This window comes from Zoogloea sp. (genome assembly GCF_028689785.1).
In the GTDB taxonomy this organism is placed as follows: Bacteria; Pseudomonadota; Gammaproteobacteria; order Burkholderiales; family Rhodocyclaceae; genus Zoogloea.
On the sequence record NZ_JAQVCN010000008.1, the window covers coordinates 56,746 to 113,182 of the forward strand.

The 56,437-nt window shown below is 65.3% G+C and carries 51 protein-coding genes and 1 tRNA gene (1 of these 52 cut by a window edge); 31 read left to right on the forward strand and 21 right to left on the reverse strand.

Features of this window, described 5'->3' with window-relative positions; all coding sequences use genetic code 11:
- Positions 1-347: the 3' portion of a thiamine phosphate synthase gene (gene thiE, locus PHI64_RS06100; protein WP_299880180.1), read on the forward strand. Its footprint begins 268 nt before the window's first position; the window shows 347 of its 615 coding nt (coding positions 269-615); its start codon lies off the left edge, out of view; it ends in the stop codon at positions 345-347.
- A 19-nt stretch (positions 348-366) separates the two neighbouring features.
- Positions 367-1,653, forward strand: coding sequence for a glutamate-1-semialdehyde 2,1-aminomutase (hemL, locus tag PHI64_RS06105; protein WP_299880183.1), 1,287 nt, complete (start codon positions 367-369; stop codon positions 1,651-1,653).
- An 85-nt stretch (positions 1,654-1,738) separates the two neighbouring features.
- Here the strand turns inward: hemL and mgtE are convergent, their stop codons facing one another.
- The 5 genes from mgtE to PHI64_RS06130 all read right to left on the reverse strand — a co-directional run bounded on the left by mgtE (position 1,739) and on the right by PHI64_RS06130 (position 7,538).
- A complete protein-coding gene (mgtE, locus tag PHI64_RS06110) occupies positions 1,739-3,181 on the reverse strand; it encodes a magnesium transporter (RefSeq protein ID WP_299880186.1) in 1,443 nt (480 codons plus the stop codon).
- A 115-nt stretch (positions 3,182-3,296) separates the two neighbouring features.
- A complete protein-coding gene (locus tag PHI64_RS06115) occupies positions 3,297-4,439 on the reverse strand; it encodes an FAD-dependent monooxygenase (RefSeq protein ID WP_299880189.1) in 1,143 nt (380 codons plus the stop codon).
- A 28-nt stretch (positions 4,440-4,467) separates the two neighbouring features.
- The gene (gene pepP, locus PHI64_RS06120) at positions 4,468-5,787 is read right to left on the reverse strand and encodes a Xaa-Pro aminopeptidase (protein WP_299880192.1); all 1,320 of its coding nucleotides are present in this window, start codon (positions 5,785-5,787) and stop codon (positions 4,468-4,470) included.
- Positions 5,788-5,845: 58 nt separating this feature from the next.
- Positions 5,846-6,520 carry an N-acetylmuramate alpha-1-phosphate uridylyltransferase MurU gene (gene murU, locus PHI64_RS06125; RefSeq protein WP_299880328.1) on the reverse strand — a complete coding sequence of 225 codons (675 nt, stop codon included), beginning with the start codon at positions 6,518-6,520 and terminating at the stop codon, positions 5,846-5,848.
- Positions 6,521-6,539: 19 nt separating this feature from the next.
- Positions 6,540-7,538: a phosphotransferase gene (locus tag PHI64_RS06130; protein WP_299880195.1), complete on the reverse strand. Its 999-nt coding sequence runs from the start codon at positions 7,536-7,538 to the stop codon at positions 6,540-6,542.
- A gap of 81 nt (positions 7,539-7,619) precedes the next feature.
- Between PHI64_RS06130 and PHI64_RS06135 the strand changes: the two genes are divergently transcribed.
- From PHI64_RS06135 to PHI64_RS06175, 9 genes are all read left to right on the forward strand, one after another.
- Positions 7,620-10,082, forward strand: a complete 2,463-nt coding sequence (locus PHI64_RS06135; protein ID WP_299880198.1) for an LPS-assembly protein LptD — start codon at positions 7,620-7,622, stop codon at positions 10,080-10,082.
- A gap of 16 nt (positions 10,083-10,098) precedes the next feature.
- Positions 10,099-11,397: a peptidylprolyl isomerase gene (locus PHI64_RS06140; RefSeq protein WP_299880201.1), complete on the forward strand. Its 1,299-nt coding sequence runs from the start codon at positions 10,099-10,101 to the stop codon at positions 11,395-11,397.
- Between the two features lie 95 nt (positions 11,398-11,492).
- A complete protein-coding gene (pdxA, locus tag PHI64_RS06145) occupies positions 11,493-12,470 on the forward strand; it encodes a 4-hydroxythreonine-4-phosphate dehydrogenase PdxA (RefSeq protein ID WP_299880204.1) in 978 nt (325 codons plus the stop codon).
- Positions 12,467-13,357 (forward strand): patatin-like phospholipase family protein, encoded by an 891-nt coding sequence (locus PHI64_RS06150; protein WP_299880207.1) that lies wholly within the window; start codon positions 12,467-12,469, stop codon positions 13,355-13,357. The genes pdxA and PHI64_RS06150 overlap by 4 nt, the downstream gene beginning before the upstream one ends.
- A 10-nt stretch (positions 13,358-13,367) precedes the next feature.
- Positions 13,368-14,168 carry a 16S rRNA (adenine(1518)-N(6)/adenine(1519)-N(6))-dimethyltransferase RsmA gene (gene rsmA, locus PHI64_RS06155; RefSeq protein ID WP_299880210.1) on the forward strand — a complete coding sequence of 267 codons (801 nt, stop codon included), beginning with the start codon at positions 13,368-13,370 and terminating at the stop codon, positions 14,166-14,168.
- 217 nt (positions 14,169-14,385) lie between these two features.
- Positions 14,386-14,613 (forward strand): hypothetical protein, encoded by a 228-nt coding sequence (locus PHI64_RS06160; RefSeq protein ID WP_299880213.1) that lies wholly within the window; start codon positions 14,386-14,388, stop codon positions 14,611-14,613.
- A 223-nt stretch (positions 14,614-14,836) separates the two neighbouring features.
- The gene (locus PHI64_RS06165; RefSeq protein WP_299880216.1) at positions 14,837-16,108 is read left to right on the forward strand and encodes an HlyD family efflux transporter periplasmic adaptor subunit; all 1,272 of its coding nucleotides are present in this window, start codon (positions 14,837-14,839) and stop codon (positions 16,106-16,108) included.
- Positions 16,109-16,112: 4 nt separating this feature from the next.
- Positions 16,113-18,287: a peptidase domain-containing ABC transporter gene (locus PHI64_RS06170; protein WP_299880219.1), complete on the forward strand. Its 2,175-nt coding sequence runs from the start codon at positions 16,113-16,115 to the stop codon at positions 18,285-18,287.
- Positions 18,287-19,705, forward strand: a complete 1,419-nt coding sequence (locus PHI64_RS06175) for a TolC family protein (RefSeq protein ID WP_299880223.1) — start codon at positions 18,287-18,289, stop codon at positions 19,703-19,705. The genes PHI64_RS06170 and PHI64_RS06175 overlap by 1 nt, the downstream gene beginning before the upstream one ends.
- A 65-nt stretch (positions 19,706-19,770) precedes the next feature.
- Here PHI64_RS06175 and PHI64_RS06180 read toward each other — a convergent pair whose 3' ends face one another.
- The 5 genes from PHI64_RS06180 to xth form a co-directional block, all read right to left on the reverse strand.
- Positions 19,771-20,547: a DUF481 domain-containing protein gene (locus PHI64_RS06180; RefSeq protein ID WP_299880225.1), complete on the reverse strand. Its 777-nt coding sequence runs from the start codon at positions 20,545-20,547 to the stop codon at positions 19,771-19,773.
- A gap of 194 nt (positions 20,548-20,741) precedes the next feature.
- The gene (locus PHI64_RS06185) at positions 20,742-21,662 is read right to left on the reverse strand and encodes a polysaccharide deacetylase family protein (RefSeq protein ID WP_299880227.1); all 921 of its coding nucleotides are present in this window, start codon (positions 21,660-21,662) and stop codon (positions 20,742-20,744) included.
- A 277-nt stretch (positions 21,663-21,939) separates the two neighbouring features.
- Positions 21,940-22,134: a DUF2892 domain-containing protein gene (locus PHI64_RS06190; protein ID WP_296408765.1), complete on the reverse strand. Its 195-nt coding sequence runs from the start codon at positions 22,132-22,134 to the stop codon at positions 21,940-21,942.
- Positions 22,135-22,227: 93 nt separating this feature from the next.
- On the reverse strand, positions 22,228-22,890 hold the full coding sequence (locus PHI64_RS06195; protein ID WP_299880232.1) for a Crp/Fnr family transcriptional regulator: 663 nt from the start codon (positions 22,888-22,890) through the stop codon (positions 22,228-22,230).
- Complete coding sequence (gene xth, locus PHI64_RS06200) at positions 22,887-23,645, reverse strand: exodeoxyribonuclease III (RefSeq protein WP_299880235.1); 759 nt, start codon at positions 23,643-23,645, stop codon at positions 22,887-22,889. The genes PHI64_RS06195 and xth overlap by 4 nt, the downstream gene beginning before the upstream one ends.
- Positions 23,646-23,899: 254 nt before the next feature.
- Here xth and PHI64_RS06205 point away from each other — a divergent pair, with 254 nt between their 5' ends.
- Entirely contained in the window at positions 23,900-24,439 is a 540-nt protein-coding gene (locus PHI64_RS06205; RefSeq protein WP_299880240.1) for a hypothetical protein, read from the forward strand.
- A gap of 57 nt (positions 24,440-24,496) precedes the next feature.
- Here PHI64_RS06205 and PHI64_RS06210 read toward each other — a convergent pair whose 3' ends face one another.
- Complete coding sequence (locus tag PHI64_RS06210) at positions 24,497-24,982, reverse strand: glutaredoxin family protein (protein WP_299880243.1); 486 nt, start codon at positions 24,980-24,982, stop codon at positions 24,497-24,499.
- Complete coding sequence (locus tag PHI64_RS06215) at positions 24,979-27,060, reverse strand: M3 family metallopeptidase (protein WP_299880246.1); 2,082 nt, start codon at positions 27,058-27,060, stop codon at positions 24,979-24,981. Before PHI64_RS06215 ends, PHI64_RS06210 begins: the two co-directional genes overlap by 4 nt.
- A 110-nt stretch (positions 27,061-27,170) precedes the next feature.
- On the opposite strand from PHI64_RS06215, the gene PHI64_RS06220 reads away from it, so the two are divergent.
- On the forward strand, positions 27,171-28,037 hold the full coding sequence (locus tag PHI64_RS06220) for an HDOD domain-containing protein (protein WP_299880249.1): 867 nt from the start codon (positions 27,171-27,173) through the stop codon (positions 28,035-28,037).
- Positions 28,038-28,130: 93 nt separating this feature from the next.
- On the opposite strand, the gene PHI64_RS06225 is transcribed toward PHI64_RS06220, so the two are convergent.
- From PHI64_RS06225 to PHI64_RS06250, 6 genes are all read right to left on the reverse strand, one after another.
- A complete protein-coding gene (locus PHI64_RS06225) occupies positions 28,131-29,063 on the reverse strand; it encodes a phosphoribosylaminoimidazolesuccinocarboxamide synthase (RefSeq protein ID WP_299880252.1) in 933 nt (310 codons plus the stop codon).
- 52 nt (positions 29,064-29,115) lie between these two features.
- Positions 29,116-30,417: a DUF3422 family protein gene (locus PHI64_RS06230; RefSeq protein WP_299880254.1), complete on the reverse strand. Its 1,302-nt coding sequence runs from the start codon at positions 30,415-30,417 to the stop codon at positions 29,116-29,118.
- A 120-nt stretch (positions 30,418-30,537) separates the two neighbouring features.
- Entirely contained in the window at positions 30,538-30,921 is a 384-nt protein-coding gene (locus PHI64_RS06235; protein ID WP_299880257.1) for a hypothetical protein, read from the reverse strand.
- A gap of 78 nt (positions 30,922-30,999) precedes the next feature.
- Complete coding sequence (fba, locus tag PHI64_RS06240; RefSeq protein ID WP_299880260.1) at positions 31,000-32,064, reverse strand: class II fructose-bisphosphate aldolase; 1,065 nt, start codon at positions 32,062-32,064, stop codon at positions 31,000-31,002.
- A 118-nt stretch (positions 32,065-32,182) separates the two neighbouring features.
- Positions 32,183-33,628, reverse strand: a complete 1,446-nt coding sequence (gene pyk, locus PHI64_RS06245; RefSeq protein ID WP_299880263.1) for a pyruvate kinase — start codon at positions 33,626-33,628, stop codon at positions 32,183-32,185.
- A 116-nt stretch (positions 33,629-33,744) separates the two neighbouring features.
- The gene (locus PHI64_RS06250; RefSeq protein WP_299880266.1) at positions 33,745-35,694 is read right to left on the reverse strand and encodes a CHASE domain-containing protein; all 1,950 of its coding nucleotides are present in this window, start codon (positions 35,692-35,694) and stop codon (positions 33,745-33,747) included.
- 250 nt (positions 35,695-35,944) lie between these two features.
- Here PHI64_RS06250 and rfbB point away from each other — a divergent pair, with 250 nt between their 5' ends.
- The 5 genes from rfbB to wecB all read left to right on the forward strand — a co-directional run bounded on the left by rfbB (position 35,945) and on the right by wecB (position 40,554).
- Positions 35,945-37,003, forward strand: coding sequence for a dTDP-glucose 4,6-dehydratase (rfbB, locus tag PHI64_RS06255; RefSeq protein WP_299880269.1), 1,059 nt, complete (start codon positions 35,945-35,947; stop codon positions 37,001-37,003).
- A 10-nt stretch (positions 37,004-37,013) separates the two neighbouring features.
- On the forward strand, positions 37,014-37,907 hold the full coding sequence (gene rfbD, locus PHI64_RS06260; protein ID WP_299880272.1) for a dTDP-4-dehydrorhamnose reductase: 894 nt from the start codon (positions 37,014-37,016) through the stop codon (positions 37,905-37,907).
- Positions 37,908-37,919: 12 nt separating this feature from the next.
- Positions 37,920-38,804 (forward strand): glucose-1-phosphate thymidylyltransferase RfbA, encoded by an 885-nt coding sequence (gene rfbA, locus PHI64_RS06265; RefSeq protein ID WP_299880275.1) that lies wholly within the window; start codon positions 37,920-37,922, stop codon positions 38,802-38,804.
- Complete coding sequence (rfbC, locus tag PHI64_RS06270) at positions 38,804-39,349, forward strand: dTDP-4-dehydrorhamnose 3,5-epimerase (RefSeq protein WP_299880278.1); 546 nt, start codon at positions 38,804-38,806, stop codon at positions 39,347-39,349. The genes rfbA and rfbC overlap by 1 nt, the downstream gene beginning before the upstream one ends.
- A 98-nt stretch (positions 39,350-39,447) precedes the next feature.
- On the forward strand, positions 39,448-40,554 hold the full coding sequence (gene wecB, locus PHI64_RS06275; RefSeq protein ID WP_299880280.1) for a non-hydrolyzing UDP-N-acetylglucosamine 2-epimerase: 1,107 nt from the start codon (positions 39,448-39,450) through the stop codon (positions 40,552-40,554).
- A gap of 74 nt (positions 40,555-40,628) precedes the next feature.
- On the opposite strand, the gene ftsY is transcribed toward wecB, so the two are convergent.
- Positions 40,629-41,726 carry a signal recognition particle-docking protein FtsY gene (gene ftsY, locus PHI64_RS06280; protein WP_299880283.1) on the reverse strand — a complete coding sequence of 366 codons (1,098 nt, stop codon included), beginning with the start codon at positions 41,724-41,726 and terminating at the stop codon, positions 40,629-40,631.
- A 159-nt stretch (positions 41,727-41,885) separates the two neighbouring features.
- Between ftsY and PHI64_RS06285 the strand changes: the two genes are divergently transcribed.
- The 5 genes from PHI64_RS06285 to PHI64_RS06305 are packed head-to-tail and all read left to right on the forward strand — an operon-like array spanning position 41,886 to position 45,955.
- On the forward strand, positions 41,886-43,259 hold the full coding sequence (locus PHI64_RS06285) for a pitrilysin family protein (RefSeq protein ID WP_299880286.1): 1,374 nt from the start codon (positions 41,886-41,888) through the stop codon (positions 43,257-43,259).
- A gap of 25 nt (positions 43,260-43,284) precedes the next feature.
- Positions 43,285-44,622: a pitrilysin family protein gene (locus PHI64_RS06290; RefSeq protein WP_299880289.1), complete on the forward strand. Its 1,338-nt coding sequence runs from the start codon at positions 43,285-43,287 to the stop codon at positions 44,620-44,622.
- Positions 44,619-45,155, forward strand: coding sequence for a 16S rRNA (guanine(966)-N(2))-methyltransferase RsmD (gene rsmD / locus PHI64_RS06295; RefSeq protein WP_299880292.1), 537 nt, complete (start codon positions 44,619-44,621; stop codon positions 45,153-45,155). Before PHI64_RS06290 ends, rsmD begins: the two co-directional genes overlap by 4 nt.
- Positions 45,156-45,192: 37 nt before the next feature.
- Positions 45,193-45,687 (forward strand): pantetheine-phosphate adenylyltransferase, encoded by a 495-nt coding sequence (gene coaD / locus PHI64_RS06300; protein ID WP_296570997.1) that lies wholly within the window; start codon positions 45,193-45,195, stop codon positions 45,685-45,687.
- Positions 45,688-45,703: 16 nt separating this feature from the next.
- Positions 45,704-45,955, forward strand: coding sequence for a YfhL family 4Fe-4S dicluster ferredoxin (locus PHI64_RS06305; RefSeq protein WP_299880296.1), 252 nt, complete (start codon positions 45,704-45,706; stop codon positions 45,953-45,955).
- A gap of 99 nt (positions 45,956-46,054) precedes the next feature.
- Here the strand turns inward: PHI64_RS06305 and PHI64_RS06310 are convergent, their stop codons facing one another.
- Complete coding sequence (locus PHI64_RS06310) at positions 46,055-48,010, reverse strand: dynamin family protein (protein ID WP_299880331.1); 1,956 nt, start codon at positions 48,008-48,010, stop codon at positions 46,055-46,057.
- Positions 48,011-48,113: 103 nt separating this feature from the next.
- Complete coding sequence (gene mutM, locus PHI64_RS06315) at positions 48,114-48,923, reverse strand: bifunctional DNA-formamidopyrimidine glycosylase/DNA-(apurinic or apyrimidinic site) lyase (RefSeq protein ID WP_299880300.1); 810 nt, start codon at positions 48,921-48,923, stop codon at positions 48,114-48,116.
- 157 nt (positions 48,924-49,080) lie between these two features.
- On the opposite strand from mutM, the gene PHI64_RS06320 reads away from it, so the two are divergent.
- The 8 genes from PHI64_RS06320 to PHI64_RS06355 all read left to right on the forward strand — a co-directional run bounded on the left by PHI64_RS06320 (position 49,081) and on the right by PHI64_RS06355 (position 56,401).
- The gene (locus PHI64_RS06320) at positions 49,081-50,811 is read left to right on the forward strand and encodes a tetratricopeptide repeat protein (protein ID WP_299880303.1); all 1,731 of its coding nucleotides are present in this window, start codon (positions 49,081-49,083) and stop codon (positions 50,809-50,811) included.
- Positions 50,812-50,885: 74 nt separating this feature from the next.
- Complete coding sequence (gene lolB / locus PHI64_RS06325) at positions 50,886-51,368, forward strand: lipoprotein insertase outer membrane protein LolB (RefSeq protein WP_299880334.1); 483 nt, start codon at positions 50,886-50,888, stop codon at positions 51,366-51,368.
- A gap of 1 nt (position 51,369) precedes the next feature.
- Positions 51,370-52,233, forward strand: a complete 864-nt coding sequence (ispE, locus tag PHI64_RS06330; protein ID WP_299880306.1) for a 4-(cytidine 5'-diphospho)-2-C-methyl-D-erythritol kinase — start codon at positions 51,370-51,372, stop codon at positions 52,231-52,233.
- An 18-nt stretch (positions 52,234-52,251) separates the two neighbouring features.
- A tRNA-Gln gene (locus PHI64_RS06335) sits at positions 52,252-52,328 on the forward strand.
- Between the two features lie 73 nt (positions 52,329-52,401).
- Positions 52,402-53,352, forward strand: a complete 951-nt coding sequence (locus tag PHI64_RS06340) for a ribose-phosphate pyrophosphokinase (protein WP_296408708.1) — start codon at positions 52,402-52,404, stop codon at positions 53,350-53,352.
- Positions 53,353-53,442: 90 nt separating this feature from the next.
- A complete protein-coding gene (locus tag PHI64_RS06345) occupies positions 53,443-54,039 on the forward strand; it encodes a 50S ribosomal protein L25/general stress protein Ctc (RefSeq protein ID WP_299880309.1) in 597 nt (198 codons plus the stop codon).
- A 31-nt stretch (positions 54,040-54,070) separates the two neighbouring features.
- Positions 54,071-54,670: an aminoacyl-tRNA hydrolase gene (gene pth / locus PHI64_RS06350; RefSeq protein WP_299880311.1), complete on the forward strand. Its 600-nt coding sequence runs from the start codon at positions 54,071-54,073 to the stop codon at positions 54,668-54,670.
- 108 nt (positions 54,671-54,778) lie between these two features.
- A complete protein-coding gene (locus tag PHI64_RS06355; RefSeq protein WP_299880314.1) occupies positions 54,779-56,401 on the forward strand; it encodes a methyl-accepting chemotaxis protein in 1,623 nt (540 codons plus the stop codon).
- Positions 56,402-56,437 lie beyond the last annotated feature (36 nt).

A 56,437-nucleotide genomic window follows, 5' to 3' on the forward strand; every position in this document is an offset into this window, starting at 1 on the left:
TGGCCGGCGCCCGGCAGGCCCTGGGGGCGTCCCGCATCCTCGGGGCGAGCTGCTACGGGGAGTGGTGGCGGGCTGCCGCCGCCGCTGCGGCGGGGGTCGATTACCTGGCTTTCGGGGCCATGTTTCCCTCGTCCACCAAGCCCCTGGCGCCCCTCGCACCCCTTGAAATGCTGAGTCGGGCCAAGGTGGAGTTCGGCTTGCCGGTGGCGGCGATCGGCGGGATCACCCTCGACAACGTCCCGTCGCTGATTGCCGCGGGCGCCGATCTGCCCGCCGTGATCAGCGACGTATTTTCAGCGCCCGACCCGGCTGCCCGTGCGGCCGCCTATGCCGGGCTGTTCGATTGACCTCTCAGGAAGCTCCCGCATGACCAGTCGCAACGAAGAACTCTTTGTCCGTGCCCAGCGCACCATCCCGGGTGGCGTCAATTCGCCGGTCCGCGCCTTCCGCTCGGTGGGTGGTACGCCACGTTTCCTCAAAAAGGCTCTGGGGGCACGGGTGTGGGACGCGGACGGCAAGGAATATCTGGATTACGTGGGCTCCTGGGGCCCGGCTATCCTGGGCCATGCCGACCCGGTGGTGGTCGAAGCGGTGCGTGAGGCGGCTCTGGAGGGCTTGTCCTTCGGAGCTCCCACCGAGCGCGAGATCGACATGGCCGAGCGCCTGTGCGAGCTCTTGCCCAGCCTCGAGATGGTGCGCCTGGTGTCCAGTGGCACCGAAGCCACCATGAGCGCCATCCGCCTGGCCCGGGGCTTTACAGGCCGTGACGCGATCATCAAGTTCGAGGGCTGCTACCACGGTCATGCCGACAGTCTGCTGGTCAAGGCCGGCTCCGGCCTGCTGACCTTTGGCAACCCCTCGTCGGCCGGCGTGCCGGAAGATTTCGCCAAGCACACCATCGTGCTCGACTACAACAACCCGGCCCAGCTGGAAGAGACTTTCCGGGAGAAGGGCGATGCCATCGCCTGTGTGATCATCGAGCCGATCGCCGGCAACATGAACCTGGTCAAGCCGTCGGCCGAGTTCATGCACCTGCTTCGTCGCCTGTGTACCGCTCACGGTACGGTGCTGATCTTCGACGAGGTGATGACCGGTTTCCGTGTCGGGCCGCGTGGGGTTCAGGGCCTGTTTGGCATCACCCCCGACCTGACCACCCTGGGCAAAGTCATCGGTGGCGGCATGCCCGTGGGGGCCTTTGGCGGCCGTCGCGACATCATGCAGAAGATCGCCCCCCTTGGTGGTGTCTATCAGGCCGGCACCCTGTCCGGTAGCCCGGTGGCGGTGGCGGCGGGGCTGGCCAGTCTCGATCAGATCGCCCGCCCGGGCTTCTATGAAGTGCTCACCGCCCGTACCGAGCGCCTGGTGAAGGGCCTCAATGCTGCTGCCGCAAAGCAGGGTGTGCGCTTCGTTGCGGATTCGGTGGGGGGAATGTTCGGGCTCTACTTTGCTGCCGGTGTGCCCAACAGCTACGCCGATGTGATGGCCTCCGACAAGGAGCGCTTCAATCGCTTCTTCCACGCCATGCTGGACGCCGGGCATTACTTTGCGCCGTCAGCCTTCGAGGCGGGCTTCGTGTCGGCAGCCCACTCCGAGGCAGACATCGACGCCACCATTGCGGCGGCAGATGCCTGGTTTGCCGCCAATAGGGGCTGATACAGGCAGAGTCTGTGCGGTCTCTCCCCCGTGGGGTCGAACTAATTCGACCCCACGGGGGCTCCGAACTGCGCCGGAGCGTGGGCTACATCAGGAAGATGGTTGCCAGCCCCAGAAAGATAAAGAAGCCACCCGAGTCGGTGACGGCGGTGATGATGACGCTGGAGCCGACCGCCGGGTCTTGCCCCAGGCGGTTGCGCATCATGGGGGCCATTACCCCCACGAAGGCGGCCACCAGCAGGTTGAGCGTCATGGCGGCCGTCATCACCGCGCCGAGCTTGCCGCTGCCGTAGAGGACCCACGACAGCACCCCGAGCAGGCCACCCCATACGATTCCGTTGATCAGGGCCACGCCCATCTCCTTTTTCAGGAGGCGGCTGAGGGCGTCGTCCTGGACCTGACCCATGGCGATGCCGCGCACGATCATGGTGATGGTCTGATTGCCCGAGTTGCCGCCAATGCCGGCCACGATGGGCATCAGGGCAGCGAGGGCCACCAGCTTCTCGATGGAGCCTTCAAAAGCACCGATCACCCGGCTGGCGATGAAGGCAGTGACCAGGTTGACGGCCAGCCAGGCCCAGCGGTTCTTCACCGAGTCCCATACGGACGCAAAAATATCTTCCCCTTCCCGCAGACCGGCCTGGTTGAGCAGTTCGTTCTCTGTTTCCTCGCGGATGAAGTCCACCACCGTGGCCACCGTCACCCGGCCGACCAGTTTGCGGTGGTAATCCACCACCGGTGCCGACACCAGGTCGTACCGTTCGAAGGCCTGGGCGGCAGTCTCGGCCTCGTCGGAGGGTTCGAGGGTGAGGGTGTCGGTGAGCATGATCTCGCTCACTTCGGTTTCCGGATCGTTGATGAGCAGCCGGTCGATGGGCAGTACGCCGCGCAAGTGCTCGTCCCGATCCACCACGAAGAGCTGATCGGTGTGGTCGGGCAGGGCATCGAAGCGGCGCAGGTAGCGCAGCACGACTTCCAGGCTCACGTCCTCGCGCACGGTGACCATCTCGAAATCCATCAGCGCGCCGACGGAGTCTTCCGGGTAGGACATGGCGGCGCGCAGCTGCTCGCGCTCTTCCGGGTCTAGGCCCTGATACACCGCCTCCATCACCTCCCGGGGGAGGTCGGGGGCCAGATCGGCCAGTTCGTCGGCGTCCAGCTGCTCGGCTGCGGCCCGCAGGGAGGCCGGGTCCATGGACTCGATGAGGGATTCCCGCACCGCGTCGGAGACTTCGAGCAGGATCTCGCCATCCCGCTCGGCCTTGACCAGGTCCCAGACGAACAGGCGCTCGTCCAGGGGCAGAGCCTCCAGGATGTGGGCGACGTCGGCGGAGTGCAGGCTGTCGAGCTTGTGGGTCAGCTCGTGGATGTGCTGCTTGTGAACCAGGCTTTCCACCAGGTCATGCTTGGGCATGTCCTGGCGATGGACAAGGTCTTCCACCAGTTTGTGGCGGGCGAGCAGGTGCTGCACCTCGCGCAGGTGGATGTCGAGGTCGTCGTGTTGCTGGAGATCGTCGGCTTCGGCCATGGTGCTGGTCCCGTGGGCAGCGGGGCGCCGGGCGGCGCGCAGGCTGCGGATTCTACGGCGTTTGCTGCGCCGCGGCGACGGCCTTTTGCATTGCGGGGCTGGTCGCGGGCAACGCTCAGGGCCAGGCGCGGGCGCCGAACATCATGCGCTTGGCCACGAAATGACGGGCGGGTGGCAGCAGGTCAAGGGCAAACAGCCCTGCACCCCGGGCGTGGCGCAGGGCTGGGGAGGCTGTGCTGAACAGACGCACCAGGCCGTCGGTGAAGCGGATGGTGCCCTGGCGGTCGAGGCGGCGTTCGCTGGCGTAGGCCTCCAGGTTGGCCGCCGCGCCGGGGTCGCCGCCGGCCCGCAGCAGAATTTGGGCGCAGGCCCACACATCACGTAAGGCGAGGTTGTAGCCCTGGCCGGCAACGGGGTGCAGGGTCTGGGCGGCGTTGCCCAGCCACACCGTGCGTTGGCTCACCGGGTCGGGCCGGTAGCGCAGCAGCAGGGGGTAGCGGGCGCGGGGCCCCACGCTGGCAAAACGCAGACGGCTGCCGAAGTGGGCCTGCAGGCGGGCCAGGTAGGCCGCGTCGTCGAGGGCCATCAGGGCGTCGGCTTCGGCCGGGGCGGCGGTGTGGACGATGGCACAGTCGTTTCCGCAGGGCAGCACGGCCAGGGGGCCCTGAGGGGTGAAACGCTCCCAGGCGCGGTTGCCATGGCCTTCGGCCGGGGTGACGACGGAGATCACGGCGTGTTGGCCATAATCCCGCTCCACCAGGGCGCTGTCGTCCGCACCCTGGATGCTGCCTTCGGCGCAGGCCGCAAGACGGGCCGACAGGGGCGGGGCGACGGACAGGCTGACGATCACGTCGTCGGCGCCGGCGGCCAGGCCGGTGACGGTGGCCTTGTCCACGATGGGAATGCCGGCGGCGGCCAGGGCGTCATCCAGGGCCGCGGCCAGGTCACCGGCACCGGCGACGTAGCCGAGGGCAGGCTGCCCGTATTCGGAGGCCTGCAGCACGGTGCGGCCAAGGCCGCCCTGGTGGGAGACGTGGATGCTCTCGATGGGCGTGGCCGGCAGCTGCGACCAGATCCCCAGGCGTTCCAGGGTCAGGCGGGTGCCGTGGGACAAGGCCAGAATGCGCGGGTCATGGCGGGCAGCGCCGCGGGGGCGGGCGTCCACCAGCACCATGTCGAGGCCGGCGTCCTTGAGGGCCAGGGCAAGGGTCATCCCTACCGGGCCGGCGCCAATGATGGCGAGATCGTGGCGTTTCATGTGCGGGGGCTCCGGTGTGTGGGCAGGGTCATGCCCGGGCAGCCATCAGGGCTTCGATGTCGGCAACGCTCTTGGGGGTGTCGAGGGTCAGGATGTCGCAGCCGCTGTCGGTCACCAGGGCGTCATCCTCGATACGGATGCCGATGTTCCAGAAGGCCTCGGGCACGCCGTCGGCGGGGCGGATGTAGCAGCCCGGCTCGACGGTGAGCACATTGCCCGGCACCAGCGGGCGCCATTCGCCAGCGAGCTTGTATTCACCCGCGTCGTGTACGTCGAGACCCAGCCAGTGGCCGGTGCGGTGCATGTAAAACTGGCGGTAGCTGCCGGATTCGAGCACGCCGTCCAGGCTGCCTTCGAGCAGGCCCAGGTCGATGAAACCCTGGGCCAGCACCCGGGTGGCGGCGTCATGGGGTTCGTTCCAGCCGGCGCCTGGGCGGGTGGCGGCAATGGCGGCGGCCTGGGATGCCAGCACCAGCTCGTAGGCGGCCTTCTGGGGGCCGCTGAAGCGGCCGTTCACCGGGAAGGTTCGGGTGATGTCGGAGGCGTAGCCGTCGAGTTCGCAGCCGGCATCGATGAGCAGCAGGTCGCCATCCCGCAGCAGGCCGTCGTTTTCAACGTAGTGCAGCACGCAGGCGTTGGCGCCGCCGGCCACGATGGAGCCGTAGGCCGGGGCCTGGCTGCCGTGGCGGCGGAACTCGTGGATCAGCTCGGCCTCGATCTCGTACTCGTGGGCGCCGGGCCGGGTGGCCTGCATGGCGCGGCGATGGGCGCCGCCGGAGATGCGGGCGGCCTGACGCATGGTGGCCAGCTCGCTGGCATCCTTGATCAGGCGCATCTCGTCAATGAGGCTGCGCACGTCGCGGATCTGGGTTGGGGCCAGGCAGCCCGTGCGGGCCTGGGCGCGCACCCGGTTGAGGGCGTCGGTGATCCGGGTGTCCCAGCTGGGCTCGTAGCCCATGGAGTGGAAGATGGCCGGCTGGTTGGCGAGCAGGATGCCGAGCTGGGTGTCCAGTTCGGCGATGGGGTAGGCCTCGTCGAAGCCGAAGGTCTCCCGGGCGGCCTCGGGGCCGAAGCGGTAGCCGTCCCAGATCTCCCGTTCCATGTCCTTGCTGCGGCAGAACAGCAGGCTGCGTGGGGTGTCGCCGGCCACCAGCACGAGGACCGCCTCGGGCTCACGGAAACCGGTGAGGTAATAGAAGTAGCTGTCGAAACGGTAACCGTAGTGGGTGTCCCGGTTGCGGATGCGCTCCGGGGCGGTGGGGATGATGGCGACGCCGCCGCCTGCGGCCTGCATGGTGGCGAGCAAGCGGGTGCGGCGGGCCTGAAAAGGGGCGGTGTCGAGGGGCATGGCGGTATCCGTTGGCTGTATGAGGGATGGACCGTGGCGGCGGGGGAATGTTGCGTGATCAGGCCGTGCGTAGGCTGTTGTCCAGCTCGTGCAGGCGCTCGGGGGTGCCCACATCCACCCAGCGGCCAAGCAGGCGGGCGCCAGTGACGCGGTTGCGGGCCATGGCGGTGCGCAGCAGGGGCGCGAGCTTGGCGGGCGTGTCGGGGGGGACGTCGGCAAACAGCGCCGGGTGATAGGCACCGATACCGGAGAAAGTCAGGCGCTCGCCCTCGTCATCGCGGACCTGCCCGTCCGGGGTCAGGCCGAAGTCGCCGTCCGGGTTGTGGGTCGGGTTGGCCACCAGCAGCAGGTGGGCGCAGCGCACCGGGTTGAGTTCTTCCGCAGCCCGGCGCAGGCCGGCGAAGTCGGCGTCGCAGAAGACGTCACCATTAACCACCACAAAGGGCGCATCCCCCAGCAGGGGCAGGGCACGGGCGATGCCGCCGGCGGTTTCGAGGGCGCTGCTTTCGGGCGAATAGCGGATGCGCACGCCAAAACGCGCGCCGTCACCCAGCGCGTCCTCGATCATCCGGCCCAGGTGGGCATGGTTGATGACCAGGTCGGCGATGCCCGCCGCCGCCAGACGCTCGATGTGCCACACGATCAGCGGTTTGCCGCCGGCCACCAGCAGGGGCTTGGGGCAGCTATCGGTGAGGGGGCGCATGCGTTCGCCGCGGCCGGCGGCAAGGATCATCGCTTTCATGGTCGTGGGCTCAGAAGGAGTAGCCGACTTCAGTGACGGTCGGATCGGTCTGTTCGAGGATGCGCAGCAGGGGCTTGAGCTCGCCGTAACGCTCGCAGGCCTTGCGCAGGTAGTGCAGAACCAGCGGCATGTCCTTCAGGTAGCCGTCCTTGCCGTCCCGGTGGTAGAGGCGGGCGAAGATGCCGAGCACCTTGATGTGGCGCTGCACGCCCATCCATTCGTAGTCCCGGTGGAACTCGGCGAAGTCCTCGCGCACCGGCAGGCCCAGCTCGCGGGCGGTTTCCCAGTAGCGGGCCAGCAGGTCGAGGGTGAAGTCCTCTTCCCAGTGGATGTAGGCGTCCTTGAACAGGGAGGCCAGGTCGTAGGTCATCGGGCCGTAAACCGCGTCCTGGAAGTCGAGCACGCCCGGGTTGGGGGCAGACACCATCAGATTGCGGCTGTGGTAATCGCGATGCACATAGACCTTGGGCTCGGCCAGGTTCACGTCGACGATGCGGTCGAAGACCTCATACAGCTGGGTGGTCTGCTGTTCGCTGAGGGTGACGTTTTTGTGACGGCTCACGTACCACACCGGGAAGAGCTCCAGCTCGCGCATCAGCAGGCCGCGGTCGTACTCGGGCAGCACGCCGGGCTGGCTGGACGCCTGGATGCTCATCAGCGCGCCCAGGGCTTCGGCGTAGAGGTTATGGGCGTTGTCCTTGGTCAGGGCGTCCAGGTAGGTGGTGCTGCCCAGGTCGGAGAGCAGCAGGAAGCCCTGCTCCAGGTTTTGCCGGATGATCTTCGGCACATGCACGCCGCTGGCGCCGAACAGCTCGGCCACCTTGATGTAGGGGCGGCAGTCTTCGTGGCTGGGGGGGGCGTCCATGACGATCAGGGAAACAGGATCGTCAGCAAATGTAAGCCGGAAGTAGCGCCGGAAGCTGGCGTCGGCGCTGGCCGGAGCGAGTTCGAAGGGGCGGCCGGGAAATTCGGCGGCGATCCAGGACTGGAGTTGTTGGCGTCGTTCCACGGGAGTCTGAGATGCGTTCGTGTAAAATCGCGCAGTTTATCAAACCATGCGGTCGGCTCGCCGGCTGGTTCCTGCCCCGGGATGAAACCTCACACCCAGTTGCGCTTCCTGTCGATTGCCCTGTTCGCCCTGTGGGGGCGAGCCAGCGCGGAAGATCTCCCTCCCTTCGTGGTGTCTCCGGCCCTGCTCGGCAAGCCCGCGGCAGCACGCCCGGCCCCCCGTGCCGTCAGTACGCCGTCGGCGGCTCCCGCCGCGGCCCGCCCGGCGCCGGCCAGGCCGGCTGCTGTCGGTGCCCCGGGGCGCAAGCCCGCCACCGCGCCCGCCCCCCTGACCAGCCCCGGCGTCACCCGCATCAGCGCCGACCGGGTGAGTGGTCATCAGGATGTGGATACCGTCGCCGAAGGCAATGCCACGCTGCTGCGCGATGCCACCCGGGTCGATGCCGACCGTCTGCAGTATTTCGAGCTCACCGACGAGGTGGAAGCCACCGGCAATGTACGGGTGCTCCGCGGGACGGACGAGATGACCGGCCCCCGTGCCCGCATCAAGGTGCAGGATCAAACCGGTGTCTTCGATTCGCCCAGTTACGCGATCAGCCGCCCGGCGCGCGGGCCGCGCCCCGGACAGGCCCCGCTGCTCCCCGGCCAGGCCTTGCCGGCCAGCCAGCAGCCCATCAGTGGCCACGGTTCGGCTGAATCCCTGGTACTGGAGGGCGAGAACCAGTTCCGTTTCTCCAACGCATCATGGACCAGCTGCAAGCCGTCCCGCCCCGACTGGTACCTGCAGGCCAAGGAACTCGATCTGGACTATGACGACGAGGTGGGTGAAGCCCGCCACGGCACCCTGTGGTTCAAGGGCGTGCCCGTGGCCTACCTGCCTTGGGCTGATTTTCCCCTCGGCGAGAGCCGCAAGTCCGGCCTGCTGTCGCCCACCTTCGGCACCTCCAACAAGGTCGGCTTTGACCTGTCGGTGCCCTACTACTTCAACCTCGCGCCCAACTACGACGACACCCTGACCGCCCGCGTGATGGGGCGTCGTGGCCTGCAGTTCCGCAACGAAGCGCGCTACATCAACCCCAATTTCCGTGGCATTACCTACCTGGAATACATGCCCCAGGATGAGGTGGAAGGGCGCAGCCGCTACGTGGGTTCGGTGCGTCATGATCACAATTTTGGTGGTGGCTGGAGTAGCAATCTCAATGTCAACGGCGTTTCCGACCCGCGCTACTTCATCGACCTGAGCACGCGCCTGGCCCTGACCTCCCAGGTCAACCTGCTGCGCCAGGGGTCGGTGACCTACGCCGGTGGGGGCTGGTGGACAGCCACCGGCATGCTGCAGGCCTTCCAGACCCTGGACGACCCCAAGACGGGTTCTGCTCCGGTAAGCATCCCCTACAAGCGCCTGCCCCAGCTGACGCTCACCGCCAACCGGCCCGATCTCCCCGGCGGTACCACCTTTCAGCTGGCCAGCGAATTTGTTGCCTTCAGCCACCCGACCCAGGATGAAGGGCGTCGCCTGACCTTCTACCCCCAGCTGTCCCTGCCCCTGCAGACAGCCGCTTTCCACTTCACGCCGAAGATCGGCGTGCACGCCACCCGCTACGAGCTTGATCGCCGTGTCAGTACCGGCGACAACTCCACCACCCGTACCCTGCCCATCCTGTCGGTGGATAGCGGCGTGACCTTCGAGCGGGATGCCAACTTCGGCGGGCGGGATTTCGTGCAGACCCTCGAGCCGCGGATCTACTACCTTTACGTTCCCTACCGGGACCAGTCGAACATCCCCAACTTCGATACCGGCTTCTACGATTTCAACTTCGCACAGATCTTCGCCGAGAACGTTTATACCGGTGGCGACCGCATCTCCAACGCCAACCAGATCACCACCGCTGTCCAGAGCCGCCTGATCGACCCGACCACAGGTGCCGAGACCATGCGTGCCGCCCTGGGGCAGCGCTATTACCTGGTGGACCAGCGCGTCACCCTCAACAAGGACACGCCGGCCCGCACCGGCAAACAGGCCGACCTGCTGGCGGCCTTCGGGGTCAATCTGGCACCCAAGACCACCCTCGATACCGCCTGGCAGTACAACCCCCGGGACAACTGGACCGAGCGCTTCAACTTCGGCTTCCGCTTCCAGCCCGGCTATGCCCGCACCCTGGGGGTGAGCTGGCGCTATCGGCGCAACTACTCCACCGACCCGGCCAACCCCAACGGTTTCCGCGACATCGATCTGACCGGCCAGTGGCCCCTGTGGGGCAACTGGTATGGTGTAGGCCGTTACAACCGCAATCTGCGTGACCATCGCCTGACCCAGGGTATTGCCGGGGTCGAGTACAACGCGGGCTGCTGGGTGTTCCGTGGTGTGGTGCAGCATCTCACCACCAGCGCCACCGACGTGACCCGTGCCTTCTTCTTTCAACTCGAATTCAATGGCGCCGGCAGCCTCGGCTCCAGCCCGCTCAATGTCCTGCGCCGCAGTGTGCCGGGCTACAACCGCATCAACGATGGCTCCAACCCCTTCTCCAGCGACGACGACTTCTGAAAGCGCCCTCCGACCCATGAAACTCATCGTCTCCCTGCTTGCCGCCAGCCTGCTCGCCAGTACCGCCTTCGCCGCCAACGAGCCGGTCGAAGTGGATCGCATCGTGGCGGTCGTGAACAGCGAAGTCATCACCCGCTCCGACCTGCGCATGCGTGTCGCCCAGGTCACCCGCCAGCTCAGCCGTCAGGGCACCCCCCTGCCGGCCGCCGACGTGCTCGAGAAGCAGGTGCTGGAGCGACAGATCATCGAGCGTCTGCAGCTCCAACTGGCTGCCGAGACGTCCCTGCGCATCGACGATGTGACTCTCGACCGGGCGGTCGGGCGCATTGCCGACAGCAACCGCCTGTCCATGACCGAGTTCCGCAAAGCCCTCGAGAATGACGGCCTTTCCTGGGAGCGCTTCCGTGAGGAAGTGCGCAACGAGATGCTCCTCACCCGGGTACGTGAGCGTGAAGTAGAGGCCCGCATCGTGGTGTCGGATGCCGAGGTCAACAATTTTCTGGCCCACCCGGAAAACACTGCAGGGCAGGAGGAATACAACCTCTCCCACATCCTCTTCCGGGCGCCCGAGGGCGCAACGCCCGAGCAACTCGCCCGTTTGCGCGCCAAAGCCGAGGACGTGGCCGCCCGCGTCGCCCGGGGCGAGCCCTTCGACAAGCTCGCCGCCAGCTACTCCGATGCCCCCGACGCCCTGACCGGCGGCAATCTGGGGTGGCGCAGCGCCGAGCGTCTGCCGGGGCTGTTTGCTGAAGCCGTTGCCAGCCTCAAGCCGGGCGAGACTACTTCCATCCTGCGCAGCGCAGCCGGCTTCCACATTGTCCGTGTGATCGACCGCAAGGGCGGCAGCCAGTCAGGGGTGCCGGCCCAGGTCCAGCAGACCCATGCCCGCCATATCCTGATCAAGACCAGTGAAGTGGTCACCGATGCCGATGCCCGTCGTCGCCTCACCGATCTGCGTGAGCGCGTCGTTCAAGGGGGCGCCAGCTTTGCCGACCTGGCGCGTATCCACTCCGCCGACCTGTCCGCGTCCAAGGGCGGTGATCTGGGCTGGATCTACCCGGGCGACACCGTGCCCGAGTTCGAACAGGCCATGGACGCCCTCAAGCCCGGCGAGCTCAGCCAGCCCATCCAGTCACCTTTCGGCTGGCATTTGATCCTGGTTGAAGATCGCCGCGTGCAGGATGTTTCCGACGAACGCAAGCGTGGTGCGGCCCGCAATGCCCTGCGCGAGCGCAAGTCCGATGAGGCCTACCAGGACTGGCTGCGCCAGCTGCGGGACCGGGCCTACGTGGAATACCGCACCGAAGACCGCTGATCCGGCCGCCGGCGCCGTGGAATATCCTCCACCGCGCCGGCTCCAGCAGCCGTCCTGTCCCTCTCCTGCCGTTCCCTTCCTGCACTTCCCCCATCATGTCCTCCCCGCTTCCCGTCCTCGCCATTACCAGCGGTGAGCCCGCCGGCATCGGCCCCGATCTGTGTGCAGCCCTGCCGCGCTTCGACTGCCCGGCACGCCTTGTCGTTCTGGGTGACCGCGACATGATCGCCGCCCGCATCCACGCGGTCGAACCCTCGGTCGACATCCTCGACTACGCCGTCGGCAGCACGCCCCGGCCCGGCAGCCTCGAAGTGCTGCACCTGCCTTTGGCCTGCCCCGTTACCCCAGGGCTGCTGGATGCGGCCAATGCCCGCTACGTGCTCGACGTGCTCGACCGGGCCATCGCCGGCTGCAAGTCCGGGGAGTTTGCCGGCATGGTCACCGCGCCGGTGCACAAGGGCATCATCTGTGAGGCGGGCGTGCCGTTTTCGGGGCATACCGAGTATCTGGCCGAAGCCACTGCCACGCCCCTGGTGGTGATGATGCTGGTGGGTGGGGGGATGCGCGTGGCTCTGGCCACCACCCATCTGCCCCTCAAGGACGTTTCCGCGGCCATCACCCGCCCCCTGCTCACCGACACCCTGCGCATCCTGCACACCGATCTGCGCACCCGCTTCGGCCTGGCCGCGCCGCGCATCCTGGTGGCGGGCCTCAACCCCCACGCGGGGGAGGGCGGCCACATGGGGCGGGAGGAGATCGACGTGATCACCCCGGTGCTGGAGGCCCTGCGTGCCGAGGGCATGGATCTGCGCGGCCCCCTGCCGGCCGACACCCTGTTCGTGCCCCACACCCTGGGGCAGGGCGATGCGGTGCTGGCCATGTTCCACGATCAGGGCCTGCCGGTGCTCAAGCACGCCAGCTTCGGGGGGGGCGTCAATGTCACTCTCGGGCTGCCCATCATCCGCACCTCGGTGGATCACGGCACCGCCCTCGACCTGGCCGGCACCGGCAGGGCTGATCCGGGCAGCTTGTTCGCCGCCGTCGAGCTGGCCATCGGCATGGTGCGGGCATGAACGGGCGTCGTCGCCTGCTGCTCGGCAGCGTCGCGGCCCTCGGGCTCTCCGCCTGTGCCGACTTGATCCACAAGCCCGAAGCGGTGGCGCCCCGCGCTGCCCGCAAGCCGCGGGTGGCCCTGGCCCTGGGAGGCGGCGCGGCCCGCGGTTTTGCTCACATTGGCGTCATCAAAGTGTTGGAGACCCATGGCCTGGCGCCGGATCTGGTGGTCGGCACCAGTGCCGGAGCAGTGGTCGGCGCCCTCTACGCCGCCGGGCATGGGCCTTTCGAGCTGCAGAAGCTGGCCATCCAGCTGGACGAGTCCGCCGTCACCGACTGGAGCTTCTTCGACCGGGGCGTGATCAAGGGCGAAGCCCTGGAGCGCTTCATCAACAGCAACGTGGGCAACAAGCCCATCGAGGGCTTGAAGCGGCGCTTTGCTGCGGTGGCCACCGACCTGCAGAGCGGCCAGCCCATCGTCTTCCAGCGGGGCAACACTGGCACCGCCGTGCGCGCCTCCGCTTCCATCCCCGGGGTGTTCCCGCCGGTGCCCATCAATGGGCGGGAGTACGTGGATGGAGGTCTGGTGGCGCCGATTCCGGTGCGCGAGGCCCGGGGCCTTGGCGCCGACATCATCATTGCCGTGGATATTTCGGGCCGTCCTAGCGGCAAGAAGAACCAGGGCAGTTTTGATGTGCTGCTCGATACCATCGCCATCATGGGTGGCGCTCTGGGGCGCGATGAGCTGGCCGGGGCCGACGTGGTCATCCGGCCCGAGCTGAAGGGCCTGCCCGCCACCAACTTCCAGCAACGCCACGAAGCCATCCTGGAGGGGGAACGGGTTGGTTTTGCCGCCGTGGCCCGGGTCCGGGAGGCGATTGCGGCCTGGGAAAAGAAGAACGCCTGAGGAACAACGGATGAGCGAACCCCATCTCGCGCGCAAGCGCTTCGGCCAGAACTTCCTGTCCGACCCCAACATCATCCGCAAGATCATCGAGGCCATCCGCCCGGCGGAGGGGGATCGCATGGTCGAGATCGGCCCCGGCCTGGGGGCCATGACCGAGCCGCTGATGGCCCGTCTGCCCCATCTACACGTGGTCGAGATCGACCGGGATCTGATTGCCCGCCTCAAGGAAGCCCACTCCCCGGAGAAGCTGACCATCCACGAAGGTGACGCCCTCAAGTTCGACTTCGGCAGCCTGGTGGCCGACGGCGCCCCCCTGAGGGTGGTGGGTAATCTGCCTTACAACATCTCCACGCCCATCCTGTTTCATCTGGCCGACTACGCCGAGAAGGTGAAGGACATGACCTTCATGCTGCAGAAGGAGGTGGTGATGCGCATGGTGGCCGAGCCTGGCACCGAGGAGTACGGGCGCTTGTCCGTGATGCTGCAGTACCGCTTCAACATGGCGCGGGTCTTCGATGTGCCGCCGGGGGCCTTCCGTCCCGCGCCCAAGGTGATGTCGAGCATCGTGCGCATGGTGCCGCGCCCGGTGGCCGAATGCACCGCCACCGACTACGCCCTGCTCGGGCGTATCGTCACGGCGGCCTTTGGCCAGCGCCGCAAGACCTTGCGCAATACCCTGCGGGATTTTCTCGGCGAGGGGGATTTCGCCGCCCTCGAACTCGACCCCGGCCTGCGCGGCGAGAAGCTCGCCGTGGGCAGCTTTGTACGTATCGCCAATCACGTTGCTGGGCGGACTTCCCCCGTTGTTTAGAGGGGTGTGGAGGGGGCGTGTGAGGCAAGAATGAGTGTTTTTGATAAAAACAATAAAAACATGTAAAAATGCTTTTCATATTCCTTTTTGCCGTGGTATTTCACGAATTCAAGTCTTCTTTGAGGTTATAGTGAATTCGCTGCCTGATTACCCATTACGGGTTTTGGGTGGCGCGACATCAAAAAATAGATTCACTTACTCTCAAGAGGTTTCAAAAATGGCTATTCGTGAGCTCTCGTCCCAAGAAGTCCAGAACGTTTCCGGTGGCACCTTCGGTCTCCTGTCCGGCCTGCTGTCCTTCAAGCTGAACCTGCTGAGCAGCCTCTTCGGCGGCAAGAGCGGCTGCTACACCCCCGCTCCGGCTCCCACCCCCTGCCAGCCGGCTCCGACCCCGAGCCCCTGTCAGACCTGCCAGCCGGCTCCCAAGCCCTCCTACGGCTGCTGATTCACGTTTTCGTGAATGAGGGATGACTGCCGCCTGCGGGTGAGCGGTTGACCATGACGGGCCACCCAGGGGTGGCCCGTTGCCATTTGAACAAGTCGCCGGGACATTCCTCACGCTGTTGGCGCCGATGCGCCGGAAGCGCGGGAATAGTTCAGCGCATGCTGCCGGGCGGGCATGCGACCCTGCGGCCAGCGACTTTGCCCGGCCTGCCCCCGTTGCCCCCGTGAAAGACGATTCCCTGTTCCGCCCCGAGGCCCTCGATGCCCAGCGCACCAACTGGCTTGGGCCTGTGGCGCTGAGCCAGCCACTCTCCTTCTCCGTCTTCGCCCTGCTGGCAGCCACGGCAGCCCTGGCGCTGATAGCCTTCTTCGCCTTTGGCAGCTACACCAAGCGCACCACCGTGGCGGGGCAGTTGCTGCCGGCGGGGGGGTGGTCCAAGGTCTATCCGGGCCAGTCCGGCGTGGTGGTGGAAAAGCGCGTGAGGGAGGGCCAGGCGGTGCGCGAGGGAGACGTGCTGTATGTGCTGTCCCTGGAGCGCAAGAGCGATGCCGCTCCCGGTGGCCTGGCCAGCATCACCGAGCAGGTCGAGGCGCGCCGCGACAGCCTGCGCAGCGAACTGGGCAAGACCGAGTCCCTGCAGCAGGAGCAGCGCGCTGCCCTGACCCGCAAGCAGGCCGCCTACGAGGCCGAGCTGCGGGTGATCGAGCAGTCCATGGAAGGCCAGCGCGCCCGCGTGGCCCTGGCCCAGGACACCCTGCAACGCTACCGGGGCCTGCTGGAGAAGGACTACATCGCCGGCGAACAGGTGCAGCTGCGCGAGGCCGATCTGATCGACCAGCGCTCGCGCCTCCAGGCTCTGGAGCGCGAGCGCCTCAATGGCCAGCGCGAGCTCACCCTGCTGCGTGGCGAGCTGTCGCGCATGCCTCTGGAGCAGTCCAAGCAGATCGCCGAGATTCGCCGCAGCATCTCCAGCTCCAATCAGGAGCTCACCGAGAGCGAGCTGCGTCGGCGCATCTTTGTGCTGGCACCCCGGGACGGGGTGGCAACGGCGGTGACGGCCGAGGTCGGCCATACCGTGGATGGCAGCCGCCCGGTGGTGTCCATCGTGCCGCCCGGCGCCCGCCTGCAGGCCTACCTGTTTGCCCCGAGCAAGGCGGTGGGCTTCGTGCGCGAGGGGGAGGCGGTGATGCTGCGCTTCGACGCCTACCCCTACCAGAAGTTTGGCCATACCGCCGGGCGTGTGGCCCAGGTGGCCCGGGTCGCCCTGTCGAGCCAGGATCTGTCGGCCCTCGGCCTGTCCGGGCTGGATGGCGCCGGTAGTGGAGACCAGGTGTACCGCATCACGGTGGACCTGGCCGCCCAGTCAATCATGGCCTACGGCGAAGCGCGCCCCCTGCAGGTGGGGATGCAGCTTGAGGCCGACATCATGCAGGAGCGCCGCAAGCTCTACGAATGGGTTCTGGAACCCCTCATCAGCATCACCGGGAAGCTCTGAGCCCATGTCCCTGATCGCCAGCCTGCCCGCCGCCTTCGGGCGCACGCTCCCCGTCATCCTGCAAACCGAAGCCACCGAATGCGGCCTGGCCTGCCTGGGCATGGTGTCCGGCTACCACGGGCGCCGCACCGACCTGGCCCAGCTGCGCCGCCAGTTCTCCATCTCCCAGCACGGTGCCACCCTGGGCCAGCTGATCGGCATCGCCAACGCCCTCGGCCTGGCCAGCCGGCCCCTGCGGCTGGACCTGGAAGATCTGGGCCAGTTGCGCACGCCATGCATCTTGCACTGGAACCTCAACCACTTCGTGGTGCTGAAGAAGGTGACTCGCCGCGGCATCCTCATCCATGACCCCGCCAGCGGCGCCCGCTGGGTGGCCCACGACGAGATTTCCCGCAGCTTTACCGGCGTGGCCCTGGAGCTGTGGCCCAGCGCCGAGTTCCGGCCATCGGCACCGCCGCCGGCGATCCGCTTCCGCGACCTGATCGGCCGCGTGGACGGGCTGTTCTCGGCCGCGACCCAGGTGCTCATCCTGGCGGCGGCCCTGGAGGTCTTCGCCCTGGCCAGCCCCTTCTACCTGCAGTGGGTGATCGACCATGTGCTGGTGTCCGCCGACCGGGATCTGCTCACCACCCTGGCTCTGGGCTTCGGTCTGCTGCTGATCGTCCAGCAGCTCTTCTCGGCCCTGCGGTCGTGGATACTGCTGCACATCGGTACCAACCTCAGCCTGCAATGGCGTACCAATGTCTTTGCCCACTTGCTACGCTTGCCCGTGCAGTACTTCGAGAAGCGTCACCTGGGCGATGTCGTATCGCGCTTCGGGGCGGTGGACGAGATCCAGAGCAAGCTCACCGCCTCCTTCTTCTCGGTGCTGATCGATGGGGTGATGTCGGCGGTGACCCTGGCCATGATGTTCCTGTACAGCCCGGCCCTGGCCTGGATGGCGCTTGCGGCGATGCTCACTTACGCCCTGATCCGCGCCCTGTGGTTCCGTCCCCTGCGCCTCGCAACCGAGCAGGAGATCGTCCATCACGCCAGCCAGCAGTCCCACTTTCTCGAGACCGTGCGTGGCATCAAGGCCGTCAAGCTGTTCCAGCGCCAGAACGAACGCCGCTCCGGCTGGCTGAGCCTGGTGGTCGAGCAGGTCAACGCGGGGGTGCGCACCCAGCGCCTGTTCATCGCCTTCGAGTCGATCAACGGCCTGCTGTTCGGCCTGGTGGGCATTGCCATCCTGTGGCTGGGGGCGAGGCAGACCCTGGACGGACTGATGACGGTGGGTGTGCTGATGGCCTTCAAGGCCTACAAGGATCAGTTCGACGGCCGCGTCGCTGGCCTGATCGAGAAGTTCTTCGAGTTGCGCATGCTGCGGCTGCAGGGCGAGCGTCTGGCCGACATCGTGCTCACCCAACCCGAGAAGGACGCCCCTGCCGGGCCCGGCCGTGAGGTGGCCAGCCTGGGGGCGCCGGCCGTGCGTCTGCAGGGCCTGCGCTTCCGCTATGCCGAGACCGATCCATGGGTGGTGGACGGCATCGACCTGGAGATCCCGCCAGGCCAGTCTGTGGCCTTCGTCGGCCCGTCGGGTTGCGGCAAGACCACCCTGATCAACCTGATCCTGGGCGTCTTTCCGCCGGTGGAGGGCGACATCCTGATCGGCGACGCCAGCCTGCGGCGCAGCGGTGGCGAGGCGCCCCGGGCGCTGATCGGCACAGTGATGCAGGATGACACCCTGTTCGCCGGCTCCATCGCCGACAACATCTGCTTCTTCGATCCGGCACCCGATCGGGCCCGCATCGAGGAATGTGCCCGCCTGGCGCAGATCCACGAGGAGATCGCCGCCATGGCCATGGGCTATCACACCCTGGTGGGGGATATGGGCACGGTGCTCTCCGGTGGGCAGAAGCAGCGCCTCTTTCTGGCCCGGGCGCTCTACAAGCAGCCGCGCATCCTGGTACTCGACGAGGCCACCAGCCACCTGGATGTGACCTGCGAGCAGGCCGTCAATGCGGCCATCCAGTCCCTCGACCTGACTCGCATCATCATCGCCCACCGCCCCGAGACCATTCTGAGCGCCGAGCGGGTGGTGATGCTGCACGGAGGCAAAGTGGTGGAGGACATGCCAGTAAGCGAGCTGGTCGCCCGTCAGACCGCCGCCAGCACGGCCCAGGCTGCGGAGGCCGGCTGATGCGGCGCCTGTTTGCAATGCTGGCCCTGCTGGTGGTATGCGGCCCGGCCGCGGCCTTTGACCCCCTTGGGAGCCGTACCGATCTGCTGGATCTCACACCCCCCGGGCAGGTGCCGCTGGACGCCGAGCTGAACGGTGGGGTGCGCTGCCCTGAGCCCTTCGCCGGCGGCGACATCAGCCTTTCGGAGGTGGTGCGTCGGGCCCTGTGCCGCGACCCGCGCGCGCGCCAGGCCTGGGCCGCTGCGTCCCTTGCTGCCGCGCGCCTGGGGGCGGCCCGTGCCGCCTATCTGCCAACCCTGAACGCTAACCTGACACGCAGCCGGAGCGGCCAGACCCTGGAGCAGGGCGGCAGCACAACGCGCTCCGACAGCCGCGGGCGGGGTAGCCAGCTGGATCTGGCCTGGAATCTGTTCGACTTCGGGCAGCGCGAGGCCAGCGTGGATAGCGCCCGCCAGACCCTGTTGGCGGCGGCGGCCAGCCAGAACCTGAGCATCCAGACCATCTTCCTGGACGCCGCAAATGCCTACTTTGGCTTGCTCAACGCCCAGGGCGAGCTGGCCGTGGCCCAGGAGGTGGAGCGCATCAACCTGCAGAGCTTCCTGGCGGCCGAGGCCAAGCACGCTGCCGGCGTGGGTGATCTGACCTCGAAGTTGCAGACCCAGACCGCCTTTGCCCAAGCCATCCTGGCCCGGGTGCGGGCCGAGGGCAATCTCCGTAACGCCCAGGGCCAGCTGGCGGTCAGCATCGGCGAGCCGCCCCTGCGCCCGGTGAAAGTGGATGCGGATGATGCCCATTTGCCTGACACGAGCTTCGTGAAAAGTGTGGACGCGCTGCTGGAGCTTGCCCAGAAGACCCACCCGGAGCTGGCCTCGGCCCGTGCCAGGTTGTCTTCTGCGCGGGCCCGCATCGCTGTGGCCGACCGGGCCTACCTGCCGTCGGTGAGCCTCAATGCCGTTCGTTCGAGCAATGATCGGCGTTACGACAATGGCACGCCGGCCCTCGATCAGAACGACCGCAGTGTCAGCGTGCAGCTCAACGTGCCGATCTTCGACGGCTTCTCCCGCCACTACCAGGGAGCGGCGGCCCGTGCCGAGTTCGAGCAGGCCGACGCCGAGCTGCGCGGTGTGGAGCAGCGGGTGGCGCTGGAGGTATGGCAGGCCTACCAGACCCTGCAGACCCAGACCCAGACCCTGGACAGCACCCAGAAGCTGCTCGGCTACGCGACCAAATCCCTGGAGGTGGCCCAGGGCCGGTACAAGGCTGGGGTTGGCAGCACCCTGGAGCTCCTGGAGGCCCAGCGCGCCATGGCCGACGCCGCCCAGCAGCGCATCAATGCCCTGTCCAGTTGGCGTGCCACCCGTCTGCGTCTGGCGGCCAGCCTGGGCAAGCTGGGTTTCTGGAGCGTGGAAGGGGGCTGACCCACAAAGCAAAACCGCCGCGGGGCAAGGCCCGGCGGCGGCTTTGGGGTAGCGCCTGATGTCGCTTAGTCGGCGCCGAACTTCACGTTTACACCCGCCAGGAAAAGGGTGTCGTTCTGCTTGGCCGGGGACTGGGCCAGGCTGTCGTAGCGGTTCTGGAAGCCCACGGTCAGGTTCATGGTCTTGTTCATGGCCACTGACAGGCCGGCGTCGAAGATGGCCCGGAACTCGCCGGTGTCACGCAGGTTGGGATAGACCACCAGACGCTGCTTGAAGCTGGTGGTGTCGGTCAGGCGGTGGCTGGACTCTTCGCCGAGGATCATCTCGGGCGTGGTGTAGGTGCGGCGCAGCTCGTTGTCGATGAGCACGCCGGAGGAGGCGTAGCGATCGACCTTGTAGCCGAGACCGCCGAACACGTCCCAAGTGGTTTCCGGGGTCTTGATCAGGTGATAGCCCACGCCGCCATTGACGCCGGCACGCAGGTTGAGGTGCTTGAGCTGATCGCGCTCCAGGTCGAGGCCGCCAAAGGCAAATACCTTGTCGCTCAGGTTGTGGTCGTAACGGGTGCCGGCGCGCCACAGGTTGGCCGTGGTGTTGGTGTTGTCGTCCTTGTCTTTGGACTGGGCGAACAGGGCCTGGCCATAGACTGACCACTTGTCGGTTGCGGTGATGCGGGCGGCGTCCAGGTTGATGTTCACGGAGCTGTTGCGGGCATTGCCGGACGAGAACGAAGCGGCTGCGCCACCCACGCCACGCCACTGACCGTCTGCCTTGATGTCGTCGGCGACGGCCTGGCCGCAGGCCAGCAGGGCGGAGACAGTCAGCAGGGAGAGCTTCTTCATGGAACTTCCTTTCTTGCGCATTGAGCCCTGGTGGGCACGGAAAGCGCAGAGGATAAGAAGTTGGCCGATCTAAAGGTGCCTAATATTCCTCAAGGCACAACTGTTTGCGTATGTGGAATTTTGTATCTCGGTCGAAGCGGGGCGCCTGGGTTTCCCTTCGCCAGTGGCATGGTGGGGATGGCCGAGGGGCTAGGTCAAGGCAGCAACCCTGCCTCCCGCAGCAAGGGCTCCTCATATACGGAATCTTCCGCCGGGTAGCGCAACTTCGGAAAATCAAGTGCTTTTGCAAGTGACCAAATGATGCTCTCCCCGGCGGGCAGGGTGTCAGGTGTTTGTGCGTACAGCGGGTCCTGAAATGCGCTGCGGGTGGATGTCACCTGCCAGCCACTGGTGGTGAGTGCTGCAATTACCGCGGGCAATGCTGCCGCATTGATCTGGTTGGTATGCAGCAGCATGACATGGGCGGGGCTTCTCCCCAGGACCTTGTAGGCAAGCTGGTCGTAGTATTCCGCGCGGTTGAGCAGATGGCGGATGTAGGCCTGTTTCACGCGCCCAGCCTTATCGGCATCGCCCGCCTTCAAGTGAGCGGTATAGACAATGTTGTAGTACCAATCGCTGGCGTCAATGGAGACAGGGGCATTCCTGTAGCTGTTCTTGGCCATCCAGGCCCGCATGCCATCGCGCTTGGCCTGCGTATCCCCTTCCTTCAGATAGGGGAATCTGAGCATGGGCGTGAAGGTGGGCAGATCTCGAATCGCTGCATCGGCCGCCTGCACATCGGCGATGAACCAGTCCAGTGACACCTTGGGATCGGCAAGGCTGCGATGACTGGCCGTGTGATTTCCTACGAGATGCCCCGCCTGCGCCCATGCCTTGACCAATCCCAGCCCGTCGGTGCCGCCCATGCGCGCCAAGGAGGGAAACAGGGCCGCTGTGATCTGATGCGTGTGCAAGGCCGCCAGTATCTGTGCATTCCACTGGGCCGCATCGGGCTGTGTCCCTGGATTGAAGCCGTCGTCGAAGGTGAGGGCGAGTGTCTTCGCCGTGCAGAGGGACGCCCATAAGGAAAGGACAAGGACGGCGAGCAAGCGAAAGGGAAGATGTTGGGAGGTCATGCCTTGGCAATAGGTGCGTTGTTATCGGGAAGATGCTGGATTGCTCAATCGCTGCCCAGTTCCCAAAACGAAGCGCGATTGATCGAGCCGGCGATCATCTTGCGGTTGAACAAACCGATCACGACACCCAGATACGGTCAGCCCCAACCTCTTGGCCACGCGGAAGGCCTTGTCGGCATACTGCAGAGGCGTGCGCAGTGGGAGTCACCCTGAAATGAAAAAAGCCCGGCACCGCAAAGGAGGCCGGGCCGGGGGTGTCCGGGGGAGGAGGGGGAGCTCAGTCCTTCTTCATCGGACAGGTATTCATGCCGAGCAGGGGATAGACCGGGCAGAAGCCGGTCAGGCCTGTGGCAAGGGGAACCACGCCGATCCAGGCCCAGGTCGGTCCGCCCAGAAGGGCAGCCCAGGCTACCAGGGCCACGCCGCCGCCAATCCGCAACACCTTGTCGATACCGCCCACGTTCGCTTTCATGATCGCCTCCTTGGCACATTGGTTCAGGTGGGCGTATTGGAGCATTCGCCGTCGGGGGGCGTCTGTAACCTTGGTTACAGAGCCGGCAGGGCTTCAGTTTCCGGCGAGGCGGCGCAGGCCGGCGGGATCAAGGATCTCTACCTGTTCCCGGGACAGGGCCACCAAGCCTTGCTCGGCCAGGCCTTTGAGCAGGCGGCTGACGATCTCACGCACGCTCCCCAGCTCATCGGCAAGCTGCTGGTGGGTGGTGTGCAGGCGTTGGCCCTTGCCCAGCAGCAGCGCGGCCAGGCGCTGGTCGAGCTTGCGGAAGGCCACTTCCTCGATCAGTTGCATCAGGTCAGCGATGCGTTCGGAGAACAGCTGGAAGACGAAGTCCCGAAAGGCCTGCTCGCCCAGCAGGGCTTGGAAGTCCTCGGTCGGGACCACCAGCAGGGTGGTGTCTGCTTCCGTCACGCCGCGTGCGTTGTAGGGCGCCTGGCCGAGCAGGCAGGCCGAGGAGATGATGCAGGTCTCGCCCGGAGTGACCCGATACAGGGGCAGCTCCCGGCCGTTGGGGGCCGCCTTGACCACCCGGATGCCACCGGCGATCACGAAGGGAAAGCCCTGACAGGCCTGGCGCTCGTCAAACACGGTGGTGCCCGCCGGCACCTGCACAAGCTGGGCCCGGGCCTCCAGGCGCTGGCGCGCCCGGGCGGTCAGCTGGCTCAGAATGGGGTAAAGGGCGATCAGGGCCTCTCCGGCCGGGGCGCTGTTCATGCCAGCTCGACGACGACCGGGGTGTGGTCGGATGGCCGCTCCAGCTTGCGGGGGGCCTTGTCGGTGTAGCAGGCCGAACACCTCTCCACCAGGGGGGCCGACAGCAGCAGGTGGTCGATGCGCAGGCCGAAGTTGCGTCGGAAGGCGCCCATCCGGTAGTCCCACCAGGAAAAGCTGCGCTCCTCCTGCTCGAAGAGCCGGAAGGCGTCACTCAGACCGAGACCGATCAGGGCCTGGAAGGCGGCCCGCTCGGGTACCGACACGTGGATCTCGTCCTTCCAGTCCGGGTGGGCGTCCCGGTCTTCCGGGGCCACGTTGTAATCGCCGGCCAGCACCAGCTGAGGCGTGGTTTGCAGTTCGGCCTTCAGCCAGGCGGTGAGGGCTTCCAGCCAGGCCATCTTGTAGGCGAATTTGTCGGAACCGACGGCCTGTCCGTTGGGGAAGTAGCCACACACGATGCGCACCCCGTCCAGGGTGCCGGCGATGATGCGCTTCTGTTCGTCGGCGAAGCCGGGGATGTCGAGGGTGACATCCTCCAGCGGCTTGCGGCTGAGGATGGCCACGCCGTTGTAAGTCTTCTGGCCGTTGAACACGGCCCGATAGCCGGCGGCCTCGATCTCGGCCAGGGGAAAGGCCTTGTTCTCGCACTTGAGCTCCTGAAGGCAGAGTGCATCGGGCTGATTGGCCGCGAGCCAGTCGAGCACATGGGGCAGGCGGACCTTGAGGGAGTTGACGTTCCAGGTGGCGATCTTCATGGGGGCTTGAAATCCAGTATGGGCGTGGGTTTGTGTTTCTGGTGGTGCCGCTAGCTACACAAAGCGGTGTCTGTTTGAAGTGATTGTGCCAGCCACGCGGCTGACGGTGTTCGTGCTTTGCTGCTATCCCTTCCAGCAGGACCATGGGCTCGTTGGGGGGGAGGCTGGCCGTGCCTGAAGCTGCTCAAGAAAAGCCAATGTGCGTATATGATCATGGTTCTTATTTGCAGTTGTGCCGAGAGTCAAGATCCATCATGAACACGATTTGCCGCCGCCACAGCGTACTCACCTTCTTCCTGCTGGCCACAATGACAGGGAGCCATGCCGGTGGCTGGGTCGATGAACGCGGGGTCGCTCTCCCGGATCGGGAGAACATGCGCAGCGCAGGCAGCTTTCTCGTCCAGTTGCGGCTTACCTCTGACGAGGCGGCCCTGCGAAAGTCCTGGGAAGAGGCAGGCGGCAACCCGACGCTGGATGTAAGCGAGAGCATTCCGGTGGGGCGCCCCATCAGCACCGTGCTGACGATGACCGGCTGCAAGCCAAACCCTGCCGGTCAGTGCGATGTGATGGCCGAGTTCTCCATCATTGCGCCGGATGGCGAGCGCACCCGCTTGGGGGCCGGCTACCTGTGGAAGGCCGCACCGTTGACCCCGCGGTTCATGCTCGGTAGTGCAAGCTTGACCCTCGTCTTCAAGGAGAAGGACAAGGGCAAGGCGTTCCGGATGATTGCCACAGTGGAGGACAGGGTTGCCAGCAAGGTGCTGGAGCTCTCCACCCCCCTGAAGGTGGAGTGACCGAAGCGCGGCAGGGGGGCCGCCACCCATTGGAATCGATGGTGGCAGCCGGCACCCTCAGCGCTTGCCGGCCGGGTAGCCGGCGTTGTCCAGCAGGCTGTGCCACAGGGGCTCTGCAAGGCCGGCTTCCACCTGGCGGCCGACCACCAGGGTGGGCACGAAGGGCTCCTTGCTGAAGCGGGTCTTGAAGGCTTCGACCTGCTCTGCGCTGTCGATGGCGGTTTCGCTGAACGGGACGCCACGCTTCTGGAGCAGGGCTCGTCCGTCGTCGCAGGGTTTGCCGCAGTCTTTGCTGGTGTACAGGGTCACCGGGAAGCTGGCGGCAGCCTTGCGGGTCAGGAAGGGTGTTTGGGCGTTGCCCCGGTTGGGCTGGACGTTGCGCTCCTCGAATTTCTTGATGACCTGGGGGGGCGGCTGGTCGCTGTACTGTACGCGACCCTGTTCATCCACCCAACGGTAGGCACTCTGGGCCATTGTCGGCCCCGCGCCGGCAAGCAGCGCCAGCAGCAAGGGCAGGATGGCGCGGGGGCCGGCGGGTTTCATGCCGGCACCATGCCGCTGTGGCGCAGCAGGGCATCCACTTGCGGCTCGCGGCCGCGGAAGGCCTTGAAGGATTCGAGGGCAGGGCGGCTGCCGCCGACGGCCAGGATTTCGTTCCAGAAGCGCTGGCCGGTGGCCGCGTCGAGCACGCTGCCCTTGGGCCGGCCCTCTTCCTCGAAGGCGGCGAAGGCATCGGCCGACAGCACTTCGGCCCACTTGTAGCTGTAGTAGCCAGCCGCATAGCCTCCGGCAAAGATGTGGGTGAAGCTGTTGGGGAAGCGGTGCCAGGCCGGGGGTATCAGCACGGCGACTTCCTTGCGGACTTCGGCGAGGAGATCCATGTAGCCCTGGGTGGCCGGGTCGAAATCCATGTGCACCAGCAGGTCGAACAGGGAGAACTCCAGCTGACGCACGGTGCCCAGGCCACTCTGGAAGTTCTTGGCGGCCAGCATCTTGTCGAAGAGGGCCTTGGGCAGGGGTTCGCCGGTGTCGGCGTGGGCGGTCATTTCGCGCACCACGTCCCATTCCCAGCAGAAATTCTCCATGAACTGGCTGGGCAGCTCCACCGCGTCCCATTCGACACCGTGGATGCCGGAGACGGCCAGGTCGTCCACCTGGGTGAGCAGGTGGTGGAGGCCGTGGCCGGTTTCGTGGAACAGGGTGATCACGTCGTCGTGGCTGAAGGTGGCGGGCCGCTTTTTCGTGCCCTCACCCACCGGGCCGGGGAAGTTGCACACCAGGTAGGCCACCGGGGTCTCGATGCCGCTGGCCAGGCGCCGGCGGGTGATGGCGGAATCCATCCAGGCGCCGCCCTTCTTGGTGTCCCGGGCGTAGAGGTCGAGGTAGAACTGGCCGACCAGCTGGCCGGCCCGCTCGATGCGGAAGAAGCGCACGTCCGGGTGCCAGACTGGGCCGTTGTCGGGCTTGATGCTGACCTGGTAGAGCTTTTCCACGACCTTGATGAGGCCGTCCAGTACCTTGTGTTCGGGCAGGTATTCCTTCACTTCCTGCTCGGAGAAGGCGTAGTTGGCGACGCGCAGCTTCTCGGAGGCGTAGGCCACGTCCCAGGGTTCGAGGGGGGAGAGGCCGAGGTTCTCGCTGGCGAAGGCGCGGAGTTCGGCCAGATCACGTTCGGCGAAAGGCTTGGCCTTGACCGCCAGCTCGCGCAGGAAGCCCAGCACCTGGTCCGGCGTATCGGCCATTTTGGGCACCAGGGAGACTTCGGCATAGTTGCGGTAGCCGAGCATCCGGGCTTCCTCGGCACGCAGGGCCAGGATCTGCTGGATCAGCGGGCCGTTGTCCCATTCAGGCTTGCTGTAGCCGTTGTCGATCTCGGCCGCACGGGTAGCGTAGGCGCGGTAGAGGGTTTCACGCAGGCTGCGGCTGTCGGCGTACTGCATCACCGGCAGGTAAGAGGGCATCTTGAGGCCGAACTTCCAGCCTTCGAGGCCGGCTTTCTCGGCCGCTTCCCGGGCGGCGGCGATGACGTCTTCGGGCAGGCCGGCCAGCTCGGCCTCATCGGTGACCAGGTGGCTGAAGGCGTTGGTGGCATCGAGGACGTTCTCGGAGAACTTGGCGCCGAGGCCGGCCATCTCTTCCTGGATGGCCTGGAAGCGGGGCTTCTGCTCGTCGGGCAGCTCGGCGCCGGAGAGGCGGAAGCCCCGCAGCTCGTTGTCGATGATGCGGCGACGGGCCGGGCTGAGGGTGGCGTATTCGGGGCCGTTGGCGATGGCTTTATATTTTTCGAAAAGCTTAAGGTTTTGCCCCAATTCGGCGTAAAAACGGGTGACCTCCGGCAACATCAAGTTGTAGGCCTCCCGCCATTCGGGGGTGTCCATAACGCTGTGCATGTGGGCCGCAATGCCCCAGGCTCGGCCGAGGCGTTCACCTTCGTTCTCGATGGGTTCGACGAAAGTGGCCCAGGTGGGTGTGGCGGGGTCGTGTTGCAGGCGTTCGACGGTGCTGCGCAGAGCCTCAAGCAGGCTGCGTACGGCGGGCTCCACGTGGGCCGGCTGGATGGCGTCGAAGCGCGGCAGGCCGGACAGTTCGAGCAGGGGCGAGGTGGCGGGGGTGGCGGTCATTTTTGTGAAAGCAGTCGGTTGAGTGGTTTCATTTTGCCGAATTCCGCGCGGAGTGTCGCCTGTGTTGGCGGCTGGAGGCGGGGCGGCGGGCATGTACAAAGGGGACGGGCGTGAGCGACAAGGCGTTGAATCTGGCGGAGCAGGCCTTCCTGCATACCATCAACCAGGAACTGGAGCGCGGTGAGCTGCGCTTTCCGACCTCCATGGAGGTGACCATGCGAGTGCTGGAGGCCCTCGATAACCCCGACCTGGACCTGGGCCGGATGTCGACCATGGTTTCCGCCGAACCCCTGCTGGCGGCCCGTACCGTGGCGCTGGCCAACTCTGCCTGGTACAACCCCAGCGGGCGCGTAGTGACCGATGTGCCGAAAGCCTTGGTGCGCATCGGTTTCGGTAAGCTGCGGGCCTTGGCCATGGCGGTGGCGGCAGAACAGCTGATGCACCGGGAGGTGCTTGGCCCCTATCAGCCCTTGATCCGCAAGTTGTGGGCGCACTGTGTGGACGTGGCGGCCACGGCCAGCGTGCTGGCCCGGCTGTGCACTGCCCAGGACCGGGATGCGGCCTTCTTTGCCGGTATGGTCCATGACATTGGGCAGTTCTTCCTGCTGGCCCGGGTGTGGGAATACCCCGAGCTGCTCAGCGACGACAGTCCGCTCTCGGATCTGGTGCGGGTCTGGTACCCTCCGGTGGGGCGGGCGGTGCTGGCGACCATGAGCATGCCGCGGGAGCTGATGGATGCGGTGGACAACCCGGAAATCTATGGGGGAGAGTGGCCTCCCACCAATATTCCTGATCTGATCTTCATCGCCAACCTGGTGGCGGAGTCGCGCAATCCGTTCTCGCCCGAGGAGGAGGATTTCCGTCAGGGCCTGGCCCGGGCGGCGACCCTGGGGCTGGATGAGGCGTGTCTGGCTCGGGCGCTGGCCGAGTCGATGGAGGAGCGCCAGGCGCTGATGGCCTTGTTTCATGTTGGATGAAACTCCGGTTGCGCCCCTCCGTGGCGTCCGTCAAAAGCACACAACCCGCCTAGGCGGGTTGTGTGCTTTTGAGCAGTGTCGCAGGCGCGACGCTCAGAGGCGCTGGCCGGTGAGGTGCTCGTAGGCTTCGACGTACTTGGCGGCGGTGCGGGCGATGACTTCGTCCGGCAGCTTGGGGCCAGGGGCGACCTTGCCCCAGTCGAGGGTTTCCAGGTAGTCACGCACGTACTGCTTGTCGTAGCTCGGCGGGCTGATGCCTTCGGCGTAGCTCTCGGCGGGCCAGAAGCGGGAGGAGTCGGGCGTCAGGGCTTCATCGATCAGGTGCAGGGTGCCGGCAGCGTCGATGCCGAACTCGAACTTGGTGTCGGCGATGATGATGCCGCGGGTGGCGGCGTAGTCGGCGGCTTCGGAGTACAGGCGGATGGCGGCGTCGCGGGCTTCGGCCACGAGCTGGGCGCCCGTCTTGCCGGTGCCCTTGAGGGTGTCGGCGAGTACGGCATCGGTGCGGGCCTGGGCCTGTTCAAAGCTGATGTTCTCGTCGTGATCGCCGACTTCGGCCTTGCTGGCAGGGGTGAAGATGGGGAACGGCAGCTTCTGCGCCTGACGCAGACCGGCGGGCAGATTGATGCCGCAGATGGCGCCGGTGTCCTGGTAGTCCTTCCAGCCGGAGCCGATCACGTAGCCACGGACCACGGCCTCAATGGGCAGCGGGGTGAGGCGCTTGACCACCAGCGCACGGCCACGCACCTGGTCACGTTCGTCGGCCGCGACCACGCTTTCGGGGTCAATGCCGGTGAGCTGGTTGGGGACGATATGACCGAGCTTGGCGAACCAGAAGTTGGCCATGGCGGTGAGTACCTGCCCCTTGCGCGGGATTGGGTCCGGAAGGATGACGTCGAAGGCTGACAGCCGGTCGGAGGTGACGATGAGCAGCTTGTCGGCGTCAATGGCGTAGATGTCGCGTACCTTGCCACGGCCCAACAGGGTCAGGCTGCGGATGGAGGATTCGAAGATCGGAGTGGTCACGGTCTGGTGTCCGTCGGTCAAAACGCGATTATAGCGGGGTGGCGGGGGGCGGTCAGTGTCCGGCGTCGGCGGCGGCCAGATGCTTGCGCATGCGATGCAGGCCGAAGGCCACGAAACCGGCGATCAGGGGAATGGCGGCGGCGGTGATGCCTTCGGGTGTGAGGGGCTCAATTTGATGTTTGAGGCCCTTGGCCATGTACTGCACCAGCTGAGAGGCGTAGTAGGTTATTGCCACCACCGACAGGCCTTCGACGGTCTGCTGCAGGTGCAACTGCAGTTTGGCGCGGCGGTTCATCTGGCCGAGCAGTTCCTGGTTCTGACGCTCCAGTTCCACTTCGACGCGGGTGCGCAGCAGCTGGCTGTTACGGGCCACGCGGCTGGACAGGTCTTCCTGGCGACGGGCCATCGTCTCGCAGGTGTTCATGGCCGGCAGAAGGCGGCGTTCCATGAACTCGTGGAAGGTGGGCAGGCCGATGATGCGGCGCTCACGCAGCTCGGCGATGCGCTGCATTACCAGGCTGTGATAGGCCCGGGCGGCGCCGAAGCGAAAGGTGGTGCGGGCTACGGAGTGCTCGACTTCGGCGGCCATGGTGGTGAGGTCGGCCAGCACGTTGCGTTCGTCCTCGGTGCTGCGGGCGGAGCCGGTGCGGTCCATCAGGTCAGCGAGGCGCTGCTCGGTGGCACCGAGCAGTCGGCTGACTTCCTTGGCCACAGGGAAGGCCAGCAGCGCCATCAGGCGGTAGGTCTCGATCTCCACCAGGCGTTGCACGGTGCGGCCGGCCTGACGGCGGGTCAGGGACACGTCGATGACCAAGAAGCGGGAGAAGCCGTTCTCGAACAGGAAATCGGTGAATACCCAGGCGGCACCGTCGGCCACGGTAGCGCCGACCATCTGGCGTCCCGTGGGGGAGAGCTGGGCCATGACGCTCTCGGGCGTCACCTCGGCGGCGGAGCGCAGTTCTACGTGGGTGGCGACGATGAGCTTGCCGGGCAGGCTTTTGAGCCAGGCCTCAGGCACCACGGCGAGGGCCGAAGCACTGCCGTCCAGGCCTTCGCCCCGGGCGATGGAACAAAAAAAGGTGTAGCTGGAGAACTCGTTGTGGAGCTCCCACTTGAGCTGGAAACTGCCAAAGTCGATCAGGTGGTGGGTGCCGGCATCGTCGATGGGCTGGCCGAGGAGCTTACCCAGGGCGATGAGGTGCTGCTGGGCGGCACCGGGGGCCTCGTCTTTGTGGTGCAGGGCGAGGTAGCTGATCAGCTGCGGGCTCTCGAGGGGGACCGGCGGACGGGCGTGGAACTCGTCGTTAAGGGCTTGGCGCTGGTCGTGCTCGGAGAAATGGGGTGGCAGGGTCATGGGATCTGACGGGCCGGGCGTGATCGGGCGTTCATCTTGCCGTTACGGAAGTGGCGCTGGCAAGCCTGCCGGAGGCCGTGCCGTGCTGCGGGTCACGGGGCGTTGTTGCGGTGCAACAAATCACCTGCCGCCGAGCAGGGCGACAAGGAGCGCGGCCACGGCAAGAGCGGTGGTTACGCCGAGAGCAATGGCGAGCTGGCGCACCCGCTGCTGCAGCTGATGGGTGGTGCCCACGAGTTCCGCGTTCTGGGCGGCCAGCGCGGCGAGGAGTTCGGCGCCTTCCTGCTGGCGCAGGCTCACCTCGGCGAGCTGGCTCTCCAGGGCCACGAAGCGGGGCGTATCGCCGGGGCTGGCCCCCTCGGGTGACTGTGAGGCGCTGCCTGCGGCGGTGTCGGGGCCGGCCTTCTGCCACAGCTTGCGGGCGCTCTGGGCCAGGTCGGGGGCACGGGCGATGACCTCGGACCAGGGGATTGCCTTGACGAGGGTGGACCAGGGGAGGGCCATGGAAACGTCTCCGGAAATGAAGGGGGCCGGCATGGCCGGCCCCGATTCCGATACGCCGGCAGGCCGGCGGTAGCGGTCTTAGCGGACGATCTGGTTCAGGGAGCCGCTCTTGTAGGCTGCGGCGATCTTGTCCAGGGAGATGGGCTTGATCTTGCTGGCGTTGCCGGCGGTGCCGAAGGCTTCGAAGCGGGCCTTGCACACCTGCTTGGCAGCTTCGCGGGCGGGCTTGAGGAACTCGCGGGGGTCGAACTTGGAGGGGTTCTCGACGAAGAACTTGCGGATCGCGCCGGTCATGGCCAGGCGGATGTCGGTGTCGATGTTGATCTTGCGCACGCCGTATTTGATGCCGCGGACGATTTCTTCGACGGGCACGCCGTAGGTTTCCTTCATGTCGCCGCCGTACTCGCGGATGATCTCGAGGAGTTCCTGGGGCACCGAGGAGGAGCCGTGCATTACCAGGTGGGTGTTGGGGATGCGGGCGTTGATGGCCTTGATGCGCTCGATGGCCAGGATGTCGCCAGTGGGTTTGCGGGTGAACTTATAGGCGCCGTGGCTGGTGCCGATGGCGATGGCCAGGGCGTCCACGTTGGTCTGGCGCACGAAGTCGGCGGCCTGGTCGGGGTCGGTGAGCATCTGCGAGTGATCCAGGGTGCCTTCGGCGCCGATGCCGTCTTCCTCGCCGGCCTGGCCGGTTTCGAGGGAGCCCAGGCAGCCCAGTTCGCCTTCGACACTGACGCCGATGGCGTGGGACAGCTCGACCACGCGGCGGGTCACGTCCACGTTGTATTCATACGAGGAAGGAGTCTTGCCGTCTTCCATCAGGGAGCCGTCCATCATCACCGAGGAGAAGCCGGAGCGGATGGCGCCTTGGCAGATGGCGGGAGACTGGCCGTGATCCTGGTGCATGACCACCGGGATGTGCGGGTAAGCTTCGACGGCGGCGTCGATGAGGTGGCGCAGGAAGGCCTCGCCAGCGTATTTGCGGGCGCCGGCGGAGGCTTGCATGATCACCGGGCTGTCGGTTTCCGACGCGGCTTCCATGATGGCCTGGACCTGTTCGAGGTTATTGACGTTGAACGCGGGCAGGCCGTAGCCGTTTTCGGCGGCGTGGTCGAGAAGCTGGCGCATGGAAACGAGGGACATGGTTTTTTCTCCGGTGGCCGGGGCCGGCCTGGTAAAGACGTAAAACCTCGATTCTACCAAGCCGGCATGCCCCCTGCGCGACCAGCAGGTGAGCATATGTCCCAAATTGTGTTGCCGGTCACACCACCCCGGGCTTGGGGGTGTCGCCCACGCGGACGATTTTCATGGTGTTGGTGCCACCCGCGGCGCCGATGGGCTCGCCGATGGTCAGCACGATGAGGTCGCCGTATTCCACCACGCCCTGCTCCAGCAGGATCTGCTCGGCCTCCCACAGCAACACGTCCCGGTCGGCGTGGATCTGGGACATGAGCAGGGGATAGACCTCCCGGTAGAGGGTCATCTGGTTGCGGGCCGACATCTCGGGGGTCAGGGCGTAGATGGGCACGCCGCTGTTCAGGCGGCTCATCCACAGGGCGGTGGAGCCGGTCTGGGTGAGGGAGGCGATGGCCTTGACCTTGAGATGGTAGGCGGTCCACATGGCGGCCATGGCGATGGACTGGTCGATGCGCGTGAAGATGCGGTCGAGGAAGTCCCGGTCCATGGTGACCTCGGCGGATTTCTCGGCTTCCAGGCAGATCCTCGACATGGATTCAACCACCTCGACCGGGAACTTGCCCGAGGCGGTCTCGGCGGAGAGCATGACCGCGTCGGTGCCGTCGAGCACGGCGTTGGCCACGTCGGAGACCTCGGCGCGGGTGGGCACCGGGCTGTGGATCATGGACTCCATCATCTGGGTGGCGGTGATGGCCAGCTTGTTGCGTTCCCGGGCGGCCCGAATCATGCGCTTCTGCAGGGCCGGCACGGCGGCGTCGCCCACCTCCACGGCCAGGTCGCCTCGGGCCACCATGATGCCGTCCGAGGCATCGAGGATCTCGTCCAGGTTAGCCACCGCCTCGGTGCGTTCGATCTTGGCGATGAGCATGGCGCTGCTGCCGGCGGCACGCAGCAACTGGCGCGCCATGTACATGTCGGCGGCGCCCTTGGGGAAGGAGATGGCGACAAAGTCCACGCCGATCAGCGCGGCGGTCTTGATGTCGTCCATGTCCTTGGCGGTGAGGGCCGGCGCGGTGAGGCCGCCGCCCTGGCGGTTGATGCCCTTGTTGTTGGACAGTTCGCCGCCCACCTTGACCCGGGTGTGGATCTCCTGGCCGAGGACGCGATCGACGGTGAGCTTGAGGCGGCCGTCATCCAGCAGCAGCACGTCGCCGGGCTTCACGTCCCGGGGCAAGTCCTTGTAGTCGAGGCCAACCCGGTGCACGTTGCCCGGCCCGGCCAGGGCCGCGTCAAGGATGAAGACGCTGTCCTTGACCAGGTTGATCTTGCCCTCCTCGAACTTGCCCACGCGGATCTTCGGGCCCTGCATGTCGGCCAGGATGCCCACCGGACGACCGACCAGTTGGGCGGCTTCGCGGATCTGGGTGGCGCGGGCGATGTGGTCTTCGGCCTTGCCGTGGGAGAAGTTCAGGCGCACCACGTCCACGCCGGCGTGGACGAGGCGTTCCAGGGTCAGCAGGTCGGAGGAGGCGGGGCCGAGGGTGGCGACGATCTTGGTGTGACGGGACATGAGTTCTCCTGCTTGTAGTTGGTCTGTGCGGCGTGGTGTCGAGGGTGATTCTAGGGCAAGGGGCATGGCAGGGTGATTGCATCAGGTCAAGGGGCGGACTTCCTGGCTTTGCACCGTCACGGCGGATTGCGCCGTGTGATGGCGCCGCTTGCACCGTTGCGACCAATGGATTTGGTGCGGTACATGGCTGCATCGGCACGGCGGGTGAGGCTGGCCAGATCGGTGCCGTGATCTGGGTAGAGAGCGATGCCGATGCTGACCGAAACTCGGGTCTCCCGGCCGTCGAGGATGAACGGGGCGTTGATGGCGCGGCGGATCTTCTCGGCCACGGCGAGGGCTTCGTTCATGCCGCCCATGTCATGGAGCAGCGCAGTGAACTCGTCGCCGCCCTGGCGGGCGAGCAGGTCGGTGGCGCGCAGGCAGTGGCGCATGCGTTTGGCGGTCTCGATGAGCAGGGCGTCGCCGGCCGCATGGCCGAGGCTGTCGTTCACCTCCTTGAAATGGTCCAGATCCAGGTAGAGCAGGGCAAAGCGGCTGTGCTGCCGGCGTGCCATCAGCAGGCTGCTGTTCATCTGGTCAAGGAAGCTGGCGCGGTTGGCCAGGCCGGTGAGGGAGTCGTGGGTGGCCAGGTAGTGGATGCGTTCCTCCGAGGCCTTCCGCTCGGAGATGTCGGTGACGCTCAGGATCACACTTTGCAGGCGGCCGTCCTTGTCCAGGTGGGGGGCGTCGGTGACGATGGCCGTCAAGTAGCTGCCGTCGGCGGTGAGCAAGGTCTGCTCGTACGTGGCGGGTTCGCCGCGCAGCAGTCGGGCGAGGAATCGGCTGCGGTGGGCAGGATCGCCTGGGGGCCACAGGGCGGTGAAGGGCGTTCCGTTCAGGCTGCCTTCCGGGTGGCCGAGAAGGCGTTGCAGGCGTGGGTTCAGAAATGAGAAGTGGAGGTCGGCATCGAGGGCAGCAATGCCGTCCCGAGACTGATTGACCAGAGTGCTGTAGCGGGCCTCGCTGCTGCGCAGAGAGCTGCTGATACGGTCGAGCTCGCGGGCCCGGGAGTGGGCACTGGCGAGGGAGAACGTGAGCAGGACGAGCAGGCCGCAGATCAGCACGATGGCGCCGGTTTCCAGCCGATTTCCGGTAGTGTGGCTGGGGGCCAAGTGCGGAGGGGCATCAAACATCAGGGTCCATACCCGGCTGTCCAGTTCCAGCAGATTCCGGTCGCTGAGCTCAGTGGTGCCGTCCATGCCCGGGTGGCTGTCGAAGAGCAGGGTTTCGGGTTTCGTGTCGTGGCCGTCGTAGATGCGCAGCCGGATGCGCGGCCCGGCATTGCCCAGGGTGCCGGCGATCAGGTCGTTCATGCGGAAGGGGCTGTAGACCCAACCGAGAAAGGCACGCTCGCGCTGGGCTGGGGTCCCCAGGTCGGCGCTCCGGCGGAACACGGGCACGTAGAGGAGCACGCCGGGCTGCGGGTCGATGGTGGTCTCCTGGACCAGCCGGACCTTGCCCGACAGGGCCGGCACGCCCAGTTGCAGGGCGCGGGTCATAGCCTCCCGGCGCACCGGCTCGGACAGCATGTCGTAGCCGAAGGCCCGCTGGTTGCGCCAGTCAAAGGGTTCCAGATAGATGATTGCACCGTATTCGCGGCGGGGCCCCGGGGGGCTGACCCGATAGTCCGGAAAGCCTTCGGCGCGAATCCTCTCCTCGTGGCGGGCCAGCTGATCGGGGCTGACATGCACAGCAAAGCCGACGCCCTGGATTCCCGGGTAGTTTTCCGGTAGATGCAGGGCCTCCACGTAGCTCTGCCATTCGCTCCGGGTCACCTCCCGCGAGGCCAGAAACAGGGCGCGGGCGCTGATCAGGACTTGCCGATAGGCTTTCAGCCGCTCCTCGATGCGCAGTGTCACCTCCCCGGTTTCCCGGGCAAAGGCGTCCTGCGCGGCCTGCTGGTGGGCATGCTCCAGCCGGTCCACCACGACCGCTCCGATCAGACTCGAGAACACCAGCGCGATCAGGGTCGGCACGGCGACGGCTGGCGTCAGCGTGCGTATGAGCCATCTGGCAAGTCCCTGCATGGTCGAAGCGTCTCCCTTTGGCCCCGGGCTCCGTGAGGGGTTTCCCCCGATGCGGGCGGAGCCTGTTTCCGGCTTAACGGCAGCACTGCCGGGAGGTTGATCCTTGTGTCTTGTAGTGGTGGAGTGCGCAGACTTCAGTTTCCAGGGATGTCATAATCGAAAGGCTTTACGGAGGCGTTGCGGCATAGGCTGGGCGGCCTCCAGCGCGGCCTGCAGGCAGCGCCCTTCCGTGAAACCCTGAGGACCCACCATGATTCTCGTAACCGGCGGTGCTGGCTTTATCGGCGCAAATTTCGTTCTCGACTGGCTGCGCACAAGCGACGAGCCGGTGGTGAACCTGGATGCTCTGACCTACGCGGGCAACCTGGAAAACCTGGCTTCCCTGAAGGGCGATCCGCGCCATATCTTTGTACAGGGCGACATCTGCGACCGCGAGCTGGTGGACCGCCTGTTTGCCGAGCACTGCCCCCGTGCCATCGTCCATTTTGCTGCCGAGAGCCATGTGGATCGCAGCATCCATGGCCCTGGTGATTTCGTCCGCACCAACGTAAATGGCACCTTCACCCTGCTTGAGGCGGCCCGTGGCCACTGGATGAGCCTGGAGGGCGAGGCCAGGGCGAACTTCCGTTTCCATCATGTAAGCACCGATGAGGTTTATGGTTCCCTGGGTCCGAATGATCCGGCTTTCACCGAAACCAAGACCTACGAACCCAACAGTCCCTACTCCGCCAGCAAGGCCGCCTCCGACCACCTGGTGCGAGCCTGGCATCACACTTATGGGCTGCCGGTGACCACCAGCAATTGCTCCAACAACTACGGCCCGTATCACTTCCCGGAAAAGCTCATCCCCCTGATGATCGCCAACGCCCTGGCCGGCAAACCCCTGCCGGTGTACGGCGACGGCATGCAGATCCGCGACTGGCTCTTCGTCACCGACCACTGCTCGGCCATCCGGTCCATCCTTGCCAGGGGCACACCGGGCGAGGTCTATAACGTAGGCGGCTGGAACGAGAAGCCGAACATCGACATCGTGAACACCCTGTGTGCGCTGCTCGACGAACTCAAACCTGATCCGGCCGGCAGTTACCGTCGTCTCATCACCTACGTCACCGACCGCCCCGGCCACGACCGGCGCTACGCCATCGACGCCCGCAAGATCGAGCGCGAGCTGGGCTGGCGCCCGGCCGAGACCTTCGACAGCGGCATCCGCAAGACCGTCGAGTGGTATCTGGCCAACCAGGAATGGGTGGCCCACGTGCAGAGCGGCGCCTACCGGGACTGGGTCGAAACCAACTACGCCGCGCGCTAGGCCACTTCCGATGAAAATTCTCCTCTTCGGCAAGAACGGCCAGGTGGGCTGGGAGCTGCAGCGCAGCCTCGCCCCCCTGGGTGAAGTGGTGGCCCTCGATCACGATGGCGCCCCCGGCCTGTCCGGCGACTTTGCCAGCCCCGACAGCCTCGCCGCCACCGTGCGTGCGGTGGCCCCCGATCTCATCGTCAATGCCGCCGCCCACACCGCCGTGGACAAGGCCGAGAGTGAGCCCGACTTCGCCCGCGCCCTCAACGCCCTGGCCCCCGGCGTGCTCGCCCGCGAAGCCGCCGCCTGCGGAGCGCTGCTGGTGCATTACTCCACCGACTACGTCTTTGATGGCAGCGGTGAGGCCCCCCGCACCGAGGACGCCCCCACCGCCCCCCTCTCGGTGTACGGCCGCACCAAGCTCGAAGGCGAAGACCTGATCCGGGCCAGCGGCTGCCGCCACCTCATCTTCCGCACCAGCTGGGTGTATGCCGCCCGCGGCGGTAACTTCGCCCGGACCATGCTCAAGCTCGCCGCCGAGCGCGACACCCTGACCATCATCAACGACCAGCACGGCGCCCCCACCGGCGCCGACCTGCTGGCCGACGTCAGCGCCCACGCCGCGCGCATGACCCTGGCCAGCCCGGCCCTGGCAGGCACCTATCACCTGGTGGCCGGTGGCGAAACCACCTGGCACGCCTACGCCCGCCACGTCATCGAATTTGCCCGGGCCCGGGGTGTGCCGATCAAGGTTGCGGCGGAGGCCATCCTCCCGGTCCCCACCAGCGCCTTCCCCACGCCCGCCCGGCGCCCGGCCAACTCCCGGCTCGACACCCGCAAGCTCCAGCAGGCCTTCGGCCTTGCTCTGCCTTCCTGGCAGCAGGGTGTTGACCGCATGCTCACCGAAATCCTGTAATCAGACTTCCCCATGACCCAACGCAAAGGCATCATCCTCGCCGGTGGCTCCGGCACCCGGCTGCATCCGGCCACCCTGGCCGTCTCCAAGCAGCTCATCCCGGTCTACGACAAACCGATGATCTACTACCCCCTCAGTACCCTGATGCTGGCGGGCATTCGCGACATCCTGATCATCTCCACGCCCCAGGACACCCCGCGCTTCCAGCAGCTGCTGGGCGACGGCAGCCAGTGGGGCCTCAACCTGCAGTACGCCGTGCAGCCCAGCCCCGACGGCCTGGCCCAGGCTTTTGTGATCGGTGCCGACTTTGTCGGCAGTGGTCCCAGCGCCCTGGTGCTCGGCGACAACCTCTTCTACGGTCACGAGTTCGGTCGTCAGCTGCAGGCCGCGAGTCGGAGTGACACTGGCGCCACCGTCTTTGCCTACCCGGTGCACGACCCCGAGCGCTACGGTGTGGTCGAGTTCGATGCAGCCGGCCGGGCCATCAGCCTGGAAGAAAAGCCCAAGGCTCCGAAGAGCCGCTATGCCGTGACCGGCCTGTATTTCTACGACAACCGGGTGGTGGACATTGCCCGTGATCTCAAGCCGGGGGTGCGCGGTGAACTGGAAATCACCGACGTCAATCGCCAGTACCTCGAATGGGGAGCGCTGGATGTGCAGGTGATGGGCCGTGGTCATGCTTGGCTCGACACCGGCACCCATGAGAGCCTGCTTGAGGCCGGTCTGTTCATCCAGACCATCGAGAAGCGCCAGGGCCTGAAGATCGCCTGCCCCGAGGAGATCGCCTGGCGAGCTGGCTGGATCAACGCCGAACATCTGCAGACGCTGGCGGCACCGCTGGCCAAAAACGGCTATGGTCAGTACCTTCTGCGCATCCTCGACGATAAAGTGTTCTGATGAAAGCCATCCCAACAGCGATTGCCGGCCCTTTGATCCTCGAACCGAAGGTCTTTGGTGACTCCCGAGGCTTTTTCATGGAGAGCTACAACGCCCGAGTCTTCCACGAGGCTACCGGGCTGGACGTGAGCTTTGTGCAGGACAACCATTCCCGCTCCGGCAAGGGCGTGCTGCGCGGCCTGCACTACCAGATCCAGCAATCCCAGGGAAAGCTGGTGCGAGTGGTGCGCGGCTCGGTGTTCGACGTGGTGGTGGATCTGCGCCGTAGTTCGCCCACCTTCGGGCAGTGGGTCGGGGTCGAGCTGTCGGAAGACAACAACCGGCAGTTCTGGATTCCGCCAGGCTTCGCCCATGGTTTCCTGGTGACCTCCGACAGCGCTGACTTTCTGTACAAGACCACCGACTATTACGCCCCCGAGCACGAACGCAGCCTGGCCTGGAACGACCCTGAGGTGGGGGTCGCCTGGCCCCTCGACGCGGGGCCCCAGTTGTCGGCCAAGGATGTCGCCGGCAAGCCGCTCGGAGAGTGTGAAACCTTCGCCTGAGCGGCGCTTGTCGATACGCCTCTGACAATTATTTCTTTGTTGGCCCCGCAAGCCCCGCGCGATAATGCGCGCCTGTCATCCCGCCCGTGGAGTCCTGCATGTCCCGTTCCCTTATCTACCTCGTTGCCGGCGCGCGTCCCAACTTCATGAAGATCGCGCCGATCGTGCGAGCCCTGCAGGCGCGGCCCGATCGCTTCGACTTCCGCATCATCCACACCGGCCAGCACTACGATCGGGAGATGAGCGACGTCTTCTTCGATGAGCTGGGCATTCCCAAGCCCGACTACCACCTGGAAGCCGGTGGCGGCAGCCACGCCACCCAGACCGCCAAGATCATGGTGGCCTTTGAGGAGATCTGCCAGAAGGCCCGCCCCGACTGCGTGCTGGTGGTGGGCGACGTGAACTCCACTCTGGCTTGCTCCATCGACGCCAAGAAGCTCGACATTCCGGTGGCCCACGTGGAGGCCGGCCTGCGTAGCGGCGACATGCGCATGCCCGAAGAGATCAACCGCCTGGTCACCGACAGCATCTCCGACTGGTTCTTCTGTACCGAACCGGCGGGCGTGGACAACCTGCTGCGCGAAGGCAAGGCCCAGGAAGTGGTCTTCCACGTGGGCCACGTGATGGTGGACAACCTGCTGTTCCAGCGTGACAAACTCGACGCCTCCGACAAGGCTGGCATGGCCACCGAGGCCATCAAGGCCCAATACCCCAAGTACGGCGTGGTCACCCTGCACCGCCCGTCCAACGTGGATGACGAAGCCAGTCTGCGCGGCATCGCCGGGGCACTCAAGCAGATCGCCGCCGACCTGCCGCTGATCTTCCCGGTTCACCCGCGTACCCGGGGCAACCTCGAAAAGTTCGGCCTCGACCTGGGCCCCAATGTGCTGCTCACCAAGCCCCAGTCCTACATGGAGTTCCTCAATCTGTGGAAGGACGCGGCCCTCATCATGACCGACAGCGGTGGTCTGCAGGAAGAGACCACGGCCCTGGGGATTCCCTGCCTGACCCTGCGTGAGAACACCGAACGCCCGGTGACCATTGATGAAGGCAGCAACGTGCTGGTGGGTACCATTCCTTCGCGTATCCTTGAAGAGGCTGCCAAGGTGCTGGCCGGCCAGGGCAAACAGGGCCGCCGCCCGGCCCTGTGGGACGGCAAGGCTGCCGAGCGTATCGTGGCTGATCTCGACCGTTTGCTGCCCTGAGCCCCTGATCTGGCAGCAGCAAATGAAAAAGCCGCTGGGGGTTACCCGCAGCGGCTTTTTTGTGCCTTCCAGACTCAGGCGGCAGGTGGATTGCCAGGCTCCTGACCCACGGGAGTAAACAGGGCATCCACAAATTCCCTCGCCCGGAAAACCTGCAGATCGTCGATCTGCTCGCCCACGCCGATGAAGCGCAAGGGCTTCGGGCACTGGCGGGCAATGGCCGCCACCACGCCACCCTTGGCGGTGCCGTCGAGCTTGGTGAGCACCAGGCCGGTGACGCCGATGGCCGCGTCGAAGGCCTTGACCTGTTGGATGGCGTTCTGGCCGATGTTGGCGTCGAGCACCAGCAGCACCTCATGGGGGCCACTCGGTTCAGCCTTCTGGATGACGCGGCGGACCTTGGCGATTTCTTCCATCAGGTGCAGCTGGGTGGGCAGACGGCCGGCGGTGTCGGCCAGCACGATGTCGATGTTGCGGGCCCGCGCAGCGTTGATGGCATCGAACACCACCGCTGCCGGGTCGCCGGACTCCTGGGCGATGACGGCAACGCCATTGCGCTCGCCCCAGGTCATCAGCTGCTCCCGAGCTGCGGCCCGGAAGGTGTCGCCGGCGGCCAGCAGCACGCTCTTGCCCTGATTCTGGAAATGCTTGGCCAGCTTGCCGATGGAGGTGGTCTTGCCCGAACCGTTGATGCCCGCAATCATGATGATGTAGGGCGTGTGGCCGTTGATCTCAAGGGGCTTCTCAAGGGGGGCAAGGATGTTCAGCAGGCCTTCGGACAGTGCGCCCTGGAGCTGGTCGGCTGTCTCCAGCTTGTCGCGCTTCCAGCGCAGACGGAGCTCCTTGAGGAGGTGCTGGGTGGCCTCGACGCCGCAGTCGGCCATCAGAAGGGTCGTTTCCAGTTCTTCAAGAAGGTCTTCGTCGATCTTGCGACGGCTGAACAGGTTGGTCAGGCCGCCCAGGCCTCCACCGATCTGCTCCCGGGTGCGGGATAGGCCGGCACGCAGGCGGTCCATCCAGGAGCGTTTTTTTTCGGGCTCAGGCGTGCTGGCCACAGGGGTCGGGGCCGTTGCGGCTGGTGCGGCCGCCGCCGCCGGGGGGGCTTCTGGGGCTTCAGGCTCCGGAGCCGGCGTGTCGCCCGGTTTCAGGGCTTTCTTGAGGAAACCAAACATGGAGTGGTGAGTCTGAAAGTGGGTCGATCGGGACGAGGTCAGGGGAAAATGCCCCTGCTTTGCCCGGTTGGCCGAGCTGCCGGAATGCCGCTATGATGCCGCGCCACACGCCGGCCAGCGGCCACCGTTTTCGAATTTTACCAGATGCTTCAAGAGCCTATGATTAATCGCAGTTTGCGGGTCGCCAGTACTGCCCTTGCTCTCACCGCCACCCTCGTCGGGCCGGTGTGGGCCAACCCCTTCGAGACGGCACTTCCCAACGGGATGAAGCTGATCGTCAAGGAGGATCGCAGGGCGCCGTCCGTCGTACATATGGTGTGGTATCGGGTCGGGGCGATGGACGAGGTGGATGGCACCTCGGGCGTGGCCCATCTCCTTGAGCACATGATGTTCAAGGGCACCAAGAAGCTGGGCCCGGGGGAGTTCAACAAGCAGGTTGCGGCGGCGGGCGGGCGGGACAACGCTTTCACCAGCCATGATTACACCGCCTACTATCAGCAGGTGCCCAAGGAGGCCCTGGGCCGGATGATGGCCCTGGAGGCCGACCGCATGGCTCACCTGCAGGTTACCGACGAGTCCTTCAAGAAGGAGATCGAGGTGGTGAAGGAGGAGCGTCGCCTGCGCACCGACGACAAGCCGCGCTCTCTGGTTGTCGAGCAGCTCATGGCCACCGCCTTCCAGGCTCACCCTTATCGCCGGCCGATCATTGGCTGGATGAGCGACCTGGACAACATGACGGCTCAAGACGCCCGCGACTGGTATCAGCGTTGGTACGTGCCCAACAATGCCACCCTGGTGGTGGTGGGTGACGTGGATCACAAGGCGGTCTTCAAGGAAGCCGCCGCGACCTACGGGCGCGTCAAGGCCCGGCCGCTGCCGGTGCGCAAGCCGCTGATCGAACCCGAACAGACAGGGCCCCGTCGTACCGTGGTCAAGGCCCCGGCCGAACTGCCCTACGTGGCTTTGGCGTGGCGGGTGCCCACGCTGCGGGACGCGAAGGCGGACAGTGATTTTTACGCCCTGCAGGTGCTGGCAGCGGTGCTGGATGGCTACGACGGAGCCCGCCTCGCCCGGAACATCGTGCGTGGGAGCAGGGTTGCGGTGACGGCCGGGGCCGGCTATGACGGCACTGCTCGGGGCGAATCCCTGTTCTATCTGGACGGTGCTCCGGCAGCGGGGCAAACCCCCGCCGACGTGGAGGCAGCCCTGAAGGCCGAGATCGTGCGTATCCAGAGCGAGGGAGTGTCCGAGGACGAGCTGCGCCGGGTCAAGGCCCAGGCGGTGGCCGGCCAGGTGTACAAGCGTGACTCGCTGATGGGCCAGGCCATGGAGATCGGCATGGACGAGATGGTAGGCCACTCGTGGAAGGACGACGCGCTGATGCTGGAACGCATCCGCGCCGTGACTGCGGCCGAGGTGCAGACAGTGGCCCGCAAGTATTTCCGTGACGAGACCCTGACCGTCGCCCAACTCGATCCCCTTCCGGTGGATCCCCAGGCCCGCGCCAAGGCAGCCGCTCCCCACCGCCACTGATGGCTCCTGAATTCGAGGTTGATTGATGATTTCCCAATGCAAACGTGTGGGGGTGGCCCTTGCGCTTACCCTTGCGACCCTCACGACCCAGGCCGGCATGACCATCCAGAACTGGACGGCGGCCAACGGAACCCGAGTGTTCTTCGTCGAGAGCCGCGCCCTGCCGATTGTGGATGTGCTGGTGGATTTCCGCGCCGGCGGTTCCGAGGTGGTGCCCGGCAAGGCCGGCCTCGCTGGCCTGACCCGTGGTCTGCTTGATGCCGGCGCAGGCAGCCTGGATGAGGATGCCATCGCCAACCGGGTGGCCGACCTGGGGGCGCAGATTGGGGGCGGGGCCGACATGGATCGCGCTTCCGTGTCCCTGCGGACCCTCAGCAGTCCTGCCGAGCGGGACGGGGCGGTGGCGCTGCTGGCCACGCTGATCCAGCAGCCGACCTTTCCTGCTGCTGCCGTGGAACGGGAGAGGGCACGCAGCATTGCGGGGCTGAAGGAGTCCGACACTCAGCCGGATGCCATCCTGTCACGCCGTTTCGCTGCAGCTGTCTTCCCCGACCATCCCTACGGACGCCTGCCCTCGGTCGAGACCATGACCTCCCTCACCCGTGAAGATCTGGTGGACTTCCATCGGCGCCATTACACGGCTGCGGCTGCGGTGGTCAGCATTGTCGGCGATGTCTCGCGCAGCGAGGCGGAAGCCATTGCCACCCGGCTCACCGGGGCCCTGCCGGTGGGCGAGGTGCCCGCGGTGCCGGCCGATGCGCGGCCTGTAGCAGGCCAGACCCTCCGCGTGCCTCATCCGTCGGCCCAGGCCCACATCGCCGTGGGCCAGCTTGGCATCCGTCGCGGTGATCCGGATTTCTTCCCCCTCGTGGTCGGCAACTACATCCTCGGTGGGGGCGGCTTCGTCTCCCGCCTGACCCGCGAGGTCCGGGAGAAGCGTGGTTATGCCTACAGTGTGTATAGCTACTTCGCACCGCAGCGCAGCGCCGGCCCTTTCCAGATCGGCCTGCAGACCAAGGGCAGCCAGGCGGAAGATGCCCTCAAGGTGGTGTCGGAAACCCTGGGCACTTTCCTCAAGGATGGGCCGACCGACAGCGAGCTGAAGGCCGCCAAGGAGAACCTGATCAATGGTTTCGCCCTGCGCCTCGACTCCAATCGCAAGATGCTGGAGCAGGTGGCGGTGATCGGCAGCTACGGCCTGCCGCTGGATTATCTGTATACCTACCGGGCCAAGGTCTCTGCGGTGACGGCTGCCCAGATTCGCGAGGCCTTCCGGCGCCATGTGTCGCCAGAGCGTCTGGTTACCGTGGTGGTGGGGGGGGAGGGCGACAAGCCCGCGGCACGAAGCGGAGGGACCCGTTGAGCCGCATCCGCATCATCGGAGGGGAATGGCGCTCCCGCCTGATCGATGTCAGTACCGTGAAGGGGCTGCGACCGACACCCGACCGGGTGCGGGAAACCTTGTTCAACTGGCTGGGGCAGGATCTCGACGGTAAGACCTGTCTCGACCTGTTTGCGGGGAGTGGTGCCCTGGGCTTCGAGGCGGCCTCCCGTGGGGCTGCTCAGGTCACGATGATCGAGCAGGACCCATTGGCCTGGACGGCCCTCCAGGCCAACGCAAAGACCCTACAGGCGGCGCGTGTACGGATTGTGCGGGGCGATGCGCTAAAATTCGCCCGTTCCGCTGATCAAGGCTTTGACGTGGTCTTTCTTGACCCGCCCTATCGGGCCGGCTGGATCGAGCGGATGGCGCCGTTTCTGCCCGACCTTCTCGGAGAGGGGGGCGTGGTCTATGTGGAAGCGGAATACAAGATCGAAAATATCGACCGATTGACGCGAGTCAAGCAGGGGACGGCCGGGCAGGTGTATTACCACCTCTTTGCCGCTGCAAGCTGACAGACGCAAGATTGCGCCGACAGGGGAGGCCTGCAGGATGAGGGATGGCATCGCGGTGTATCCAGGGACATTCGACCCTTTTACCAAGGGGCACGAAGACTTGGTGAGGCGGGCATCCCGCCTTTTCGAAGGTGTGATCGTCGGTGTTGCGGCGAGTGCCGGCAAGGGGCCGATCTTCACTACCGAGGAGCGGGTCGAGATCGCCAGGGAGGTGCTGGCGCCCTATCCGAACGTGGAGGTGAAGGGTTTTTCCTGCCTGTTGATGGATTTTCTCCATCAGAACAATGCGCGGGTCATCCTGCGGGGGCTGCGGGCCGTGTCCGATTTCGAGTATGAGTTCCAGATGGCGGGCATGAACCGCAAGCTCTACCCGGATGTGGAAACAGTGTTCCTGACCCCGGCCGACGAGTACATGTTCATCTCGGCCACGATGGTCAGGGAGATTGCCCGGCTTGGCGGTAACGTGAGCAAATTTGTGCAGCCAGGTGTTTACGAGCGCCTGTGCCTGAAGATCAACAACAGTAGTAAGTAACGAGGAATTAAGCAAAATGGCCTTGATGATTACCGACGAGTGCATCAACTGCGACGTCTGCGAGCCGGAATGCCCGAATGGTGCCATCTCCCAGGGTGACGAGATCTACATCATCGACCCCGACAAGTGCACCGAGTGTGTCGGCCACTTCGACGAACCCCAGTGCCAGCAGGTCTGCCCGGTGGACTGCATCCCCTTCAATCCTGAGCATCCGGAAAGCAAGGACGATCTGATGGAGAAGTTTCTCAAGCTGACCGCTGAAAAGTAGGCACGCCGGTCGCGCCAGAAACGGCAGAAAGGCCGGGCATTCCCTTGAGGGAAGCCCGGCCTTTCTGCCGTTTACCTGCCCTTGCTGAGCCTGCTAGCTTCAGGCCGCGAGGGCCGAGGGCGTGTCTGCGCTACTGGTCGGCATTTCCAGGGCCAGTTCGATGCGTTCGGCCAGGGCGTCAAGCTGGGTCATCTGGTGGACCAGCAGGTCTTCGGCCTGCTGCAGCTCCCGGACCCGGTCTTCGAGGGTGTCGGTGGCCTGGTGGATGCGTTTCACGCTTTCCAGGCGGCGCTTGAGTTGGAGCTGATATTCGCGCACCTGAGTCTCCAATGGTGCCATCACGGCCCGCAGCCATTGTTCAGCATCCCGGTTGGCCACTTCGAAGGTGCGCCGGGCCTGGACGGCCACGGTTTCAAAGAACTTCTGGGTGAGGGTGTGCTTCTCGGTGGTGACGATGGTCAGCACCGTGTTGAACTGGTTGTTGAAGGCTTCTTCCAGGCGCTCGATCTCCTTCTCGTAGCGCAGGGTTGAGAAGGCGGTAGGGGTAGCCAACTTGAGGCCGTGTTCGACGGTGAAGCGCTTGTACATGGCATCGAGCATTTTCGAGATTTCGCCGATCTCGTCGGTGGATCTCCTGAGATTGCCACGCAAGTGCTGGAAAAAGCCCTTCATGGCGTCCCGCAGGCCGCGGGAGAAGGCGGCGTCAAGCATGGCTTCGCGGGTGCGGCGGGTTTCATCGCGCAGGGCATCGAGGCCCAGGTGGCCGAAGAGGTTGTTGGACAGGTTCGAGAACACACTGCGCACGGCGTAGTACTTTTGCAGACCCTGTTCGAACTCGTCCTTTTCGGAGCGCACCTTGCGCATCATGTATTCGATGACGTTCTGGTTCTTGCCGCGAAGGTCGGTGAGTTCCTGGAGCTGCTCGCGCAGGCCGGACAGGCGGGCATTGAGGAGCTCGCGGCTGCGGCTGACGATGTCGTTGACGTCGCCATGGGTGTTGTCGCGGACGATGTCGCGCTTGGTGGGGAGCAGTTCGGTGGACAGGGCCCGTTCGAGGCTGAGGATGCGGCTGCGATCAAGCAGCTCGGGGTCGTCGTTGACCTTGGCCACCAGCCCCTTCTGGGCCGACACCGGGTAGACCTGGGAGGGCGAGACTTCGAGGGTGCTGGCGACGCTTTCCACCTGGTTGGTGATTTCCCGCTCGATGTCTTCCTCGCTGCGCAGTCCGTCCCACAGTCCGTCGATCTTGTTGAGGGCGACGATGCGGCCGCGTTGGCGACGTCCTGCGTTGACGTGCTCCCGCCAGACGGCCAGATCGCTCTGGGTGACGCCGGTGTCGGCGGCCAGGATGAATAGCACGGCGTGAGCGTTGGGCAGCAGGTTGAGGGTGAGCTCGGGTTCCGCGCCGATGGCGTTGAGGCCCGGGGTGTCAAGAATCACCAGGCCCTGTTCGAGCAGCGGGTGGGGGAACTGGATGATGGCGTGGCGCCAGCGCGGGATCTCGAGCTTGCCCTCCGCGTCGGGGCGGATGCCGTGGTCGCCGCTGAGATCGATGGGGAAGCCCAGCTCTTCGGCTTCAGCCTGGCTGGCCATGCGGGTCTCGCCGACCTGAGCCAGGGCCTGTTGCAGGCTCTCGGCAGAGCTGGTGTCCAGGGGGCGGACCTGCCATTCATCCGGGTAGCGCTTGAGTTCGGTGATGCTGGCGTTGGTCTTGCGGCTTTCGATGGGCAGCAGGCGGATCTCGGGCTTGTCGCCTTCTTTCCACTGCAACTCGGTCGGGCACATGGTGGTGCGCCCGGCGCTCGAAGGCAAGATGCGGTTGCCGTAGCCGGCAAAGAAGACCGCGTTGATGAGCTCTGACTTGCCCCTGGAGAACTCGGCCACGAAGGCGACGATCAGCTTGTCCTCGCGCAGGCGGTCGAGGAGGTACTGGAGGCGCAGATCGGACTGGGCATCGCCGATCTCGTTGAGTTGCAGCCACTTGCGCAACTCCCCGATTCCGGAGGCCACATCTCCCCGCCACTGGGTGTAGGCGGAGAAGTGTTCAGCGAGCATGTGTGCATCTTTCACGGGCTTGATTCCTGGCTGGGAGCCGCTATGCCGGCAATAATCATCAATATTGTTAGCATAAACGGGATTGGGACCGACCGAAACCGTTTCAGTGCTGGCAGCGCGGGCAGTAGAAGCTGGCTCGTTGCCCCATGATGCGTTTGCGGATGGGGGTGGAGCACTTCCGGCAGGGTTCGCCGTCGCGGCCGTAGACGAAATATTGCTGCTGGAAGTAACCCGGTGAGCCGTTGCTGCCGACGAAATCCCGCAGCGTGCTGCCACCGGCGGCCAGCGCATCCTGCAGGGTTTCGCGGATGCACTGGACCAGGCGGGCGCAGCGTTTCGGGCCTAGTTCGCCGATCGGCGTGGTGGGGTCGATGCCGGCCCTGAACAGGCTTTCGGATGCGTAGATGTTGCCAACGCCAACTATCTGGTGGCCATCCATCAAGAAGAGCTTGGCCGGTGTCTTGCGGCCCCGTGCGGCTTGACGCAGCCAGGGGCCGTCGAAGCTTTCGTCGAGGGGCTCGATGCCGAGGCCGGCGAGGAGAGGGTGGGGTGAGTCGCCAGCTTGCCACAGCACCAGCCCGAAGCGGCGAGGGTCACGGAGGCGCAGGGCTCTGTCGCCGAACAGGATGTCGAGGTGATCGTGCTTTTCCGGCGGTGTTCCGGCGGGCACGATGCGCAGGCTACCCGACATGCCCAGGTGTACCAGCAGGCTGCCAACGGGAAAGCGCAGAAGCAGGTATTTGGCACGGCGCTCCACGGCCAGCAGGGTCTGACCACGGAGGAGCGTATCCAGATCTTCGGGTATCGGGTGGCGTAGCCGGGCATTGCGAATGATCGCGCCTGTGCTGCCGAGCCTGGTTAGTTCGGGCTCGATTCCCCGGCGGGTGGTTTCGACTTCGGGCAGTTCGGGCATGGGAAAGGGGTAGAGGGGCTCGCTTGCTGGGCTTAGGGAAACCGCCTAACATCCGGCGAACCCTATTGTAGCTGTGCGATCAAAGACGATGTCGCGCTACTGCACGCCTTTCGGGACGGCGGTCGACCGGAACCCGAGCGCCTTTCCAGAGACTCCCATGAAGCCTACCTTTCGCCTTGTTCAAGCGGCCCGATTGCTGGTCACCCTGCTCGCCTCGGCCGGCCTGCTCGCCGGGGCTGCCTACGCCCAGCAGGATGGGGCCGGAGACGAGACGGCGAAGGCTGCGGCCTATCCCGCCCAGGAGCTGACACCGCAGATTCTGCACCAGATGATGCTCGCCGAAGTGGCTGCGGCCCGTGGGCAGACTGGGATGGCAGCGCGCTCCTACCTCGATTTGGCCCGCCGTACGCGGGATGGACGGATTGCCCGGCGTGCCGCCGAAATAGCGCTGTTCTCCCGCGATTCAAATCTGTCTGCCGAGGCCGCGAAGCTTTGGCTCGACATCGAGCCCGGCTCGGTCCAGGCCCAGCAGCTCACCTCCGGGGCGCTGGCCAGCACTGCCCGCATCGACGACTTGCGCACCCATTTGGCCGACGCGCTGGCGCGTCAGGGGGATGCTCTCGGCCCGGCCCTGATGGGGCTCAACCGGGGGCTGGCGCGCATTCCTGACAAGCCGTTGATTCGGCGTCTCGTGACTGAGCTTACCGAGCCCTACCTCACCCATCCAGAGGCCTGGTTTGCCCGCGCCAATGCCGCGTTCGTGGCGGGTGATGGGGCGGCGGCCGCCGAGGATCTGGAGGGCGCCCTGCGCCTGCGGCCCGACTGGGAGCAGGCGGTGATCCTCAAAGCCCAGTTCGAGCACGAGGCTTCAGCCGGCTCCGGAATCCGGACGTTGCAGGCCTACCTGGAAGAGCATCCGGAGGCGCGCGAGTCCCGCATTACCCTGGCCCGGTTCCTCGTGGCAGGCAAGCAGTTCGCGCCGGCCAGGGCGCAGTTCGAGCAGATTCTCACACGTCAGCCTGACGACAAGGATGCCATCCATGCGGCGGGCTTGCTCGCCATGCAGTTGGGCGACGGCGCCGGCGCAGAGGCTCATTTTCGCCGCCTGCTTGATCTGGGGTTTGCCGAGGAAGACAGCATCCGCAGCTATCTTGGACAGATCGCGGAAGAGGCGAAACGTTACGATGAGGCGATCAACTGGTACAAGTCCGTTCCCCAGGGTAGCCGCTATGTCGCAGCCCAGGCGCGGGTGGCTCAGGTCATGGTCAGCCGTGGCCAGATGGCCGAAGCCAGGCAGTACCTGCAAGGGGTTGCCAGAGGGGCTGCCACGGCCGATCGCCAGCAACTTGTGTTGGCGGAGGCTCAGATCCTCCGTGATGCGGGACGCAATGAAGACGCTTTCAACGTCCTGGACGAGGCCTTGCGGGGAGATCCGGAAAGTTCCGAGCTACTTTACGAGTCGGCCTTGATGGCCGAGCGTATCGGTCGCCCCGAGGTGATGGAAGGGCGGTTGCGCAAGCTGATTGCCCTCAAGCCCGATCACGCCCACGCCTACAACGCGCTGGGCTATTCCCTGGTGGATCGCAACCTGCGCCTCGATGAGGCCGAGGGCCTGATCCGCAAGGGCCTCGAGATAGCCCCCAATGATGCCTTCATCCTCGATAGCCTTGGGTGGGCCCTGTACCGGCGTGGCGACCTGAATGGCGCCCTTGTCCAGCTCCAGCGGGCCTTTGAATTGAGGGCCGACCCCGAAATCGCCGCACACCTCGGAGAGGTGTTGTGGATGATGGGGCGGCGCGATGAGGCTGCCCGTACCTGGAAGGATGCTGCCAAGGCGAATCCCGACAACCCGGTGCTGGCGGACGTGATCAAGAAGTTCAAGCCTTGAGAGCGCTGGCCTTGGTTTGCGCGCTGGGCCTGAGTGCCTGCGCCACCACCCCGGATGTTCCGTCCCGGGCTGCCTTGCGGAGCCTTGGAGAGATGGCCCGTTTTCAACTTGAAGGGCGTCTGCAGGTGCGTGATGGCGAACGCAGCGCCGTGGTGGGTGTGGATTGGCAGCATACTGTTGAACGCGATGCCTGGCTGTTTACCGGGCCTCTGGGTCAGGGGTTGGCGAGCATCGAAAGCCGGGCCGGCAGGGCCCGCATGACACTCTCCGACGGGCGCCGGGTCGAGGCGGATACTGCCGCCGAGCTTGCCGAGCGTGTGCTCGGCGTCAGTGCTCCTTTCGCCGAGTTGCCCCTCTGGGTTACCGCTCGGGTAAGGGAGGGGGCGGAGGTGCGCGAACTTGATGCCCTTGGGCGTCCTCGCCAGGTGATCGACCGTGGCTGGATCATTGATTACATCGAGTACGCCGGAGAAGCGACCGATGATCTTCCCAGAAAGCTTGAAGTTCATCGTGGTGATACTCGCCTGCGTCTGATCGTCGATAGCTGGAACCCCTGACATGCACCTGATTCCCTTTGATCCGGCGGGCACGGACGTGCGCTTGCCCGCGCCCGCCAAGATCAACCTCTTTCTGCACATCGTCGGCCGCCGCCCGGATGGCTACCATCTGCTGCAAACCGCTTTCCGCCTGCTTGACTGGGGAGACGAGATCCACCTCGCCCTGCGCAGCGATGGCCGCATCCTGCGCACGACCGATGTGCCGGGGGTTCCGCCTGATGCTGACTTGGTGGTGCGTGCGGCGCGGGCCCTGCAAGAGATTACGGGCGCAACGCAGGGGGTGGATATCGGCGTATGCAAGCGCATTCCCATGGGGGGCGGGCTGGGCGGTGGGAGCTCGGATGCGGCTACGGTATTGATCGCCCTCAACCGGATGTGGGGCTGCAACTTGCCAGGAAAACGCCTCCAGGAGATCGGTTTGCGTCTCGGAGCCGATGTGCCTTTCTTTGTCTTTGGCCAGACCGCTTTTGCTGAGGGCGTTGGAGAAGCGCTCCAGGCCCTGAGTGTGGCGCCGGCCTGGTATGTGATGGTGGCGCCGAAGGTCGCCGTACCCACCGCTGAAATTTTTTCTGCAGAAGAGTTGACGCGGAACACCGAACCCATAATAATGCGCGCCTTCGCAACACACACAACGCGGAACGACATGCAGGCCACAGTCTGCAAACGGTTTCCCGAAGTGGCTGAAGCGCTGGTCTGGTTGTCGCAGTACGGGGCAGCAAGAATGAGCGGTTCAGGAGCCTGCATCTTTGCTCCCTTCGATTCGGAGGAGAAAGCAAGCCAGGTATCCACCGCAGCCCCGCAGGGCTGGAAAGTCTGGGTAGCCTCAGGGCTCGACAGGCATCCGCTGCAAGGCTGGCTTGTGTAGGTGGCGAAAACGATTTTTTGGGGAGTCGCCAAGTTGGTCAAGGCACCGGATTTTGATTCCGGCATTCGAAGGTTCGAATCCTTCTTCCCCAGCCAAATTCAGCGGGCAGGCCAAAAACCTGCCCGTTTTGTTTTAAGCTGTTCTACTTCGCAGTAACGAGAGGTGATCATGGCTTCGGGCAGCCTGATGGTTTTCACCGGCAACGCCAATCCCAAACTGGCCGCAGATGTCGTGCGTCGTCTTGGGAAATCTTTGGGTTCGGCCACTGTTGGCCGTTTCTCCGACGGCGAAGTCAATGTCGAACTTCTCGAGAACGTGCGCGGCAAGGACGTCTTCGTCCTGCAGCCGACCTGCGTTCCCACCAACGATAACATCATGGAATTGCTGATCATGGTGGATGCGCTGAAGCGGGCTTCCGCTGGTCGCATCACTGCAGCGATTCCCTATTTTGGCTACGCCCGTCAGGATCGTCGTCCGCGTTCGGCCCGTGTGCCCATCACCGCCAAGGTTGTGGCCAACATGTTGCAGGCCGCGGGTGTGCAGCGCGTCCTCACCGTCGATCTTCACGCCGACCAGATCCAGGGTTTCTTCGATATCCCCGTCGATAACATCTACGCGGCCCCCGTGCTGCTGGATGATCTTGAGAAACAGAAGTACGAAGACCTGATGGTCGTGTCGCCGGACGTCGGCGGCGTGGTCCGGGCCCGTGCCTTTGCCAAGCGTCTCGAGTGTGACCTGGCCATCATCGACAAGCGTCGTCCCAAGGCCAACGTCTCCGAGGTGATGAACATCATCGGTGAAGTCGAAGGGCGCACCTGCGTGATCATGGACGACATCGTCGACACCGCCGGTACCCTGTGCAAAGCGGCCCAGGCCCTCAAGGAAAACGGCGCCAAGCGTGTGATGGCCTACTGTACCCATGCGGTGCTGTCCGGTCCTGCCATCAGCCGCATCAATGAATCCGATCTGGACGAACTGGTGGTGACCGACACCATACCGCTGTCCGATGAGGCCAAGGCCTGCAAGCGCATCCGTTTCGTGTCGATCGCCGAGCTTCTCGCCGACACCATCCTGCGCATCAGCAACGAAGAGTCCGTCAGCTCCCTCTTCAACGAGTAAGACATTTCTTTTCAAGCCGGTGGGTGCGAGCCCTCCGGCTTTTTTCAGCCCGTCTGGTCGCGGACGGGCCCATAAACTGGAGTAGTAAAGATGACCATTCAATTCAACGCCAAAACGCGCGTTCTGCAGGGCACGAGTGCGAGCCGCCGCCTGCGTCGCGCTGGCAGTGTCCCCGCCGTCGTTTACGGTTCCGGCGCTCCCGCCCAAATCGAAGTCGACCACAACGAGATTTTCCATGCCCTGCGCAACGAGGCCTTCCATGCCTCCGTGCTGACCATGGTGCTGGATGGCGCCAACCAGTCCGTGATCCTCAAGGACACCCAGTGGCATCCGTACAAGCAGCAGGTCCTGCACCTGGACTTCCAGCGCGTTGACGCCACCCACAAGATCCACGTGAAGGTGCCCCTGCACTTCATCAATGCCGACATCGCTCCGGGCGTCAAGCTCGAAGGTGGCATGGTTTCTCACCCGCTGACCGAACTTGATCTCGAGTGCCTGCCGGGTGATCTGCCTGAGTTTGTTGAAGTGGACCTGAAGGACCTGAAGACGGGCTCCTCCATCCACGTTTCCGCCCTGACCCTGCCGAAGGGTGTGAAGGCCCTGACCCACGGTGAAGACCCGGTTGTGGCGACCATTCTGGCTGTCCGCGGTGGCGATGATGCTGCCGAGGAAACCCCGGCTGCCTGATTCACCTGAGGATTGCGAGGCCTTCCGAACGATGAGCCAGCCTGCACCGAAGCTTGTCGTTGGCCTCGGCAATCCCGGCAGTGAATACGCTGAAACCCGGCATAACGCCGGGTTTTGGTTTTGTGAGCGCCTTGCCCGTGAGCTGGGTACTTCCTTTGGCAAGGAAGCACGCTTCCATGGTCTGGCGGCCAACGCCCGTATGGATGGTGTTTGGCTGCTGATGCCGCAGACCTTCATGAATCGATCTGGTCAGTCGGTGGCTGCGCTGGCCCGTTTCTATCGCATTGAGCCCGCCGAGATACTCGTCGTCCATGATGAGCTCGACATTCCCCCCGGGCAGCTGCGGCTCAAGTTCGGTGGTGGTCTGGGGGGGCACAATGGCCTCAAGGACATTACCGCCCATCTGGGCACCCAGGATTTCTGGCGTCTGCGGGTGGGTATCGGTCACCCCGGCGACCGCAATGAAGTGGTCAACTTCGTCCTCAAGCCGCCTCGGCGCGAGGAATCCGAGCTCATTGACGCATCTCTCGATCGCGCCCTTCTGGCCTGGCCTCTGCTGGCTCGGGCGGACTGGAATGGGGCTACCCAGCGCCTCAACGCGCGCCCCGCAGCACCCAAGCCGGTTTCCTGACTTTCTCCTCGCTACTGCCTTAAGGCGCACCGTGTCCCTGCCGTAGACCTGTCGCAGGTATTTCAGACCGGGTCATGATGATCTCCGGCTGTCTTGAGGAGCACATACATGCGCAAGCTTGCCGACACACCCATCTGGTTGCGTCTGACGGGTGCCATCTGGCTGATGCTGGTCGTAGCGTGGGGCAGCATGATTGCCTGGGAAACCAGCGTGAATCGTCAGACTGCCATCGCTCAGGCTGAGGATTTTGCCCATTCCATCCATGAGATGACCATGGCGGGCTTGACCGGCATGATGATCACCGGGACGGTGGGGCAGCGGGAGGTCTTTCTCGATCAGATCAAGCAGCTGTCCGTCATCAAGGATCTCGTCGTGATCCGTGCCGAGGCCGTCAGCAAGCAGTTTGGCCCCGGCAATCGCCCATCAGCCGCGCTGGACGCGGACGAGCAGGCCGTGATCGCCAGTGGCAAGGAGCTGGTCCGGGTGGAGAGTGATGCCAGGAATGGCGAGTACCTGAGGATCGTCAAGCCTGCCCTGGCCTCGGAGAATTATCTGGGTAAGAACTGTGTCGGCTGCCATCAGGTTCCGGTAGGAACGCCGCTGGGGCTGGTCAGCATGAAGGTCTCCCTCGAAAAGGTCGATGCTGCGGTCGGTACCTTCATGTGGCAGAGCATTTTCACCGCCCTTGCCCTGTCGCTTCCCCTGATCGCGTTCGTGGTCTTCTTCATCCGCAAGTTTGTCGTCAGTCCCCTCATCGAGATGAACTGCAGCCTGGCGGAGATCGCTAAAGGAGAGGGGGATCTGACCCGTCGTCTGAAGGTGGCAGGGAAGGACGAGATCGGCCAGACGGCAGCGACCTTCAATGAAATGTTGGCGACCATCGGGCAGTTGGTTCGTCATGTGTCTGAATCCGCCTCCCGGGTAACAGGGTCGGCCCACCAGCTGGCGGCTAGTGCCGGGCGGGTGGCAGACGGGTCACGGCGGCAGAATGATCAGTCCATGAGTGCGGCGGCGTCCGTTGAGCACATGGCGACCAATATTGCCAATGTGGCGACCAGCGCCGAACGGGTTCATCAGCGCTCTCAGGAGAGTTTGCGCCGGGCCGAGGAGGGAGGGCGCACCCTTGAGTCCCTGGTCGCCGAGGTGTGCCATGCGGAGGACGCCGTGCGTCAGATGGCCGAGTCGGTCGAGGAGTTTGTTCAGTCCACCTCGTCCATCACCGCCATGACCCAGGAGGTCAGGGACATTGCCGAGCAGACCAACTTGCTGGCCCTCAATGCCGCCATTGAAGCCGCACGGGCCGGGGAGCAGGGGCGGGGTTTTGCAGTAGTGGCCGACGAGGTGCGGAAACTGGCTGAAAAATCGGCCCGTTCTGCTGGTGAGATCGACACCGTCACCTCACGTTTGTCAAAGCAGTCGGTGGCAGTCCGGCAGGCGATCCACCGGGGGCTTGACCACCTGACATCAAGCCGCGAGGCCGTTGCGTCAGTGTCGAGCGCGATCGTGTCGGCCAATGAGTCGGTCGTCGAGGTCGGGCGTGGCCTCGATGAGATCGCCGAAGCCACCGAGCAGCAACGCAGTGCTAGCGCCGCAGTGGCCGGAAGCATCGAGACCATTGCGGAGATGGCCCGGGACAACACGGAGGCGGTCGACTCCACCGCTCGGGCCGCTCAGGACATGGAGAACCTGGCCAGTCAACTGCAGCAGACGGTGTCCCGTTTCCGGATCTGACGTGAAGTCAGGGCAATGAAAAACGGGCGGTTTGTA

Bases quoted from the DNA above. Each gene is read 5' to 3' on its own strand.
- PHI64_RS06140 (WP_299880201.1), top strand. From the start codon at position 10,099: ATGAAACTCATCGTCTCCCTGCTTGCCGCCAGCCTGCTCGCCAGTACC.
- rfbA (WP_299880275.1), top strand. From the start codon at position 37,920: ATGACCCAACGCAAAGGCATCATCCTCGCCGGTGGCTCCGGCACCCGG.
- pepP (WP_299880192.1), bottom strand. From the start codon at position 5,787: ATGCCCCTCGACACCGCCCCTTTTCAGGCCCGCCGCACCCGCTTGCTC.
- fba (WP_299880260.1), bottom strand. From the start codon at position 32,064: ATGTCCCTCGTTTCCATGCGCCAGCTTCTCGACCACGCCGCCGAAAAC.
- PHI64_RS06355 (WP_299880314.1), top strand. From the start codon at position 54,779: ATGCGCAAGCTTGCCGACACACCCATCTGGTTGCGTCTGACGGGTGCC.
- PHI64_RS06160 (WP_299880213.1), top strand. From the start codon at position 14,386: ATGGCTATTCGTGAGCTCTCGTCCCAAGAAGTCCAGAACGTTTCCGGT.
- pyk (WP_299880263.1), bottom strand. From the start codon at position 33,628: ATGTCCCGTCACACCAAGATCGTCGCCACCCTCGGCCCCGCCTCCTCC.
- pdxA (WP_299880204.1), top strand. From the start codon at position 11,493: ATGTCCTCCCCGCTTCCCGTCCTCGCCATTACCAGCGGTGAGCCCGCC.
- PHI64_RS06210 (WP_299880243.1), bottom strand. From the start codon at position 24,982: ATGAAACCCGCCGGCCCCCGCGCCATCCTGCCCTTGCTGCTGGCGCTG.
- PHI64_RS06290 (WP_299880289.1), top strand. From the start codon at position 43,285: ATGATTTCCCAATGCAAACGTGTGGGGGTGGCCCTTGCGCTTACCCTT.
- PHI64_RS06340 (WP_296408708.1), top strand. From the start codon at position 52,402: ATGGCTTCGGGCAGCCTGATGGTTTTCACCGGCAACGCCAATCCCAAA.
- wecB (WP_299880280.1), top strand. From the start codon at position 39,448: ATGTCCCGTTCCCTTATCTACCTCGTTGCCGGCGCGCGTCCCAACTTC.
- PHI64_RS06170 (WP_299880219.1), top strand. From the start codon at position 16,113: ATGTCCCTGATCGCCAGCCTGCCCGCCGCCTTCGGGCGCACGCTCCCC.
- PHI64_RS06185 (WP_299880227.1), bottom strand. From the start codon at position 21,662: ATGACCTCCCAACATCTTCCCTTTCGCTTGCTCGCCGTCCTTGTCCTT.
- pth (WP_299880311.1), top strand. From the start codon at position 54,071: ATGAGCCAGCCTGCACCGAAGCTTGTCGTTGGCCTCGGCAATCCCGGC.
- PHI64_RS06250 (WP_299880266.1), bottom strand. From the start codon at position 35,694: ATGCAGGGACTTGCCAGATGGCTCATACGCACGCTGACGCCAGCCGTC.
- PHI64_RS06310 (WP_299880331.1), bottom strand. From the start codon at position 48,010: ATGCTCGCTGAACACTTCTCCGCCTACACCCAGTGGCGGGGAGATGTG.
- PHI64_RS06175 (WP_299880223.1), top strand. From the start codon at position 18,287: ATGCGGCGCCTGTTTGCAATGCTGGCCCTGCTGGTGGTATGCGGCCCG.
- PHI64_RS06180 (WP_299880225.1), bottom strand. From the start codon at position 20,547: ATGAAGAAGCTCTCCCTGCTGACTGTCTCCGCCCTGCTGGCCTGCGGC.
- PHI64_RS06135 (WP_299880198.1), top strand. From the start codon at position 7,620: ATGAAACCTCACACCCAGTTGCGCTTCCTGTCGATTGCCCTGTTCGCC.
- PHI64_RS06230 (WP_299880254.1), bottom strand. From the start codon at position 30,417: ATGACCCTGCCACCCCATTTCTCCGAGCACGACCAGCGCCAAGCCCTT.
- PHI64_RS06215 (WP_299880246.1), bottom strand. From the start codon at position 27,060: ATGACCGCCACCCCCGCCACCTCGCCCCTGCTCGAACTGTCCGGCCTG.
- xth (WP_299880235.1), bottom strand. From the start codon at position 23,645: ATGAAGATCGCCACCTGGAACGTCAACTCCCTCAAGGTCCGCCTGCCC.
- PHI64_RS06205 (WP_299880240.1), top strand. From the start codon at position 23,900: ATGAACACGATTTGCCGCCGCCACAGCGTACTCACCTTCTTCCTGCTG.
- mutM (WP_299880300.1), bottom strand. From the start codon at position 48,923: ATGCCCGAACTGCCCGAAGTCGAAACCACCCGCCGGGGAATCGAGCCC.
- PHI64_RS06345 (WP_299880309.1), top strand. From the start codon at position 53,443: ATGACCATTCAATTCAACGCCAAAACGCGCGTTCTGCAGGGCACGAGT.
- PHI64_RS06150 (WP_299880207.1), top strand. From the start codon at position 12,467: ATGAACGGGCGTCGTCGCCTGCTGCTCGGCAGCGTCGCGGCCCTCGGG.
- rfbC (WP_299880278.1), top strand. From the start codon at position 38,804: ATGAAAGCCATCCCAACAGCGATTGCCGGCCCTTTGATCCTCGAACCG.
- ftsY (WP_299880283.1), bottom strand. From the start codon at position 41,726: ATGTTTGGTTTCCTCAAGAAAGCCCTGAAACCGGGCGACACGCCGGCT.
- PHI64_RS06285 (WP_299880286.1), top strand. From the start codon at position 41,886: ATGATTAATCGCAGTTTGCGGGTCGCCAGTACTGCCCTTGCTCTCACC.
- hemL (WP_299880183.1), top strand. From the start codon at position 367: ATGACCAGTCGCAACGAAGAACTCTTTGTCCGTGCCCAGCGCACCATC.
- murU (WP_299880328.1), bottom strand. From the start codon at position 6,520: ATGATCCTTGCCGCCGGCCGCGGCGAACGCATGCGCCCCCTCACCGAT.
- PHI64_RS06190 (WP_296408765.1), bottom strand. From the start codon at position 22,134: ATGAAAGCGAACGTGGGCGGTATCGACAAGGTGTTGCGGATTGGCGGC.
- PHI64_RS06235 (WP_299880257.1), bottom strand. From the start codon at position 30,921: ATGGCCCTCCCCTGGTCCACCCTCGTCAAGGCAATCCCCTGGTCCGAG.
- PHI64_RS06320 (WP_299880303.1), top strand. From the start codon at position 49,081: ATGAAGCCTACCTTTCGCCTTGTTCAAGCGGCCCGATTGCTGGTCACC.
- coaD (WP_296570997.1), top strand. From the start codon at position 45,193: ATGAGGGATGGCATCGCGGTGTATCCAGGGACATTCGACCCTTTTACC.
- rsmA (WP_299880210.1), top strand. From the start codon at position 13,368: ATGAGCGAACCCCATCTCGCGCGCAAGCGCTTCGGCCAGAACTTCCTG.
- PHI64_RS06195 (WP_299880232.1), bottom strand. From the start codon at position 22,890: ATGAACAGCGCCCCGGCCGGAGAGGCCCTGATCGCCCTTTACCCCATT.
- rfbD (WP_299880272.1), top strand. From the start codon at position 37,014: ATGAAAATTCTCCTCTTCGGCAAGAACGGCCAGGTGGGCTGGGAGCTG.
- rfbB (WP_299880269.1), top strand. From the start codon at position 35,945: ATGATTCTCGTAACCGGCGGTGCTGGCTTTATCGGCGCAAATTTCGTT.
- ispE (WP_299880306.1), top strand. From the start codon at position 51,370: ATGCACCTGATTCCCTTTGATCCGGCGGGCACGGACGTGCGCTTGCCC.
- mgtE (WP_299880186.1), bottom strand. From the start codon at position 3,181: ATGGCCGAAGCCGACGATCTCCAGCAACACGACGACCTCGACATCCAC.
- PHI64_RS06115 (WP_299880189.1), bottom strand. From the start codon at position 4,439: ATGAAACGCCACGATCTCGCCATCATTGGCGCCGGCCCGGTAGGGATG.
- PHI64_RS06305 (WP_299880296.1), top strand. From the start codon at position 45,704: ATGGCCTTGATGATTACCGACGAGTGCATCAACTGCGACGTCTGCGAG.